At 65.4% G+C, this 56,055-nt stretch carries 52 protein-coding genes and 1 riboswitch (1 of these 53 cut by a window edge); of the genes, 27 read left to right on the top strand and 25 right to left on the bottom strand.

Annotated features, from left to right (window positions below; genetic code table 11):
• Nucleotides 1–23: 23 nt before the first annotated feature.
• The 3 genes from AC3WN8_RS07465 to AC3WN8_RS07475 form a co-directional block, all read right to left on the bottom strand.
• Complete coding sequence (locus tag AC3WN8_RS07465; RefSeq protein WP_492668767.1) at nucleotides 24–695, bottom strand: Fe2+-dependent dioxygenase; 672 nt, start codon at nucleotides 693–695, stop codon at nucleotides 24–26.
• 132 nt (nucleotides 696–827) lie between these two features.
• Complete coding sequence (locus AC3WN8_RS07470) at nucleotides 828–1,508, bottom strand: hypothetical protein (RefSeq protein ID WP_492668768.1); 681 nt, start codon at nucleotides 1,506–1,508, stop codon at nucleotides 828–830.
• Between the two features lie 44 nt (nucleotides 1,509–1,552).
• Nucleotides 1,553–2,740: an alpha/beta hydrolase gene (locus AC3WN8_RS07475; RefSeq protein ID WP_492668769.1), complete on the bottom strand. Its 1,188-nt coding sequence runs from the start codon at nucleotides 2,738–2,740 to the stop codon at nucleotides 1,553–1,555.
• Between the two features lie 311 nt (nucleotides 2,741–3,051).
• On the opposite strand from AC3WN8_RS07475, the gene AC3WN8_RS07480 reads away from it, so the two are divergent.
• Nucleotides 3,052–3,570 (top strand): RNA polymerase sigma factor, encoded by a 519-nt coding sequence (locus AC3WN8_RS07480; protein WP_492668770.1) that lies wholly within the window; start codon nucleotides 3,052–3,054, stop codon nucleotides 3,568–3,570.
• A gap of 45 nt (nucleotides 3,571–3,615) precedes the next feature.
• Here the strand turns inward: AC3WN8_RS07480 and AC3WN8_RS07485 are convergent, their stop codons facing one another.
• Nucleotides 3,616–4,440, bottom strand: coding sequence for an SDR family oxidoreductase (locus tag AC3WN8_RS07485; protein WP_492668771.1), 825 nt, complete (start codon nucleotides 4,438–4,440; stop codon nucleotides 3,616–3,618).
• 90 nt (nucleotides 4,441–4,530) lie between these two features.
• Here AC3WN8_RS07485 and AC3WN8_RS07490 point away from each other — a divergent pair, with 90 nt between their 5' ends.
• Nucleotides 4,531–5,430, top strand: coding sequence for an AraC family transcriptional regulator (locus tag AC3WN8_RS07490; protein ID WP_492668772.1), 900 nt, complete (start codon nucleotides 4,531–4,533; stop codon nucleotides 5,428–5,430).
• A gap of 15 nt (nucleotides 5,431–5,445) precedes the next feature.
• Here AC3WN8_RS07490 and AC3WN8_RS07495 read toward each other — a convergent pair whose 3' ends face one another.
• The 3 genes from AC3WN8_RS07495 to AC3WN8_RS07505 all read right to left on the bottom strand — a co-directional run bounded on the left by AC3WN8_RS07495 (nucleotide 5,446) and on the right by AC3WN8_RS07505 (nucleotide 7,789).
• Nucleotides 5,446–5,781, bottom strand: a complete 336-nt coding sequence (locus AC3WN8_RS07495) for a UrcA family protein (protein WP_492668773.1) — start codon at nucleotides 5,779–5,781, stop codon at nucleotides 5,446–5,448.
• Nucleotides 5,782–5,966: 185 nt separating this feature from the next.
• Nucleotides 5,967–7,403, bottom strand: a complete 1,437-nt coding sequence (locus AC3WN8_RS07500) for a M56 family metallopeptidase (protein ID WP_492668774.1) — start codon at nucleotides 7,401–7,403, stop codon at nucleotides 5,967–5,969.
• Complete coding sequence (locus tag AC3WN8_RS07505; protein WP_492668775.1) at nucleotides 7,400–7,789, bottom strand: BlaI/MecI/CopY family transcriptional regulator; 390 nt, start codon at nucleotides 7,787–7,789, stop codon at nucleotides 7,400–7,402. The genes AC3WN8_RS07500 and AC3WN8_RS07505 overlap by 4 nt, the downstream gene beginning before the upstream one ends.
• Nucleotides 7,790–7,928: 139 nt before the next feature.
• Here AC3WN8_RS07505 and AC3WN8_RS07510 point away from each other — a divergent pair, with 139 nt between their 5' ends.
• Nucleotides 7,929–9,338 (top strand): acyl-CoA thioesterase/bile acid-CoA:amino acid N-acyltransferase family protein, encoded by a 1,410-nt coding sequence (locus AC3WN8_RS07510; RefSeq protein ID WP_492668776.1) that lies wholly within the window; start codon nucleotides 7,929–7,931, stop codon nucleotides 9,336–9,338.
• Nucleotides 9,339–9,380: 42 nt separating this feature from the next.
• On the opposite strand, the gene AC3WN8_RS07515 is transcribed toward AC3WN8_RS07510, so the two are convergent.
• Nucleotides 9,381–9,770, bottom strand: a complete 390-nt coding sequence (locus AC3WN8_RS07515; RefSeq protein WP_492668777.1) for an acyl-CoA thioesterase — start codon at nucleotides 9,768–9,770, stop codon at nucleotides 9,381–9,383.
• Nucleotides 9,760–12,066, bottom strand: coding sequence for a 5-methyltetrahydropteroyltriglutamate--homocysteine S-methyltransferase (metE, locus tag AC3WN8_RS07520; RefSeq protein ID WP_492668778.1), 2,307 nt, complete (start codon nucleotides 12,064–12,066; stop codon nucleotides 9,760–9,762). The genes AC3WN8_RS07515 and metE overlap by 11 nt, the downstream gene beginning before the upstream one ends.
• A gap of 117 nt (nucleotides 12,067–12,183) precedes the next feature.
• Nucleotides 12,184–12,401, bottom strand: a riboswitch (cobalamin riboswitch).
• Between the two features lie 167 nt (nucleotides 12,402–12,568).
• Between metE and AC3WN8_RS07525 the strand changes: the two genes are divergently transcribed.
• Nucleotides 12,569–13,246: a hypothetical protein gene (locus AC3WN8_RS07525; protein WP_492668779.1), complete on the top strand. Its 678-nt coding sequence runs from the start codon at nucleotides 12,569–12,571 to the stop codon at nucleotides 13,244–13,246.
• 102 nt (nucleotides 13,247–13,348) lie between these two features.
• On the opposite strand, the gene AC3WN8_RS07530 is transcribed toward AC3WN8_RS07525, so the two are convergent.
• A complete protein-coding gene (locus AC3WN8_RS07530) occupies nucleotides 13,349–14,071 on the bottom strand; it encodes a TorF family putative porin (protein ID WP_492668780.1) in 723 nt (240 codons plus the stop codon).
• A gap of 1 nt (nucleotide 14,072) precedes the next feature.
• Nucleotides 14,073–14,471 carry a hypothetical protein gene (locus AC3WN8_RS07535; RefSeq protein ID WP_492668781.1) on the bottom strand — a complete coding sequence of 133 codons (399 nt, stop codon included), beginning with the start codon at nucleotides 14,469–14,471 and terminating at the stop codon, nucleotides 14,073–14,075.
• Nucleotides 14,472–14,798: 327 nt separating this feature from the next.
• Between AC3WN8_RS07535 and AC3WN8_RS07540 the strand changes: the two genes are divergently transcribed.
• From AC3WN8_RS07540 to AC3WN8_RS07550, 3 genes are all read left to right on the top strand, one after another.
• Nucleotides 14,799–15,278, top strand: a complete 480-nt coding sequence (locus tag AC3WN8_RS07540; RefSeq protein WP_492668782.1) for an RNA polymerase sigma factor — start codon at nucleotides 14,799–14,801, stop codon at nucleotides 15,276–15,278.
• Complete coding sequence (locus AC3WN8_RS07545) at nucleotides 15,275–16,249, top strand: FecR family protein (protein WP_492668783.1); 975 nt, start codon at nucleotides 15,275–15,277, stop codon at nucleotides 16,247–16,249. Before AC3WN8_RS07540 ends, AC3WN8_RS07545 begins: the two co-directional genes overlap by 4 nt.
• A 79-nt stretch (nucleotides 16,250–16,328) precedes the next feature.
• Nucleotides 16,329–18,656: a TonB-dependent receptor gene (locus AC3WN8_RS07550; RefSeq protein ID WP_492668784.1), complete on the top strand. Its 2,328-nt coding sequence runs from the start codon at nucleotides 16,329–16,331 to the stop codon at nucleotides 18,654–18,656.
• Between the two features lie 109 nt (nucleotides 18,657–18,765).
• On the opposite strand, the gene AC3WN8_RS07555 is transcribed toward AC3WN8_RS07550, so the two are convergent.
• Complete coding sequence (locus AC3WN8_RS07555) at nucleotides 18,766–19,410, bottom strand: hypothetical protein (protein WP_492668785.1); 645 nt, start codon at nucleotides 19,408–19,410, stop codon at nucleotides 18,766–18,768.
• 118 nt (nucleotides 19,411–19,528) lie between these two features.
• On the bottom strand, nucleotides 19,529–19,972 hold the full coding sequence (locus AC3WN8_RS07560; protein ID WP_492668786.1) for a MarR family winged helix-turn-helix transcriptional regulator: 444 nt from the start codon (nucleotides 19,970–19,972) through the stop codon (nucleotides 19,529–19,531).
• 141 nt (nucleotides 19,973–20,113) lie between these two features.
• Between AC3WN8_RS07560 and AC3WN8_RS07565 the strand changes: the two genes are divergently transcribed.
• Nucleotides 20,114–20,887, top strand: a complete 774-nt coding sequence (locus AC3WN8_RS07565; RefSeq protein WP_492668787.1) for an alpha/beta hydrolase — start codon at nucleotides 20,114–20,116, stop codon at nucleotides 20,885–20,887.
• A 158-nt stretch (nucleotides 20,888–21,045) separates the two neighbouring features.
• The gene (locus AC3WN8_RS07570; protein ID WP_492668788.1) at nucleotides 21,046–22,293 is read left to right on the top strand and encodes an SLC13 family permease; all 1,248 of its coding nucleotides are present in this window, start codon (nucleotides 21,046–21,048) and stop codon (nucleotides 22,291–22,293) included.
• 43 nt (nucleotides 22,294–22,336) lie between these two features.
• Here the strand turns inward: AC3WN8_RS07570 and AC3WN8_RS07575 are convergent, their stop codons facing one another.
• The gene (locus tag AC3WN8_RS07575) at nucleotides 22,337–23,200 is read right to left on the bottom strand and encodes an aldo/keto reductase family oxidoreductase (protein ID WP_492668789.1); all 864 of its coding nucleotides are present in this window, start codon (nucleotides 23,198–23,200) and stop codon (nucleotides 22,337–22,339) included.
• A gap of 95 nt (nucleotides 23,201–23,295) precedes the next feature.
• Here AC3WN8_RS07575 and AC3WN8_RS07580 point away from each other — a divergent pair, with 95 nt between their 5' ends.
• The 3 genes from AC3WN8_RS07580 to AC3WN8_RS07590 all read left to right on the top strand — a co-directional run bounded on the left by AC3WN8_RS07580 (nucleotide 23,296) and on the right by AC3WN8_RS07590 (nucleotide 25,162).
• Nucleotides 23,296–24,210 (top strand): LysR family transcriptional regulator, encoded by a 915-nt coding sequence (locus AC3WN8_RS07580; RefSeq protein WP_492668790.1) that lies wholly within the window; start codon nucleotides 23,296–23,298, stop codon nucleotides 24,208–24,210.
• Between the two features lie 101 nt (nucleotides 24,211–24,311).
• On the top strand, nucleotides 24,312–24,656 hold the full coding sequence (locus AC3WN8_RS07585) for an ArsR/SmtB family transcription factor (RefSeq protein ID WP_492668791.1): 345 nt from the start codon (nucleotides 24,312–24,314) through the stop codon (nucleotides 24,654–24,656).
• Nucleotides 24,653–25,162, top strand: coding sequence for an SRPBCC family protein (locus AC3WN8_RS07590; protein ID WP_492668792.1), 510 nt, complete (start codon nucleotides 24,653–24,655; stop codon nucleotides 25,160–25,162). Before AC3WN8_RS07585 ends, AC3WN8_RS07590 begins: the two co-directional genes overlap by 4 nt.
• Nucleotides 25,163–25,307: 145 nt before the next feature.
• On the opposite strand, the gene AC3WN8_RS07595 is transcribed toward AC3WN8_RS07590, so the two are convergent.
• Nucleotides 25,308–26,843, bottom strand: a complete 1,536-nt coding sequence (locus AC3WN8_RS07595; RefSeq protein ID WP_492668793.1) for a M20/M25/M40 family metallo-hydrolase — start codon at nucleotides 26,841–26,843, stop codon at nucleotides 25,308–25,310.
• 379 nt (nucleotides 26,844–27,222) lie between these two features.
• On the opposite strand from AC3WN8_RS07595, the gene AC3WN8_RS07600 reads away from it, so the two are divergent.
• The 3 genes from AC3WN8_RS07600 to AC3WN8_RS07610 all read left to right on the top strand — a co-directional run bounded on the left by AC3WN8_RS07600 (nucleotide 27,223) and on the right by AC3WN8_RS07610 (nucleotide 32,192).
• Nucleotides 27,223–29,736, top strand: a complete 2,514-nt coding sequence (locus AC3WN8_RS07600) for an esterase-like activity of phytase family protein (RefSeq protein ID WP_492668794.1) — start codon at nucleotides 27,223–27,225, stop codon at nucleotides 29,734–29,736.
• A gap of 207 nt (nucleotides 29,737–29,943) precedes the next feature.
• The gene (locus AC3WN8_RS07605; protein ID WP_492668795.1) at nucleotides 29,944–31,527 is read left to right on the top strand and encodes a Na+/H+ antiporter; all 1,584 of its coding nucleotides are present in this window, start codon (nucleotides 29,944–29,946) and stop codon (nucleotides 31,525–31,527) included.
• 146 nt (nucleotides 31,528–31,673) lie between these two features.
• Nucleotides 31,674–32,192 (top strand): septal ring lytic transglycosylase RlpA family protein, encoded by a 519-nt coding sequence (locus AC3WN8_RS07610; RefSeq protein WP_492668829.1) that lies wholly within the window; start codon nucleotides 31,674–31,676, stop codon nucleotides 32,190–32,192.
• Between the two features lie 64 nt (nucleotides 32,193–32,256).
• Here AC3WN8_RS07610 and AC3WN8_RS07615 read toward each other — a convergent pair whose 3' ends face one another.
• The 3 genes from AC3WN8_RS07615 to AC3WN8_RS07625 form a co-directional block, all read right to left on the bottom strand.
• Nucleotides 32,257–32,877, bottom strand: a complete 621-nt coding sequence (locus tag AC3WN8_RS07615; RefSeq protein ID WP_492668796.1) for a hypothetical protein — start codon at nucleotides 32,875–32,877, stop codon at nucleotides 32,257–32,259.
• A gap of 66 nt (nucleotides 32,878–32,943) precedes the next feature.
• On the bottom strand, nucleotides 32,944–34,101 hold the full coding sequence (locus AC3WN8_RS07620) for a hypothetical protein (protein ID WP_492668797.1): 1,158 nt from the start codon (nucleotides 34,099–34,101) through the stop codon (nucleotides 32,944–32,946).
• 19 nt (nucleotides 34,102–34,120) lie between these two features.
• Nucleotides 34,121–35,125, bottom strand: coding sequence for an aspartyl protease family protein (locus tag AC3WN8_RS07625; RefSeq protein WP_492668798.1), 1,005 nt, complete (start codon nucleotides 35,123–35,125; stop codon nucleotides 34,121–34,123).
• A 205-nt stretch (nucleotides 35,126–35,330) separates the two neighbouring features.
• Here AC3WN8_RS07625 and AC3WN8_RS07630 point away from each other — a divergent pair, with 205 nt between their 5' ends.
• From AC3WN8_RS07630 to AC3WN8_RS07640, 3 genes are all read left to right on the top strand, one after another.
• Nucleotides 35,331–36,428 carry a sensor histidine kinase gene (locus AC3WN8_RS07630; RefSeq protein ID WP_492668799.1) on the top strand — a complete coding sequence of 366 codons (1,098 nt, stop codon included), beginning with the start codon at nucleotides 35,331–35,333 and terminating at the stop codon, nucleotides 36,426–36,428.
• On the top strand, nucleotides 36,425–37,171 hold the full coding sequence (locus AC3WN8_RS07635; protein WP_492668800.1) for a LytR/AlgR family response regulator transcription factor: 747 nt from the start codon (nucleotides 36,425–36,427) through the stop codon (nucleotides 37,169–37,171). Before AC3WN8_RS07630 ends, AC3WN8_RS07635 begins: the two co-directional genes overlap by 4 nt.
• A gap of 220 nt (nucleotides 37,172–37,391) precedes the next feature.
• Complete coding sequence (locus AC3WN8_RS07640) at nucleotides 37,392–39,593, top strand: esterase/lipase family protein (protein WP_492668801.1); 2,202 nt, start codon at nucleotides 37,392–37,394, stop codon at nucleotides 39,591–39,593.
• Nucleotides 39,594–39,611: 18 nt separating this feature from the next.
• Here the strand turns inward: AC3WN8_RS07640 and AC3WN8_RS07645 are convergent, their stop codons facing one another.
• Nucleotides 39,612–39,884 carry a hypothetical protein gene (locus AC3WN8_RS07645; protein ID WP_492668802.1) on the bottom strand — a complete coding sequence of 91 codons (273 nt, stop codon included), beginning with the start codon at nucleotides 39,882–39,884 and terminating at the stop codon, nucleotides 39,612–39,614.
• Complete coding sequence (locus tag AC3WN8_RS07650) at nucleotides 39,881–41,323, bottom strand: amidohydrolase family protein (protein ID WP_492668803.1); 1,443 nt, start codon at nucleotides 41,321–41,323, stop codon at nucleotides 39,881–39,883. Before AC3WN8_RS07650 ends, AC3WN8_RS07645 begins: the two co-directional genes overlap by 4 nt.
• Nucleotides 41,324–41,441: 118 nt before the next feature.
• On the opposite strand from AC3WN8_RS07650, the gene AC3WN8_RS07655 reads away from it, so the two are divergent.
• The 4 genes from AC3WN8_RS07655 to AC3WN8_RS07670 all read left to right on the top strand — a co-directional run bounded on the left by AC3WN8_RS07655 (nucleotide 41,442) and on the right by AC3WN8_RS07670 (nucleotide 44,452).
• Entirely contained in the window at nucleotides 41,442–41,924 is a 483-nt protein-coding gene (locus AC3WN8_RS07655) for an RNA polymerase sigma factor (RefSeq protein ID WP_492668804.1), read from the top strand.
• Entirely contained in the window at nucleotides 41,917–42,504 is a 588-nt protein-coding gene (locus AC3WN8_RS07660) for a hypothetical protein (RefSeq protein WP_492668805.1), read from the top strand. Before AC3WN8_RS07655 ends, AC3WN8_RS07660 begins: the two co-directional genes overlap by 8 nt.
• Nucleotides 42,505–42,603: 99 nt before the next feature.
• Nucleotides 42,604–43,710 (top strand): sensor histidine kinase, encoded by a 1,107-nt coding sequence (locus tag AC3WN8_RS07665; RefSeq protein WP_492668806.1) that lies wholly within the window; start codon nucleotides 42,604–42,606, stop codon nucleotides 43,708–43,710.
• 7 nt (nucleotides 43,711–43,717) lie between these two features.
• Nucleotides 43,718–44,452, top strand: coding sequence for a LytR/AlgR family response regulator transcription factor (locus tag AC3WN8_RS07670; protein ID WP_492668807.1), 735 nt, complete (start codon nucleotides 43,718–43,720; stop codon nucleotides 44,450–44,452).
• Nucleotides 44,453–44,458: 6 nt separating this feature from the next.
• Here the strand turns inward: AC3WN8_RS07670 and AC3WN8_RS07675 are convergent, their stop codons facing one another.
• From AC3WN8_RS07675 to AC3WN8_RS07695, 5 genes are all read right to left on the bottom strand, one after another.
• A complete protein-coding gene (locus AC3WN8_RS07675) occupies nucleotides 44,459–45,010 on the bottom strand; it encodes a hypothetical protein (RefSeq protein ID WP_492668808.1) in 552 nt (183 codons plus the stop codon).
• 32 nt (nucleotides 45,011–45,042) lie between these two features.
• Nucleotides 45,043–45,819, bottom strand: coding sequence for a hypothetical protein (locus AC3WN8_RS07680; protein WP_492668809.1), 777 nt, complete (start codon nucleotides 45,817–45,819; stop codon nucleotides 45,043–45,045).
• Nucleotides 45,820–46,020: 201 nt separating this feature from the next.
• Entirely contained in the window at nucleotides 46,021–46,872 is an 852-nt protein-coding gene (gene asd / locus AC3WN8_RS07685; RefSeq protein ID WP_492668810.1) for an archaetidylserine decarboxylase, read from the bottom strand.
• Between the two features lie 116 nt (nucleotides 46,873–46,988).
• Entirely contained in the window at nucleotides 46,989–48,182 is a 1,194-nt protein-coding gene (locus tag AC3WN8_RS07690; RefSeq protein ID WP_492668811.1) for an alpha/beta hydrolase, read from the bottom strand.
• A gap of 81 nt (nucleotides 48,183–48,263) precedes the next feature.
• Nucleotides 48,264–50,480 (bottom strand): TonB-dependent receptor, encoded by a 2,217-nt coding sequence (locus AC3WN8_RS07695; RefSeq protein WP_492668812.1) that lies wholly within the window; start codon nucleotides 50,478–50,480, stop codon nucleotides 48,264–48,266.
• 221 nt (nucleotides 50,481–50,701) lie between these two features.
• Here AC3WN8_RS07695 and AC3WN8_RS07700 point away from each other — a divergent pair, with 221 nt between their 5' ends.
• The 5 genes from AC3WN8_RS07700 to AC3WN8_RS07720 form a co-directional block, all read left to right on the top strand.
• On the top strand, nucleotides 50,702–51,826 hold the full coding sequence (locus AC3WN8_RS07700) for a C45 family autoproteolytic acyltransferase/hydrolase (protein WP_492668813.1): 1,125 nt from the start codon (nucleotides 50,702–50,704) through the stop codon (nucleotides 51,824–51,826).
• A 59-nt stretch (nucleotides 51,827–51,885) separates the two neighbouring features.
• On the top strand, nucleotides 51,886–52,977 hold the full coding sequence (locus AC3WN8_RS07705) for a PepSY-associated TM helix domain-containing protein (RefSeq protein WP_492668814.1): 1,092 nt from the start codon (nucleotides 51,886–51,888) through the stop codon (nucleotides 52,975–52,977).
• Nucleotides 52,978–53,068: 91 nt separating this feature from the next.
• The gene (locus AC3WN8_RS07710; RefSeq protein ID WP_492668815.1) at nucleotides 53,069–53,698 is read left to right on the top strand and encodes a GntR family transcriptional regulator; all 630 of its coding nucleotides are present in this window, start codon (nucleotides 53,069–53,071) and stop codon (nucleotides 53,696–53,698) included.
• A 122-nt stretch (nucleotides 53,699–53,820) separates the two neighbouring features.
• Nucleotides 53,821–55,569 (top strand): dipeptide ABC transporter ATP-binding protein, encoded by a 1,749-nt coding sequence (locus tag AC3WN8_RS07715; RefSeq protein ID WP_492668816.1) that lies wholly within the window; start codon nucleotides 53,821–53,823, stop codon nucleotides 55,567–55,569.
• 13 nt (nucleotides 55,570–55,582) lie between these two features.
• Nucleotides 55,583–56,055 carry the 5' portion of an MOSC domain-containing protein gene (locus tag AC3WN8_RS07720; protein ID WP_492668817.1) on the top strand. Its footprint extends 310 nt past the window's final position, so the window shows 473 of its 783 coding nt (coding positions 1–473); it begins with the start codon at nucleotides 55,583–55,585; the stop codon falls past the right edge of the window.

A 56,055-nucleotide genomic window follows, 5' to 3' on the forward strand; every position in this document is an offset into this window, starting at 1 on the left:
ATCGCGCAGCGATCGCGCCATGGTCAGAGGTCGACCCATAGCCGCCACAGATTGGACACCGTCTTCGACAGCGTGTCGAACGATGCGGTCTTGCCCTCGCGCAGGAACATTTCGCGGCGCACCGTCTCGAGATCGAACAGCATCTGGCGATGCTCGGCGCTACGGATCAGCGATTGTACCCAGCCGACCGCGACCGATCGCACGCCCCGCGTGACGGTTTCCACGCGGTGCAGGCTGGTCGATGGATAAAGCAGCATCGCCCCCGCCGACAGTTTGAAACTCTGCGTGCCCTGCATGTCCTCGATCGACAATTCGCCGCCGTCATACTCTTCGGGATCGCCGAGGAAGATGGTGAAGGACAGGTCGGAGCGGATCGACGGCTTGCCCGACATCACCGCATTGTCGACATGATCGCCATATCCCATGCCGGTCTCGTAGCGGCTGAACAATATCGGGCTGATCGTCTTCGGCCCGGCAGCGAGCGTGAACAGTTCGCTGCGCGCCAGCGCATCGGCGATCACCGTCTGCAACCGGTCGCGAACCGGCTTGCTTGCCTCGAGCTGAAGATTGCGCTTCACCTCACGCGCGGCCCAGCCCGCGGTCTTTTCGCCGGGCGAAAAGGATTCGCGCGCCAGCATCTTGCGGATATCGGTGAGTTCGTCGGACGTCAGTGTGTCGGCAATGCAAAGGATCATGACGCGCTCATTTGGTGCCGCACCATGATCGTGAAGTCATTTCACGGTCACGACTGCGGTGTTCAAGGCGATGTCCGGTCGAATGCAGCCACCCGACCGAACATCGCGGAATTCAGCGCTCGGGCGCGCTGGTCACCCCACCTGCTTGCCGGCGAGCAGCTTGTAACCCTTGCCGCTCATCGTGCCCTTCTCGCCGTCGAACAGCGCGAAGCTGTCGAGCAGCAGCGCGACATAGCTGCATGTCTTGTCGGTCTTGCCGTTCGCGGTGATCGACCGGCAGATCTGGTCCCCCTGCATCGCCCAGCTTCCGCTGGCCGGATATTTGGTCAGCTTGTAGCACCCCTTGGAGCCATTGAAATGGTCTTCACCGAGCTTGACGCCCGAGGGACAGGCGCCGGGCGAGATCACTGCCCAGCTTCCCATCCAGCCGGACAGCGTGCCCGACTTGTCATAATGAAGCGCACTGCCGCCGCTGGCATAAAGCGTGTTGCCGGTCAGCGCCTTGCGCACCTGAAAGGCGTGAAGCGCGGGCGAGGTGACGCTGGGCAGCATCTTGGAGAAGCCGCGGCCACCCTCACCGCCTTCGCCGGCCAGCACCTTTTCGAGCGCGCGGTCGAAGCCGCCGGGGAAATCGTCGGTACCGGTCTCTGCGCCGGCCTCGTTACCTGTCTCCCCCGGTGCACCGCCCAAAGCCTGCATCGCGGTGGCGGCGATCGTCGCCGCGGCCGGCGGACCGGCAGTCTCGGCCGAAGCCGCCCCGCTCATCACCGCGCAAGCGCCGATACCATACCAGATCTTCGTCATCGTACGCATTCCAGCCTCCCTTATGTATCTCTCTGCGAGGATTGCGGCACGGTTCAGTACCAGACGCCGCGATAGTGGCCGCGCAGGCCGGTTCCGATGAGCTTCGCGGTTTCGACACAGGCGGTTTCCGCGTCGTCGATCGTGCCCGAATGCTGCATGAAGCCGTGGGTCAGCGATCCGTAATTCCTGTAGATCACCGGCACGCCTTCGGCTTTCAGCCGATCGGCCAGCGCCCGTCCCTGATCGCGCAATATGTCATAGCCGGCGGTGGCGATGATCGTCGGCGGCATGCCCGACAGATCCCTGGCGCGGATCGGCGACAGATGCGGATTGTTCAGGTCCGCGCCCTGCGCCAACGCGAGTTCGAGCATCTTGTCGGCGAAATGCTTGTCGAGGCCGTAGCCTTTGGAGAATTTGCCGAACGAGCTGTAGCTGTAGTTCAGGTCGGTCACCGGGTAATAGAGCAGCTGATAGGCAGGCACGATCTTGCCGTCCTCCCATTGCTTGAGCGATGTCACCATCGCCATCTGTCCGCCGGCACTGTCGCCACCGACACCGACGCGGCTCGGATCTCCGCCGAAGCTGCCGGCATTGGCCTGGGTCCATTGGAACACCGCCTGCGCATCTTTTTGCGGCTCGGGCAGCTTCACTTCGGGCGACATGCGGTAATCCGCCGAAACGACGATCACATCGCCTTCATTGGCGATCAGCCGCGTCGCGCGATCGGCGGCCTCCAGGCTGCCCATGATCCAGCCGCCGCCATGATAATAGACGAGCACCGGCAGTGGCCCGCGCCGATCGGTCTTGGGTGTGTAGATACGGATGTTGAGCTCGCCGGCGGGGCCGCGGATCTTGCGATCCTCCACTTTCGCCATCGGCTCGGTGATCTTGGTCCGATAGGTCCAGGTGCGGTCGACCGCGCGCCGGGCGTCATGGCGCTGCTGGGGAATTTGGAACTGATCCCACCACGCATTCATCGCCGAGATCGCCTCGTCCTTGCGGCCGCGCTGCTCCTGATAATATTGGATCTTGGGATGCAGCTTCTGGCCATCGATCATCTCGGGCGGATTCTGCAGCCGCTGCTCGAACCATTCATTCGGTTTCTTGTAGAGTTCCAGCCGTTCGGCCTCCGCCGGCGTGGGCGGCGGCGCCGGCTCCGCGAGCGCATATGTCGATAAAGTGAGCGACGCTCCGATAAACCCCAATGCGGCAATGCCACGCACGATCATCCGCTGAACCACTGTCTGTGCCTCTCTCGACGGAGTTAATGAACTGGCCGATCTGGAGGCTAGACGAAGCATATCCGGAAATACCGGACGGCCCATTTTCACCAGGCGAGACTCGCCCCGATTGGAGGCTCGGAGTCGCGGCCTCTCTCGTCGGAAATTTTGAACTCGTTTAATTAATTTGTTGATTTTCAGATAGTTAATCTTCAACAATTTGATTTGAAAAATTGGTGACTATATGTCAGACTTTTCTCGTTGGTCGCTGATACGCCTGTCGCGCAGCGATCCGCCGGTTGGAGAAAACTCTATCGGAAGGGGAGAAGACGATGTCCGCGCAGCATGGGTGGGTCGATACGGCATTCAGTGATCATTCGGCGCGGGTCAGGTCGTACATCCACGCCAGAACCGGCTGTCGCGAGACCGCCGAGGACATCACGCAGGAGGTCTTTCTCAGGCTCCACGGCGTCGACGACAGCGAGCAGATTTCGAATGTCGGCCATTATGTCGTCCGCATGGCGCGCAACCTGCTGATCGATCACAGCCGTTCGGCAAGCGGCAAGATCTCAAACCAGACCACGCGGAACATCGACGACGAGTTCGACCTGGCGGTCGATGCCCCTTCCCCCGAAGACCTGCTGATCATGCGCAACGAGATTTCGGGCATCTTCGCGGCATTGGGCGGCATGTCCGAACTCTGCTCGCGCATCTTCTGGCAAAGCCGTGCGGAAGGGTTTCTCAATCACGAGATCGCAAAGATGCAGGGGGTCTGCATCAGCACCGTCGAAAAGAATATCAGCCGGGCGAAAAAGCACTGCGCCTCTCGGATGCGCGAGCTGCAATCCTAGAGTCTGACCCATTTGAGTCGAAACACCACCCACCTGGATCAGACCCTAGGCAGACGGCTCGAACATTTCGCGCATTCGGGCCAGGTAGCGATCCTCCGACGTCGACCAGCGCAGTTCGGCAAGCATCCGGCTGTCGGGCCCCGCGGGGTAGCGGATCGCCCGCCCGTCGTCGGTCGCGGCGGTGAAGACCGCCTCCGCGACCTCGGCCTCGGTGCAATAGGGTGTCGGATAATCGGCCATCTTCTGGAAACACGCCTGTGCGAATTCATCATAGTCGGGCGGGATCAGCCCCTGCATGCGCGGACCGCCATTGGCGGTGAAGTTCGTCGTCGGCGCATAGCCGGGCTCGACCAGCCGCGCCCTGATGCCGAAGCGATGCAGTTCATAGGCCAGCGACTCGGTATAGCCTTCGACCGCGGACTTGCTCGCGGTGTAGACGGCGACGAGCGGCATCGGCCCGATGGCCGCGCTCGACGTCACATTGACGATCACGCCATGCCCCTGCCGCCGCATCTGCGGAATGATCGCACGGCAGGTGGCGAAGACGCCGAAGCTGTTGGTTTCAAAGATTTCGCGGATCACGGCATCGGGCGTCGCTTCGACCACCGACGCCAGGCCGATCCCCGCATTGTTCACCAGCACGTCGATCGCACCGAAATGCGCGACGCCCTCCGCAATCGCGTTGCCAATGCTGTCCGTATCGGTGACGTCCATCGGAACGACCTTCAGACGATCGGACGCGCCCGGAAAAACGCCCGGATCCGGCCGGCGCATCGTCGCAACGACATTCCAGCCGCGCTCCAGGAAGAACATGGCGATCGCCCTGCCATAGCCCGACGACGTACCGGTGATGAATATGGTCTTGTTCATGCCTGCCTCCAAATTGATGAGGCCGGGGATAGACGAAAGCGCCAGACGATCTATAATCTCTGATCCAGAATTCATTATGGATCGTCCAGAATGGACCCGCTCAGCGCCGTCATCGATATCCTGCGTCCGCACACCGCCTTGTCGAAGCCGATCAGCGGCCGCGGCGATTGGGGCGTTCGTTATGCCGCCTATGATCTGCCGGGCTTTGCGCTCGTTCTCGAAGGCGGCTGCTGGCTTGCGCTCGACGGCAAACCGCCGGCACAGCTCGACCGGGGCGATTTCGTGCTGCTACCCGCCACCCCGGCGTTCGAGATGACGAGCCGGCCGGGCATTGCCTGCATTCCCGGCACGCCATCGGCAAGCACGGTGCGCCATGGCGATCCGGACGGCGCCCCTGATTTCCGGATGCTCGGCGGCAGCTTTCAGATCGAGCGGGTCAATGCGCCCTTGCTGGCGGCGCTTCTGCCCGACATGATCCATGTCCGCTCGACCGAAAGCGATACGGCGCGCTTGCGCCGCATCATCGACCTCATCATCGACGAATGCGTCGAAGATCAGCCTGGCGGCGATACGATCCTGCAGCGCCTGCTCGAAGTGATGCTGATCGAAGCATTGCGGCACGAAACGATCGGCGCGGCGCCACATCAGACGGGGTTGCTCGCCGGCATGCGCGATCCCGCCGTGGCGAAGGCGATGCGTGCAATCCATGGCGATGTCCGCGCGCGCTGGACCGTCGCCGATCTCGCCCGGATTGCCTGCCTGTCGCGATCGGCGTTCGCGGTGCGATTCATGGAAACGGTGGGCTGCGCGCCGATCGAATATCTCGCCCGTTGGCGCATGGCGCTCGCGAAACACATGCTCAGCCGGGGCGGTACGTCACTCGATCGGCTGGCCGAGGATATCGGCTATGAATCCACCAGCGCCTTCAGCACGGCCTTCCGTCGCCGTATCGGCTGCGCGCCCGGCAGCTTCGCTCGCGCCTGCCGATGACGTTCCAATCACTCCTCAAAGCCCCTTCCCCCGCACATCGGCTTCGCGCAGGGCCCGCTTATACGCGCGATAGACGTCCTGCGGCATTTCGCGGACAACCGAATCGCGCAGCCGGTCGAGGCAGGAGAGAGAATCCCTCCGCAGCGCATAGGGCGTCACATCGTCGCCATGAATCCGGCAGAATGCGTGCGCGGCGTCCGCGACCCGTCGCCGCAGCTCGGCCCGGTCCGCCGCATTTTCAAGCGCCAGATCGACGAAGCGGACACGCGCGATCGGTTCGGACGGCGCACCGGACGCTTGCACCGCGCCAGTCGCGAGCAGGGCAACGAAACCATATTTGATCAGCCACATCGTCAGCCTCCTTGATCGCCGGACAAGCCGGCTCCGTGGCGCGGAATCGCGCTTCAATTTCCAAATGTGCTTGTCTGGCCGGCCAGGGCATTGAACGATCAGGTCGACGCGTTCAGCGCTCTGGGTTCTTCGTTGTGTTCCGCTGGAGGATGCTCGGGGTTCGTCCCGTCAGCAGGGACCGTTCGTCATCCTTCGGGTCCGAACACCAGCCGGCGGGCTTCCAGATCGAGCTGTTCCGCCTGCACGCGTAGCGATCGTGCCGACCTCAGCCGCTCTTCACGATCCGCCGGGGACAGCGCTTCCTTGCTGGCGCCACGCTCCAGCGCCCGCGCGTCGGCGCGCATGTCGTTCGCCGAATCGCTCAGCCCCCTGGCAAGCTCGCGCCGGCCCTGGGTAGCGATCGCCCGGCCCTTCCCCACGGCGATCTGCCGCTCGACAGTGGCGTCCGGAGTCTCGACCGCAGCCTGGCTCGCGACGGCCGCCGGCGGCGACGGCTCGCTCTCGGGCGCCGGCATCGGCGCATGTGCCGATGCCGGCACGGGAACGGGCACCACGGCGGAGAGCGGCTCGGCCCGCGGCTTCACCACCTCCCGCCGATCCACGATGCGCGTGGCGGAGATCGTCGGCAGCGGATCATGGCGCACGCCGATTGTCGGCGCCGTGGCGTCGGCGGACGGCGCACGCACCAGTTTCATCGCGGCGAGCGGCACGGCCATGCCGGGTCCGCAGATCAGCAGCGCGGAGCAGAGCAGCCGGCTGACGGGCGGTCGCGGCGCATCTTCCAGCACCCGGCCGATACGCCGTGCAAGCATGGATTTCGGCGCGGCCATGCCGCAGGCGGCGGGGTGCGCCGTCAAGGTCGCGACCGTCAGCAATGTCCGCGCATAATCCACCTGCGCCACATGCCTGACGGCATCCTCGTCGGCGGCCAGTTCGGCCTGGCGGGCGAGCGCGCGATCGACCAGCCAGACCAGCGGATTGAACCAGAAGATCGCGGTCGCGAGCCGCGACAGGATCAGCACCGGCCAATCGAGGCGGCGGATATGCGCCATTTCATGCGCGATCACGGCATCCGCCTGCTCGGCTCGATCCTGGGTCGCAGGTCCGATCAGGACCCAGGCGGGCGCGACGCCCCAGCTGAGCGGCGCCGCGACCTGCGGCGACACCAGCAGGTGAACGGGACGGCGCAGCGCCGCCGATGCGCGCGCGGCCGCCGCCAGCCAGCGCGGGTTCGATGCAGGCACCGCCCGTCGGGTCCAGTGCCGCAGCGTCGCCAACCCGGCGATCAGACGCAGCAGGAGAAGGACGACACCTGTGCCATAGAACGCGGTCACGATCATCGGCCAATGGACCGGCGCCTGTGCCTGCCCGGCCACGACATGAACGGCCGTGGGCGTTGTGAGCGCGGCTGCCGGCGCGGCCCCGGGTGCCGGCAGGATACCGACCTCAAGCGCGGGAAGCCCGAGCGCGAATATCGGCAGCATCAGCAATGCCGCCGCCGCCACGCGCAACAGCATCACCCGCTCGACCGCGGCGCGATTCCGCAACGCATGGCTTGCGAGCAATGCCAGGCCGGCGATCATCGCCGATTTCCAACCGAGATCGATCAGCAACGCGATCATTGCTCACCCTCCTCGCGTGCCCGATCGACCGCGCTATCGATCGCACGCTGAAGCATCTCGATTTCCGCCTGGTCGAGGCGCGGCTCCATACCCAGCAACGCGGTCGCAGCCCGCGCGGCCGAGCCCTGGAAGAATGTCTGCACCAGCCGTTCGAGCGCGGTTTCGGCGATGGCGACGGTCTGCCGCGCCGGGGCGTAGACATAGGCCTGGTTGACCGTGTGATGGCTGATCAGGCCCTTGGTTTCGAGGCGGCCGAGCAGCGTCCGCACCGCCGAGTCGCTCGGCGGATCGGCCAGCGCCGCACGGACCGCCGACGCGGTCGCCTCTCCCAATTTGCAAAGGACTTCGAATACTTCGCGCTCGCGACGCGGCAGAGACTCGATCATGGGGGCTTCCTGTTCAGCCTGCTACAGATGTAGCATGTTACAAACGTAGCAGGATGACAAGCCCCTATATGACCTGCAAATTGCCAGCCGGCAGCGGAGATCGATCGAATTGGCGACGCCAGCGGAAAGGACGGCAGACATGCGATATTTTCCGGCATTTGCATTGTTCCTCCTCCTCGCGGCGAACTCGGCAGCCATTGCCGAACCCGCGATCGAGGCGAGCCCGGCCGAAGTCCTGGAAGGAGAACCCGTCCGGATCACGGTCTCGGGCCTGGCGCCGTTCGAGCAAGTGACCCTGCACGCGTCGCGAAGCTGGTCGCTATATCCCAAGGGGCATGAACTTTACCGCGGCCAGGCGACCTTCACTGCCGATTCCCGGGGTCGAATCGATCTGCGTACGAGCCGGCCGATGGTCGGTTCATCCTATGACAGGCCGGACGCGGCAGGCCTGTTCTGGTCGATGGTTCCGGTGCGACGCGACGGAGCCTATCAAAAACGCGCCGCCGCCCTCGACCTGGCCGGCCTGGAAGATCTTCGCCTGGGGAGCGTCATGCTGGAAGCGGAGGTGAGTGGAAAAATCGTCGCGCGCGCGCCGGTCATGCTCCGGCTGGCCGCGCCGGACGTGACATTGCGTGAAATCCGCGACGCCGATGTCGTCGGCGTCTTTGCCAGGAACCCGAGCAAACTTCGCCAGCCGGCCGTGATCCTGCTCGGTGGATCCGAGGGTGGCCTCTTCACGGCCCGCGAACTCGCGCCGCTGATCGCATCGCATGGATATTCCGTCCTGGGTCTGGGCTATTTTCGCGGCGGCGAGGACGAGCTTCTGGCCCTCCGCGCCAATCTCGAATTGATACCGGTCGAGACCATCGAGGCTGCGCACCGATGGCTCGCCAAGCGTCCGGACGTCGATGCATCGCGCATTGCGATCGTCGGCGTGTCCAAGGGGGCCGAGTTCGCGCTGCTGGCCGGTGCGACCTTTGGCTGGATCAAGGCGATCGCCGCCTTCGCTCCCAGCCATGTCGCCTGGGAAGGCATTCCACCCGACGATCGTCCGGGACCGGCGGGATCGTCATGGACGCTCGAAGGCAACTCCGTGCCATTCGTGCGCTGGAGCCGTCCGGCTGAAAACCGGGGAAACCTTGCCCGTGCCGCGTCAGGCGTTTCCCGGCTGACCGAGGTTCATCTCGAGTCATTGGTCGAACATGCCGACGATATCGATGCGGCAAGGATTCCGATCGAGAAAAGCCAGGCGGCGATATTCATCGCTGCCGGACAGGACGACGGCATGTGGCCGTCCGCCTATTCCGCGGAACAAATCCAATCACGGCTGGCGCACTATCGCTACGCGCACCCTGTTCAAGTGGAGATGCTTTCCACCGGGCATCAGATACTCGGCACCGGCTGGGGCCCGACAACCGCATTTCACCGTCCCACTGGTCGATTGCAAGGCGGAAACCCCCGGCTGGATGCCGAAGCACAGGCAGTCGTCTGGCCGAAGCTGCTAAGCTTTCTCGCCCAACAGCTTCGGCCAGAGCAGCCGGTCAGATAAGAATGGCAGGCCGTTTCGCCGTCCAACCTTATTCGAACACAGCTATGCCATGGGTTTCACCGGTCGCGGTCGCCGGTCCTGGCCGACCGCGACAAAAGCGAAAACCGCCTGGGTCACCTTGTTGGCATCGTCCGAATGGCGATCGCGCGCCCAGGCTTCGACCTCGACATGCATCGAGGTGCGGCCGACCTTGACGAGCCGCGCGAACACCGAGACTTCGTCACCGACGAACACCGGCCGGTGAAAGGCCATGCCCTCCACCGCGATCGTCACCGCGCGGCCGCCGGCATGGCGCGAGGCGACCGAGGATGCGGCCAGATCCATCTGGCTCATCAGCCAGCCGCCGAATATGTCGCCATAGACATTGGTGTTGGCCGGCAGCGCGGTCACGCGGACCGCTGGCGCCTCCTGCGGCAATGCCTCACCCGGCATGGTAGGCCCCGCGCACGCGCATGCGCTGTGCCGCGCCGACCATCGCGATCAGCGCGGGCCGCACTTCCTCCCATTTGCGGGTCTTGAGCCCGCAATCGGGATTCACCCAGAGCTGCCCTGCCGGCAGTCGCTTGCCCGCCTGCGCCAGCAATGCCGTCATCTCGGCCTCGGCCGGGATGCGCGGCGCATGGATGTCGTAGACGCCCGGCCCGATATCGTTGGGATAGGCATAGTGGGCGAACGCATCGAGCAGCTCCATTTGCGAACGCGCCGTCTCGATCGAGATCACATCGGCATCCATCGCGCCGATCGCGGGCAGGATGTCGTTGAACTCCGAATAGCACATATGCGTGTGGATCTGGGTCTCGTCGCGCACGCCCGAGGCCGCCAGGCGGAAACATTCGACCGCCCAGTCGAGATAGGCCGGCCAGTCCGCCCGGCGGATCGGCAGCCCTTCGCGCAGCGCCGCCTCGTCGATCTGGATCACCTTCGCGCCGGCCGCTTCGAGATCGATCACCTCGTCGCGGATCGCCAGCGCGATCTGCCGGCAACTTTCGGCGCGCGGCTGGTCGTCGCGCACGAAGGACCAGTTGAGGATCGTGACGGGGCCGGTCAGCATGCCCTTCATCGGCCGGTCGGTCTGGCCCTGCGCATAGCGCCACCAGTCGACGGTCATCGCCCTGGGCCGCGACACGTCGCCATAAAGGATCGGCGGCCGCACGCAGCGCGAACCATAGCTTTGCACCCAGGCGCTGCGCGTGAAGGCGAAACCCGAAAGCTGCTCGCCGAAATATTGGACCATGTCGTTGCGTTCGAACTCGCCATGGACGAGCACGTCGAGGCCGATCTCCTCCTGCCACTTGATCGCGGCCCTGGTCTCGATCCGCAGGAAGCGGTCATAAGCGGCATCGTCGATCTCGCCGCGGATATGGGCCGCGCGCGCCTTGCGGACCTCGGCGGTCTGCGGGAAGGATCCGATCGTCGTCGTCGGAAAGGCGGGCAGCCCCAGTCGCGCCTGCTGCGTTTCCTTGCGCGCCGCAAAGGGCGAACCGCGCTGCGTCATCGCGATATCGACGGCGGCGACGCGGCGCGACACCGCCGGATCATGGATGAGCGGAGACGCCTTGCGCGATCGCACCGCATCGCGCGAGTCCGCGAGTTCGACGGCGACGCTGTCCCGCCCCTCGTTCAGCGCCTTCGCCAGCAGCGCGAGTTCGCGGATCTTCTGGACCGCAAAGGCCAGCCATTGCTTCACCTCGTCGTCGAGCGCGGTTTCGAGCGCAAGATCGACCGGGGTGTGCAGCAACGAGCAGGAGGGCGCGAGCACGACGTCGCGCACGGCGGCAACGGGCTCGATCCGGTCGAGCAGCGCTTCGAGATCGGCACGCCAGACATTGCGCCCGTCGACCAGCCCAAGCGACAGCAGCAAATTGGGCCGCACCGCCGCGAGCACGTCATCGAGCTGTTCGGGCGCACGCACCAGGTCGACATGCAGCCCGTGCACCGGCAACTCGGCGGCCAGCGGCAGATTGTCGCCGAGCGCGCCGAAATAGGTGGCGAGCATCAGCTTCGGTCCCTTGGTCGCGAGCCGTGCATAGGCCGCCCGCAATGCCGTGCGCTGTGCGTCATCGAGGTCGAGCACCAGGCAGGGCTCGTCGATCTGCACCCAGTCGGCGCCCATTTCGTGCAGCTTCCACAGCACATCCTCATAGACCGGCAGCACCGCATCGAGCAGCGACAAGGGTGCGACGTCGCGGCCTTTCGCCAATGTCAGGAAAGTGACGGGACCCAACAGCACCGGGCGGGTCCTGTAACCGAGCGCCCTGGCCTCGGCGAACGCATCGAGGATCCGGGTCGACGACAATGCGAAGCGCTGCCCCGCATGAAGTTCGGGCACCATATAATGATAGTTGGTGTCGAACCATTTGGTCATTTCCTGCGCGGTGCTATCGAGCGCGTGCACGCAGCCCGCATGCCCGGCAGTCTGCGCGCCGCGCGCCATCGCGAAATAGACGTCGAGGCCGACCGCCCCGCCCGTCCAGCCATAGCGCGCCGGCACCGCGCCCAGCATCGCACTGGTGTCGAGCACATGATCGTAAAGCGAGAAATCGCCCGACGGCAGGATATCGGCGCCGATCGCTTTCTGCCGCGCCCAGGCGGCGGCGCGCAGCCCCTGCGCCGCCGTCCCGAGCGCGGCAGCATCGCTCTTGCCCGCCCAATAGCTTTCGAGCGCGAATTTCAGCTCGCGCCGGGGGCCGATACGCGGGAAACCGAGAGTGGCAACGGTTGCGGTCATCGTCTTCAAACCTTGCTTGGGGCAAGGGCATGGCCGGACACGCGCGCATGGGGCTCCGCGCCCGATGGACAAGTCCGGGCGCAGCCATGCATGCGGCCTGACCGGGCACCCCGCCGGAGGACGTTATCTGACGAGGCAGGTCTCCTGGCTCGCGGGTCGACATGGCGGTCCGGCCTTCCCAATCCCTTGCCGGATCAGTGACACGAATTGGACCGCCACTCACCGCTCACAGTTGCGGGGGCAGCGCCGGACTGATCCCAAGGGACGTCACCGGCTTCCCGTCTTAGCTCCGCGACGCAAGCACGACGCGGAGAACCTCGACAGGCTCAGAATAGCGCCGCCCGAAACCGTGTCAATCAATATATAAAGAATTCTTTATATCAGTCATATTAACTGGCGAGAGCGCTTCACCTGCATCGGCGCCCCGATCCGGCGATATTGCGGAGTTCGCATTCGTACGACTCCGCTTGCCGATCTCCGCTTTCGCTGGCAGGTTCTGTGCATGCTCCTCCTTGTCGCCCTGCCCTTCATGATCGATGCGGGCGCCGCCATTTCGCGGAGCGATCGGCTTTCCGCTCCGCCCCCGGCCAGAACGGTCGGCGCGACACCGGCAATGTCCCGCTGCCTGATCTCCAAGGATCAAGCCGCGAGCGCACGTCTGGCGCAATCCATTCCGGGCAGCGACGATGAAAAGGCCGCGTTCGCGGATCTGGCGCGATCAAGCCCGCAATGCTTCGAACAATCCGGGGCTCAAATGGGATCGGATCAGCAATTGCGCCTGGGCGCGCATATCGCCGAAGCACTTTATGTGCGGCACATGGCACGACGGGCCCAGCCGGCACGGCCGCTCGCGCCCGAGGAACAAGCCTCTTTCGACCAGGCGATCGCACTGAAGACCGAAAATTGGTCCGCCGGCGCTGCGGCCGGAGAATGCCTCGTCGCACATGATCCGCAAGCTGGCGACCGATTGATCCGCGCGGACCAGGATTCGAGCAAAGAGGCGCAGATTCTGGACTCGTTCGTCGCGGCGCTTCCATCCTGCCTGTATCAGGGGCGGCGGTTGAGCCTGAACCGCAAGGATCTCCGCTTCCAGATCAGCAGGGCGGTCTATCGTCAGACCCTGGGGAGTCTGCCGGCCTATCTGTGGGAAAAGAGATCGCCTTATGTCGGGGTACGGTGAGTATCGCTCATCGAGCCCCCGATATCCGCATCTGACTCGGACTTTCCGTTATCGACCGTGATTTCCGAGCCGGCAGATGATGCCACCTGCCTCGAAATCACTCTAAAACGTCACACCGACGCTGCCGATCACCGTCGCTCCGCCCTGCCCGACACCATCGCGCAAGGAACTGTCGACATAGCGCAAGGCGGCCGACCACCGGCCCCGGCGATAATCGATCGCCACGCCATGATCCCAATATCGCCCGTCGGGGCGTAGCCGCGCGGCGCGAAGCCCGTCATCGACCTTGCCCGACGATCGCCCGACATGCCCCGACACCGTCAATGGCGTTCCCGGCACCGCCACCGCCACCGCCGTCCCGATATAGAGATTGTCTCCGCCGATAGCGGCCTGGCCGGGTGCATAGCGCGTGAAAACATCGATGCTCGCGGGGCCCAGCAGGAACCCGGCGGCAGCCCCCAGCTCGGCATAGCCCTGGTTCGCGGCACCGGGGAACAGATGCCAGGTCGCGTCCGCCGACAGCCGCCATCCGCCCAGCTGCCGCGTATAACGCGCCTGCACATCCACAACCGCGTCGGCCCCGCGATGACGATCGCTGCCCCAAAGCGTGACGGCCGTGGCGTCGAGGGAAACAGCGCCGGCCACCGGCACCGACAGCGTCGCCCGCACGACCGGTTCGCCGTCGCTCCAGCTCAATCCGCGCCGACGCTCGTCGCTTGCCGCCTCGAGCGACAATGACGGGCCATCCTCGGTCTGCGCAAAGGCCGGCGCGGCGACGCCCAGCCACGCGCTGCACGCCAGGATCGCCGCTGCACGCCACTTCATCCTAATTGTTGACCGCGTCCAGCTCGGCCAGCAGCGGTGCCCGGTCACGCTCCGCGACCGCAAGCAAATGCGCCCGGATCGCGTCGGCGCGGCCCGCCACCTGCCGCGCGGTCGCCTCCGACATCGGGGTGCAGGCGCCGGCTTCACTGCCCGAAATCCGCCGGTCGGTCGAAAGCGTACGCGCCGACGCCGGGGCCTGACCCAGGCGCCGTTCGACGATCACCGTTGCCATCCACTGGCACCGCCGGCCATCGACCCGATTGGGCGTATGCGTACCGATCGTCCGCGTCTCGATCTCGGTGCGCGCGCTGTAATGCGCCGCCATCGCCGCACCGGCATGGTCCAGTTGAACGCTGTGGGTCGCGGCGACCGCCGCCGCGATGATCAGGGCAATGCTCATGATATCATATCCTGCTGGATGCCCGGCTGTCGCACCGGGTCAGGCTGCGGCGGATAGAATTTCCACATTGCTGCTTCTTTGCTGGCCGATGACAAATGCTAAACCGGATGCACGGGACAGGCCCGCAGCGCCGGTCTCGAAAAAAATATGCGATCGGCGTTACAGTTCGGGATCGGTGGATTGTCTTGAACCCACGACATGGCTGCATATGCAGGGAGAGACCCGGCCGGACATATGGTCGACGATGAAGCCCTTGAGGATTGGTTCTGCCGAGAGGTGCTCCCTCTCGAACGGTCCTTGACGCACTTCATCCGGCGGAACTGGAGGGTGGCGGACGACGTGATCGACCTGAGGCATGACGTGTACGAACTGGCGATTTCCGGCGGTCGCGGCGGCTTGCCGTCGAACACGCGCCAATATCTTTTCACGATCGCGCGCAATCACCTGATCAACCGCGCCAAGCGTGCGCGCATCGTGTCGTTCGATCTTGTCGCCGACCTCGAGACGATCGACCGCGAGGCGGACCTGTTCGAGGCCGAGCGGCATCTGAGTGCCCGCGAAGCGCTGCGCCGGGTTCAGGAAGGGCTGGAGCGGCTCAGCCCGCGCGTTCGCGAGATCGTGCAGTTGCGGAAGATCGACGGGCTGAACGTGCAGGAGACCGCCGACCGGCTCGGCATCGGCAAGGATGCGGTCAATCATCAGGTGATGATGGGTATGAGGGCGCTGGCCGACTATATGCTCGGCGGCACCGGCAAGATCATCCGGCCGAAATTCGGCCGCCGCCAGGAAAAAGGCGGCAAGACATGAGCCGCGCGCAACAGGCCGAGGATCGTGCGGCGGCATTCATCATCGCGCGCGAAGACGGCCCCTGGTCGGACGCCGACCAGGCCGAACTCGACGCCTGGCTGGCCGAGGCCGACGGAAACCGCGCAGCCTATTGGCGGCTCAAACATGGCTGGCGCGAAGCCGACCGGATTGGCGCGCTCGGCCGCGGCACGGACGAGGCCAGTGAATTGCCGGACCATCCTCCCCGCCGCTGGTGGCTGCCCACCGCGATCGCGGCCTCGATCGCGGCAATGGTCGGCGCCGGTTACATGTTCACGCGCGACGGCGCCGAGAGCGCGCCCGAGATCGCGGCCATCGCCTATGACACGCCGGTCGGCGGACGAAAGCTGGTCGGCCTTGCCGATGGCAGCCGCGTCCAGCTCAACACGGCGTCGGTGGTCCGCACCGCAGTGACCGAGCGGACGCGCGAAGTGTGGCTCGACAAGGGCGAGGCCTATTTCGAAGTCGCGCATCTCGAAGGGCGCCCCTTCATCGTCCATGCCGGCGATCGCCAGATCACCGTGCTCGGCACCAAATTCTCGGTCCGCCGCGATGACGACAAGGTGACGGTGTCGGTGCTGGAGGGGCGCGTGCGTGTCGATGAAATCGACGCCGGTCGCGACATGCGGTCCGCGATCATCTCGCGCGGCGACATCGCCTTGGCGCAGGGCGATGCCACGCTCGTCACCGCGCGATCCGAAGCGCGCGTGGAAAGCGCACTCGCGTGGCGGACGGGCATGCTGAGCTTCGACCAGACCAGCCTTTCGGATGTCGCGGCCGAGTTCAACCGCTACAATCGCAAGCCGCTGGTCGTCACCGACGCCGAAGCCGGCAGCATCCGGATCGGCGGCGTGTTTCCGGCCTCCAAGCCCGATGTCTTCGCGCGGCTGTTGCGCGACGCCTATGGCGTGAAGGTCGTCGAAACGGCCGACGCGATAAAAATATCGGACTGATCATTACAGTTTTGCGACGCCATCTTGTCTCCCTTCCTGACGGACATGCACGGACGCGACCGCACACAGGGGGACAGATATGAGGATCAACGGCACGACCGCATTGCTGGCATCGGGCATCTGCATCGCGGCACTGGCGACACCGGCCCAGGCCCAGCAGCGCCAGTTCAACATTCCGGCGGGAAGCCTCAAGGCCGCGCTCGACGCCTATGGCCGCCAGGCCGGCCGGCCGATCATCTACAAGGCCGACGACGTCCGCAGCGCCCGCTCGCCCGGCTATCGCGGCGTCTCCACGCCCGATGCCGCGCTCGACGCCATTCTCGCCAGGAGCGGCTTCAGCGCGCGGACCGACAGTTCGGGCGCCATCGCCATCGTGCGGAGCCAGACCCGAATATCGGCAGTGACGGAAGCACCGTCGGCGAATGGCGACGATGCGGGGGATGAAGCCGTTCCCGGCGATATCGTCGTCACCGCAGCACGCCGCGAACAACGGCTCGTCGACGTACCGATGAGCATCACCGCCGTTTCGCAGACGGAGCTCGACCGGCGCGGCGCGGTGTCGCTGCTCGATCTTTCACGGAGCGTGCCGGGGCTGGTCGTCATCGAATCGGGGCCGGGCCAGAACCAGCTCTTCCTGCGCGGCGTTGCCAATCCCAACGGCATCGCGTCGCTGGTCGGTGTCTATCTCGACGAAATCCCGGTGACCGGCGCTTCGCTCGGCCAACCCGATCTCCAGCTCGTCGATCTGGAGCGGGTGGAGGTTCTGCGCGGGCCGCAGGGCACCTTGTACGGTCAGGGATCGGCCGGCGGCACCGTGCGCTTCATCACGCGCCGCCCCGATCTGAACACCGTCTCGGGTGAGGCAAGCCTGTCCGCCTATGCGACCGAGCATGGCGATTTCAGCGAACGGTTCAGCGGATTCGTGAACGTGCCGGTCATCGACGACGTTCTCGGTTTCCGCGTCTCGGGCAAGCTCGCCAATATCGGCGGCTGGGTCGATCAGCCGGCGGCCGGGCGCAAGGACATCAACGATCAGCTGATCCGCAACGTCCGGATCAAGGGTCTGTGGAAACCCGCCGACGGGCTCGACATCGTCGGCACCGTCGTTCTCCATCGCAACAAGGGCGACGGCCTGACGGTGGGTGCGGACAAGCATTATGACGTCGATTTCCCCAATGGCGATCCGCTGGCCAGGGAAGATTTCGTCGACAATTACGAGATCTACAATCTCACCGCGACCTATGATTTCGGCGGGGTGGAGCTGATGAGCTCGACCAGCCATGTCGACGCGCACAAATACAGCGCCGGCGTGGCGTTGAAGCTGCCCGGCCTCGAAACCTTCAATCGCGATACGCTCGACAGCAAGTCCTTCGCGCAGGAAGTGCGGCTCAGCTCGTCGGGCAAGCGCCGGTTGAACTGGGTTGTCGGCGCCTTCTACACCGACGAGACGATCGACCGGCTGCAAGTGCTCGATCTCTATTCCGAAGGCGAGTTTCTGGGCGTGGATTCGCTCGCGTCGAGCGACAAGTCCGAAACCGTCTCGGTGTTCGGCGACATATCCTTTTCGGTCACCGATCGTTTCCATCTCGGCACCGGGCTGCGCTATTTCCACGACAGCCGGAAGCGCTCCCGGACGGCGGCGCCCGATCAGGCCGGCACCTTCGAGTCGGTCAATCCGCGCTTCTACGCCTCCTACGATCTGGCCGACAACGTCACCCTCTATGCCAATGTCGCCAAGGGTTTCCGCAGCGGCGGCTTTCAGGGCAATGGTGCGAACCGGACCTTCGATCCCGAGAATGTCTGGTCGTACGAGGCCGGCACCAAGGGGGCGCTCGACGGCTTTCGTTGGGAAGTCACCGGCTTCTACAGCAAATATAAGGGCTATCAGGCGTTCGTGCTGGGCGATGGCGTGTTCGGCGGGCTGATGAATGCGGGCAACGCGGAGATCTACGGCGTCGACTGGCTGTTCTCGGTCGATCCGGTGAAGAATCTGACGCTGCAATTCAGCGGCAACGTCACCGACACCGAACTGGTCTCGGTGCTGCCCGCATCGACATCGAACATCACCGGCGACCGGCTCGACTATATCCCCGATTATTCGCTGTCCGCCTCGGCCGAATACCGATTCCACTGGGCCGCCGAAACACCGGGCTTCGCCAGGGTCGATTACAATCAGATCGGACCCGGCACCGTCACCGATCGCAGCCTCGACATCGTCGCCTTCCGCACCAACACGCTCAACATGCTGAACGCGCGGATCGGGCTGGAACATGGCCGCTGGGGCGTCGAGCTGTTCGGCGAGAACCTGCTGGGCGAAAATGGCCGACAGGATCCGCTGGAAGCGCTGGGTTTCGGAACCCGGCCCAGGCCGCGCGTGATCGGCGCCAAGGTCAAGGCCAGCTTCTGATCGTCGCTAGCGCAGGCTGCGCGAAACCTAAATCGCGCAGCCTGCGCTAGCTGTTTGTGCTCGCATCGTTTTACGCGGAAAACCGGTTCCCACTTTTCCGCACGATGCTCTATTTCTTCCGGATATCGACCATGACCATCTCGGGGTCGGGCGTGTCCTCCATATGGACCGGCTTGCTCGGCCGCTTGAAACGCTGCTCGAACAGCCGATCATAGCGCGGATCGCCTCCACCCGCGCTCAGCCGCAATTCGCGCGTGACGATATCGCCGGTGAGCAGGTTCCAGCTCATCTCGAACCCGTCATGCGCGAAGGTCCGGCTGTAGAGCGTCGCATCGAGCCCGATCAGCCGCATTTTCGCGCCGCCGGGTTCGGCGCGGAAACGATAGGTCGCAGCGATCGCAGTGGTGCCGCCCGACAGATCCTCCACCTTGAGCACGCCTTTCGCGATCGAGAGTTTCGCGGCCCCCAGCGCGGCGGTGTCGAGCCTGAGCACACCTGCTGGCCGATAGGGCGTCGGCCCGCCATGCGCGCTCAGCAGCACATGCACGGCGCGCGCATCGGTGCTACCCACGGCATAAGCGGTATCGATGCGACCATCACCATTCAGGTCGCCATCGCCCCGGCTTTCGATCTCCTCGCCCAGTTCGATCGTCTCGTTGAGGATCGTATCGCTGATCCGCGCGCCGCGCTCCGTCGGCGGTGCGGCGACGGCCGGCCCGGCTATTATCAACGCAATGATCATCGACAGCCGCATCCAGCGCTCTCCCTCCATGCCGGTCGTGATTAGCAGAAGGGCACGAGCCCCGACAGCATCTGTGCCCTACAGCCAGCGGCCCGTCGCCGACGCATATGCGCGATAGGCCGGCCCGCCCCTATCGATCGGTCAAGGCGTCGCGAAGTGCGCGGACCTGATCATTCAGTGCGATCATTTCAGGGACGCTGAGCTTCGAGCTTTCGAGCAATGTGCCGGTGAGGCACGACGTCTCCTGGCGCAGCGCCTTGCCCCTGGCGGTCAGGAACACCTGAACCTGGCGCTCGTCGTGCGGATTGCGCTGACGCGAAACGAAGCCGGCTGCCTCCAGCCGTTTCATCAACGGCGTGATCGTGCTCGGTTCGAGCGCGAGCCGGTCGGCAATGGCGGTGATCGTCTGGCCGTCCCCCTCCCACAAAGTGCTCAGCACCAGATATTGCGGATAGGTCACGCCCAGCGAATCGAGCATCGGCTTGTAGAGCCGGTTGATCGCGATCGTCGTCGAATAGAGCGAAAAGCAGAGCTGCGCGTCGAGCGGCAGAGGCTCGCTGGTGGGTCCGGACACAAAAAACCTCGCTTTCAAATCAATCCCTTATTGCGCCAATATATATCGCGATAATTTTCTTCTGGACAAGAGGGAATATGCGGATCTATCTAATACATATCGCGATAAGGATTATCGCAGTAAGCAAGAAGGGATATCACCATGACCAAGTCCAAACTGCTCCTCGCCGCCGCTGCCTCGCTCGCTCTGGGCACGGCTCCCGCCATCGCGTCCGCCAAGGCCGACGCCCCGGTCAAATCGATCGTGCTCGTGCATGGCGGCTTCGTCGACGGCTCGGGCTGGCAGGATGTCTACAAGATCCTCAAGACCGACGGCTATGACGTCACCATCGTCCAGAACCCGACCAACTCGCTTGCCGACGATGTCGCGGTGACGAAGCGCGCGATCGCCGCCGCCAAGGGCAAGGTGATCCTGGTCGGCCACAGCTATGGCGGCGTGGTCGTCTCCGAAGCAGGGACAGACGAGAAAGTCGCCGGCATCGTCTACATCGCGGCTTTCGCGCCCGACAAAGGCGAATCCGTCGCGTCGCTGATCGCCAATCCCGCGCCGGGCGCGCCAGTGCCGCCGATCCTGCCGCCCAAGGATGGCTATCTCTTCCTCGACAGCACCAAGTTCGCCGCTTCGTTCGCGGCCGATGTCCGCCCCGATGTCGCCCAGTTCATGGCGGACTCGCAGGTGCCATGGGGCGTCGAGGCATTGTCGGGCGCAGTGACCAGCCCGGCCTGGCGCGTGAAGCCGAGCTGGTATCTCGTCGCCGGCGAAGACCGGATGATCCCGCCCGCGGCGCAGCGCCAGATGGCGGCACGCGCCGGCGCGCATGTCACCGAAGTAGCGGGCAGCCATGCCATCTATGTCTCGAAGCCCGCGGCCGTCGCCGCGATCATCGAAGCTGCGGCGCGCAAGACCGGCGAATAACCCCTTCACTCCCGCCCGCAGGCGCCGGGCCTCTTCCGAGGCCCGGCGCTTCCGTTTCGACCGACGGCTGGGCCGCGTCATGGAATTGGACCGGAGCCGCGCGAACGGATACCTCTTAGCGACGTCGGCCGGGGATCATGAAGGGCGGAAAAATGGGGATGTCGGTTCACGTCATTTCGGTCGGCGTGCTGGCAATGGTTTTCACCATCGCCACGCTACGCCCGATCAATATGGGCCTGTTGGCGCTGGCGGCGGCCTTCGCCGTGGGAAGCGTCCTGGCCGATACGTCCGCCAAGGACGTCCTGGCCGGCTTTCCCGCGGACCTGTTCGTCACATTGGTCGGAATCACTTTCCTGTTCGCCATCGCCGAGCGCAACGGAGCAATCGACTGGATGGTGCGCGGCCTCGCCCGCCTCACCGGCGAACGCGCGGTGATGATGCCATGGGTGGTGTTTGCCGCGGCCGCCGCGCTCACTGCCTTCGGCGCACTCGGCCCCGCCGCCGTCGCCATCGTCGCGCCGATCGCGCTGCGGTTCGCCGCGCGCCACCGCATCAGCCCGCTGATGATGGGATTGATGGCGATCCACGGCGCCCAGGCGGGCGCCTTCTCCCCCACCTCCATCTATGGCGGCATCACCAATGGCGTGGTTGCGCAGGCGGGCATCGATCCCGCGCCCACTGCCCTGTTCTTCGCCAGCTTCGGATTCAACACCGTCATCGCGATCGCGGTCTTCCTCGTGCTCGGCGGATATCGCCTGCTGCGCGATCCGCCCGAACCGTTCGAGGATCAGGCGGATGCCGATCCGGCAGAGGGCATGCGGCGCGAACGGCTGCTTACCCTGCTCGTGCTGGCCGCGACCGCGGTCGTCGCGATCGGCTTCGACGTCAATATCGGCGTGCTGGCGATCGCCGCCGCCGCGCTGCTCGCCATCGCCGCCCCGCGCTCGCAAAAGGGGGCGGTCGACCGTGTCGCCTGGTCCACCGTCCTGCTGATCTGCGGCGTCGTCACCTATGTCGCGTTGCTGCAGAAGCTGGGCACGGTGACCGTTGCGGGCGACGCGATCGCGGGGATCGGCATGCCGCTGATCGGCGGTCTGCTGCTCTGCTATCTTGGCGGCGTCGTCTCGGCCTTCGCCTCGTCCACGGCGCTGCTCGGCATCGTCGTGCCGCTCGCCCTGCCCTTCCTGGCCGCCAGCGACATGAATCCCATCGGCACCGTCATCGCCATCGCGATATCGACGACGATCGTCGACACCTCGCCCTTCTCGACCAACGGCGCCCTCGTCGTCGCCAATGCGGATCCCGACCGGCGCGATGCCCTGTTCCGCCAGTTGCTGCTGTACAGCGTGGTGGTGACGCTCATCGGTCCATTGCTGGCCTGGGCGATCTTCATCCTGCCGTCCTGAACTTGTAGCAAAGTTTGATGGGGTGGGAGGTTCGCCCTCCAGCTCACCCACCGATCCCGTCGAGTTCGGCGAGCACATCGCCGGGCAGCACCAGCTCGGCCGCCGCCAGATTCTCGTGCAGATGCGCCACTGAAGACGTGCCCGGGATCAGCAATATATTGGGCGATCTTTGCAGCAGCCACGCCAGCGCCACTTTCATCGGTGTCGCATCGAGCCGGGCCGCCACATCCGATACCGTCGCCGACTGGATCGGAGAGAAGCCGCCGAGCGGAAAGAACGGAACATAGGCGATGCCCAGCGCGGCGAGTTCGTCGACCATCGGATCGTCGGCGCGATGGACGAGATTATAGTGATTCTGGATGCAGACCACCGGCGCGATCGCCCGCGCCTCCGCCAGTTGCGCCGAGGTGACGTTGCTCAGCCCGAGATGACGGATCAAGCCCTGACGCTGGAGGTCGGCGAGCACTTCGAACTGCCGGGCGATCGTCCCCTCTACCGGCCCTTCCAGGCCGCCGACCCGCAGATTGACGACGTCGAGCGCCTCGATGCCGAGATTGCGGAGATTGTCATGCACGCCGGCGATCAGGTCGGCGGGTTCGAGCGCGGGAATCCATGATGCGTCGGCACCGCGCACCGCGCCGACCTTGGTCACCAGCTGCAGCGCTTCGGGATAAGGGTGCAGCGCGTCGCGGATCAGCCGGTTGACGACATGCGGACCGTAATAATCGCTCGTGTCGATATGGTTCACGCCGCTCGCGACCGCTGCTCTCAGCACCGCGATCGCGGCATCGCGATCCCTGGGTGGCCCGAACACGCCGGGACCGGCGAGTTGCATCGCGCCATAGCCCAGGCGCTTCACCATGCGGTCGCCGAGAGCGAAGGCGCCGGCCGTGTCGAGATCGGTCATTGGAAATCTCCTTGATGGGATGACCGCAATATGGACCTCGCCCGTTTGCACGATAAGTCGTAACAATCGGCACGGGCTGTACGGAATAGCGAACAATGGCGACCGAACTTGATGACCTGTCGATGTTCGTGACGATCGTCCGCGCGGGCGGATTTCGCGAAGCCGCGCGCACGACCGGGGGCTCGGCATCGGGCCTGAGCGAAGGGGTACGGCGCCTCGAAGCCAGGCTGGGGATCCGCCTGCTCAACCGGACGACGCGCAGCGTCGCCCCCACCGAAGCCGGCGCACGCCTGTTCGAACGCCTCGCACCGGCGCTGAGCGAGATCCGGGCGGCGGTCGATGTGGTCAACAATTTCCGGGATCGCCCGGCGGGGACGCTCCGGCTCAACGTGCCCGCCAATGTCGCGCGGACCGTGCTGCCGTCGATCGTGATCCCGTTCCTGCGCGCCTATCCCGACATCCAGCTCGAAGTGACGGCGGAGGACGGCTTCGTCGATATCCTCGCCTCGGGCTGCGACGCCGGCATCCGCTACGAAGAGCGGCTGGAGCAGGACATGATCGCGGTGCCGATCGGCCCGCGCACGCAGCGCATCGTCACCGCCGCCGCACCATCCTATCTCGCCGCCCATGGCCGGCCCGAACATCCGCGCGACCTGCTCCGCCACGCCTGTATGCGCGGACGTTTTTCGGGCGGGGCGATGGCGACCTGGGAATTCGAACGCGATGGCGAGGTCATGCGCGTCGACCCGCCCGGCCCGCTGCTGATCCAGCCCGGCCTGGCCTGCGACCTGATCGTCGAGGCCGCGGTCGCGGGCCTGGGCATCATCCATCTTTTCGAGGACTGGCTGAAACCGCATCTCGACAGCGGCGCGCTGGAAACCATCCTCGAACCCTGGTGCCAGAGCTTTTCCGGGCCGATGCTCTATTATCCCGGCCGGCATTATCTGCCGGTGCCGCTGCGCGCCTTTATCGATTTCATCAAGGCGGGAAGACCGGTCAAGGCCGGGTGAACCCGGCGGCGACCAGCCGCATTGCCGCCTGATTCCGGTTGCGTGAAGCGCGACCGGCGCGGGGCTTGACATATGCCATATATACATGTATATGTATATACATGGAATCGCAAATTACTCTGTTTCACGCATTGGCCGATCCGGCCCGGCTTCGCATCGTCGAGATGATGAAATGCGGCGAATGCGCGGTCGGCGACATCGTCGCGCACATGGATATCAACCAGTCGGGCGTTTCGCGGCACCTGCGCATTCTGGCCGACGCCGGCATCGTGCAGATGCGCCCGGACGCGCAAAAGCGTCTCTATTCGCTGCGCAAGGAAGCGTTCGACCGGCTCGACGCCTGGGTTGCGGCGTATCGCAGCCATTGGGAAGCGCGGCTCGACCGGTTCGGCGCGGCGCTCGAGCGAAACCGCACGGCGGAAACCGATACCAAGGAGGACATATGACGACGACGGCAGCCGCGCGGGCCCGGTTCACGATGGAACGCAGCTACGCAGCGTCCGTCGAGGAGGCATGGGCGCTCTGGACGACCAAGGCCGGGATCGAATCCTGGTGGGGGCCGGAGGGGTTCGAGGTCATAGTCACCTCGCTCGATCTGCGGCCTGGCGGCGCACTGGTCTATCTGATGACCGCGACGGCGCCGCAACAGGTGGCGTTCATGGTACAGGCAGGCATGTCATTGTCCACCGAGGCCCGCGTCACCTACACCGAAGTCTCGCCGCCCACCCGGCTGGCATACACGACACTCGTCGATTTCGTGCCCGACGTGACGGCCTATGAGGTGGCGACCATCGTCGAGTTGCGGCCGACCGCGGACGGCGTGAAGCTCGTCATCACCTTCGATGCCATGCACGACGATATCTGGACCGAGCGGGCCCGTGCCGGTCATGAGAGCCAGCTTCGCAAACTCGACGGCCTGCTGGCCGCACAAGGCAAGACGGGCGGCGCGTAGCCGCCGGCTTCCTCGTCACGGCGGGATTGCATGAGCGCATTTTCCAGTCAGGCGGACTCACCTGACGCCTCGAAGATACCGGAAAACAGGCGAAATCCGGAGCGCTGTACGATTCGACCCGATCGTTCAGCGCTCCGGCCATTCGCTATTTGATCGCCGCCAGCGTGTAGAGGAATTCGGCATAACCCATCGTCGCGTCGACAAGGCCCGCGACCTTGGGGTTGGTCGAATCGATCAGGAAATATTCGTCGGGCGCATGGGCATTGCCCCCGGTGCCGAGCCCGAAACGGCCGACCGGCACCGAGACCGGCGGCTGGGTGAAAGTACCGCCCGGCCAGCTCCCGGCGAGGCGGACATTGAGGTTGGGCCTGACGCCCAGTTTCTTGTAGGTCGCCACTTCGGCGCGGATGAGGCTGCTATTCTCATCGGTCTCGGTGGGATCATAGCCGCCGCTGACGTTCATCTCGACATCGGTGAAGCCGTGCTTGTCCAGATGCGCGCGCAGCTTCTTCACCGCCTCGGCGCGCGTCTGGTTGGGGACGAGGCGCAGGTCGAGCTTGGCGACCGCGCGGCCGGGCAGCACGGTCTTGCCGCCCGGGCCGGTATAGCCCGCGACCAGCCCCTCGATATTGACCGTCGGTTCCTGCATCAGCCGGATCATCGCCTCGTCGAGCGGCAGGTCGTCGATCCAGTGGGTGATGCCGAGATCGGCCTTCATCTGCGCTTCGTTCGTCGTCTTCACCGCGTCGCGGATCAGCGCCTTCTCGCGCTCGGTCAGCTTGCGGACATTCTCGAACCAGCCCTCGATCGCGGGCGTGTTGCCGTCGGGCGTGACGAGGATCTGCAGCGCCTGGACCAGTCGCCAGGCGGGCGAATCGACCGCGGCCTTCATGCTCGAATGCACGTCCTTCCTGGGGCCGCGGCCCCATTTCTCGCCGCTCGCGACCAATTCCAGCTCGACAATGCCCTTCGCGCCCAGCTCGACCGCGGCATTGCCGTCGAGATCCTGGAGCGAGGTGGGCATGAACACGCCGTCGCATGTCTTGAGCGCGGCCAGCACATTGGGTTTGGTGACGAGCTGGCGGAAATGCGGCGAACCGACCTCCTCCTCTCCCTCGCAGACCAGGACGAGATTGACCGGCAGCTTGCGCCCGGCGGCGCGGATCGCGTGGAGCGCGGCGAGGAAAGTGCCCTCCGGTCCTTTATGGTTCGCGCTGCCGCGCCCCATCATCACCGTGCCCAGCCCCTTGCGTTCGGTCAGCCTGCCCTCGAGCGGCGGCGACGACCATTCGGCGGGGTCGTATTGCTTGACGTCGTACATGAAATAGAGGCCAAGCGTGCGCGGCGCACCGACATCGATCGTACCGAACACGCCCGGATGCCCGTCGGTCGGCACGATCTCGACATTGGTGAAACCCGCATCGCGGGCGAGCGCGGCCATATAGGCCGCCCCTTCGGGCATGTTGCGGTTCTCCGCCGCGATCGAGGGCAGTGCGATCCAGTCGCGGATCCGCTTGATCGACGCGTCCTTGCCGGCCTGCGCGGCCTTGCGGATATCGGCCATGGCCCCCGACTGCGCAAACAGCATCGACGGTTGCGCAAAGGCGGCCCCCGCGCCCAGCATGGTGGCGGCGCGGATCATGTCGCGGCGGTTCGGTCGGTCGATGGTGCGGAAGTCCATTTTGCGTTTCCCAATGCGTCGGTTTCACGCACGAGATTTTGATGGCTATGGCGCGGAACGCAACGCGCAAAAGCTGGGGCTCAGACTAAGCAATTCTACGCCTAACTCCTATCTCACACCCATAAAACAGTGGTTTTCACAAAGATAGGATGAGCAGGACAAGTGCTTGAAATCCGTCTTCCAAATCCAAATCCACCCTCGCCACCAAAACCATTGCCGCCGGAAAGCCCGCTTGAGCCGCAAGGTGGTGCGATACGCATCTGACGCCCGCCCTTCCGTCCCGCGTCACGCAAACATCATCCATCCGACCTGAAACCGTAACGCCCGTCCCCTAGCCGCGCACCGAACGGACATGGTTCGCAATATGGGGGAAATGATCATGAAACAGTCCACGCTTCGGCTGAACGCGTCGCTCGTCGCGATCGGGGTCGGGCTGCTCGCCGCCGCACCGGCGAGCGCGCAGTCGCGCCAGGTGACGACGCCCAACGTCACCACTGCCGAGGGCACGACGACGGTCGTGATGAACGGCACCAGCTTCGCCAACAAGGGACTGGTCGGTGCCGGCCGGCTCGATGCCAATCTCCGCGATTTCCGCAACGAGACGCTGGGTAGCTTTTCCGGCATGGCGATCAACCTGTCGACCTGGCGCCGCAACGCCGACGGCAGCTATGCCAGCAGCATCTACACCCTGCCCGATCGCGGCCCGTTCGACGGCGCGATCGACTATCGCAACCGGGTCCATACCGAAAACATCGTTTTCCGGCCGCTGACCGGCACAGGCAGCCTGCCGCAATCGGCGAGCTCGCAGAATCAGCTGATCATCACGCCCACCGGCGGTTTCACGCTGAAGGATGCGAACGGCGTCGAGATGACCGGCCGCGATCCGGGCGGCAACACCGTCACGCGCAACGGCATCGTCTATCCCGTCGCCACCGACGGCACCGCCGCCGGCCATGTCAGCCTGGATGCGGAGGCGATCGCCTTCCGCCCCGACGGCACGTTCTACATCTCCGACGAATATGCCGCCGGGCTTTATTATTTCGACGCGACCGGCAAGCAGATCGGCGCGATCCAGACGGTGCCGGCGCTGCTGCCGCGCACGGGCGGCGCGATCGACTTCAACAGCACCACGCCGGGCCAGAGCGGTCGTCGCAACAACCAGGGCCTGGAAGCCATGGCGATCACGCCGGACAACAGGAAGCTGGTCACGATCCTGCAATCGGCGACGGTGCAGGACACCAACGGCGCCAATCAGCAGACACGCAACAACACGCGCATCCTGGTCTACGACATCAGCACCAACGCCACGCCGACCAATCCGATCGGCCATTATGTGCTGCAGCTGCCGACCTTCAACAATAACGGCTCCGGCGGCGCGCCCGACCGCACCGCGGCGCAATCCGAAATGCTCGCGCTGAACGACACCCAGTTCCTCGTGCTTTCGCGCGACGGTCTGGGCCGCGGCGTCGCCGCCAATGCCAGCACCAGCACGACGCCGATGTTCAAGAGCATCCTGCTGGTCGACACGGCGAACGCCACCAATCTCGCCGGCACGCAATATGAGACGAGCAACACGCCGATTGCCAGCAACGGCACGCTCAACCCGAGCATCGTTCCGGTCCAGCAGGTCGAACTGGTCAACATGCTCAACCCCGTCCAGCTCGCCCGCGTCGGCATGAACATCACCCGGCTGCCGCTGACCAACCCGACCTCGATCGGCGAAAAATGGGAAGCGATGGCGCTGGCCCCGGTGCTGGAGGAAGGCGCGCCGCAGGATTTCTTCCTGTTCGTCGGCAACGACAATGATTTCCAGGGCACCAGCATCATCTTCAACGGCGTTCCCGGCACCTCCGGCGCGCTCGACGGCACGGGCAATAATGACAGCATCCTGCTGGTCTATCGCCTGACCCTGCCGACCTATGTCGACCCGATGGCGCTCCGGGCGATGAATGCGATGGCGCCCGACGTGCTTTACGGCACACGCATGGCGATGAACGGCCTGGGGATGAGCGCGACACAGCCGGCGATGCGTTTCCTGAATGCGCGGCGCGGCTGGGAAGCCCCCGAAAACGACGGTCACGTCCAGCTGTGGCTCGATACCGACTGGAGCAAGAACGGCGCCGGCGCGAGCCCGCTGACCGGGCTCGATGTCGACACCATCGCGACCACGGTCGGGCTCGACCTGCGGATCGGCGGCAATGCACGGATCGGCTTGATGGGCGGCTATCGCAAGATGGACGGGCGGCTCGCTTATGGTTCGCCGCTCGACGCGCGGGCATGGACGATCGGCGCCTATGCTGCGATCGAGACGCCGATGGGCCTTTACGCCCAGGCATCGGGCGCCTGGCTGGGCGACGCCAAATTCCGCGAGATCGGCCGCATCTCCGCCTATGGCCAGCAGGCGACCGGCAAGACCAAGGGCGACGGCTGGGCGGCGAGCGGCGAGATCGGCTGGACCATCCCCGTCGGCAAGGCCAGCCTGACGCCCTTCGCCGCGGTCGACTATGTCGATCTCTCGCTCGACGGCTATACCGAGACCGGCGCCTCGGTTTCGAACATCGTCTATGCCGCGCGCAGCTTCAGGAAACTGACGGCGAGCGTCGGCGGCGAATTGGGCGTGCAGCTCGGCGCGATCCGCCCGGCGATCCGCGGCGGCTACAGCGTCGAGAATGAAAGCGGCGACAAGAGCGCGGCGGTCCGCCTTGCCGGCGCGCAGCATGCTATGGGCTCGGCAGTGCTGCCGCTCGCCGATACCGAACGCGACAGCGCCTTTGGCGAGCTGCGCGTCGCCATGCGCGACGGCCCTCTCTCCGGCTATGTCTCGGGCCGTGGCCGCTGGGGCCGGGGCGAGGACGACGCGCGCGTCTCGATCGGCGTGGGCTATTCGTTCTGAGGTCGGCAACTGCCCCGGGCCGTCGTTCGCGGCGCCCGGGGCCGTTTTGACTTTCCCGTGAAAGGCCCCGGACATGCGTTGAAGGCCGGGGGTTCCGACGCGTTGATCGGCGGGACAAACGGCGGCAGATATGCGTACAGTCCGGTTTTCCTGAAGCGGGGGCTCATGCATGTCGTTCGGTGACGCCGAAAATTGGAGCCAGCGCTGATGCACGGCGTCGAAGCGTTCGAACTCGTGCTCGGGTTGCTCGCCCTTGTCGTCGCACTCCATTGGCTGGCGCTCAAGCTGCGGCTGCCGCCGGCCACCGCGCTTCTCGTCGGCGGCGGCGCGCTCGCCTTCGTGCCCGGCCTGCCCGCGATCTCGCTCGATCCGGAACTGGCGCTGGTCCTGTTCCTGCCGCCGCTGCTGATGGACGGCGCCTATTACACCGCGCTCGGGCGCTTCCGGCGCCATTTGCCGGGCATCCTCTCGCTTGCCGTGGGGGCGGTGGTCTTCACGACGCTCGCCGTCGGGCTGGTCGCCCATTGGCTCGTTCCCGAACTGCCATGGGCGGCCTGCTTCGCGCTGGGCGCGATCGTGTCACCGCCCGACGCGGTGTCGGCGCGCGCAGTGCTCAAGGACGTGCCCCTGCCGCGGCGGCTGTCCGCGCTGCTCGAGGGCGAAAGCCTGCTCAACGACGCGACCGGACTGATCCTGTTCCGCTTCGCCGTCGCCGCGACCCTGAGCGGGGTCTTCCATACCGGCGAGGCAGTGCAGAGTTTTGCCATGGTCGCGATCGGGGGCGTGATCGTCGGCCTGGGGGTCGGTGCGATCTGGGTCTTCGTCGTCCGCTACCTGCGCGATCGGATGCTAGTGGTCGTCGCGACGACCGCGCTCGGCTGGGCCGCCTATCTGGCAGGCGAGGCTGTCCATGTCTCGGGCGTGATCGCGACCGTCGCCGCCGGCCTGGTGCTCGGCTGGTATCAGCATGTGGTGCTCTCCGCCGATGTCCGGCTGCTCGGCAATTCGGTCTGGCGGATCCTGGTCTTCGTGCTCGAAGCGCTCGTCTTCATCCTGATCGGCTTTTCCCTGCGTGGCGCCGTGGAACGGATCGGCGGGATCGACGCGGTGCCCGCATCGATGATCCTCGCAGTGCTCGGGATCGTGCTGACCGTCACGCTCGTCCGCTTCCTCTGGATCTTCGGATCGGAGGCGATCCTCGAAATCGCGTACAAGGCGGGATTGAAACGGGCGCGTCCGCTCGGCTGGCGACAGGCCGTGATTCTCGGCTGGGCGGGCATGCGCGGCGTGGTGACGCTGGCGGTTCCGCTGACGTTGCCCATGAACATGCCCGGTCGCGACCTGATGCTGATCTGCGCCTTCGCGGTCATCTTCGCGACCGTCGTGGTGCAGGGCTCCAGCCTGGGCTGGCTCGTTCGCAAGGTCAGGCCGATCGACGCGGATCCGCCCGCGAAAATGGGCCTGCCGGCCGCCGAGGCGGCGATGGCGCGCGCCAGGATCGCAGTCGTGGAAGTGCTCGCATACGCACCGGACGGCACGCTGATCCACCCCCAGATGCTTGAGGAACATCGACGCCGGATGCGCTTCATGGAGCGCTATGAGGACAATGCCGCCACCGAGATGGAAAATCTGCGGCCGCATTTCGATGTGCTGCTCAAGGCGATCGCCGCGAGCCGGGAGGAACTGATCCGCATCCACCGCGCAGGGCTGATCGAGGACGAGGTGCTCCACGAGTTGGAGCGCGACCTCGACGTCGAGGAATTGGCGATGATCTTTCAACGGGGCGAGTAAAGCGGGCGGCCTGGATTGCCGTCATCGACCAATCGCGTCCACGGATCGGCGATGGGGTCTTTATCCCGACGCCGCGTATATCTACGGTCGGGCGAATGCAGGCATGTCCGACAATCCGATTGGTGAGCGCAGCGGCGGTGGCCCTGATGCTCTCGGCCTGTGCGGGGGGCAAGTTCCGGCCGGTGAGCGATACGCCGGTCAGGATCGGCCCACCCTATTCGATACGCGGCACCACCTATGTGCCGGCTGCCGCCCCGGCCTATGACGTGCTGGGATATGCCAGCTGGTATGGCAGCGAGTCCGGAAACCGGACCGCCAATGGCGAGCGCTTCCACCCGGCATGGATCACGGCCGCCCACACCACCCTGCCATTGCCGACCTATGTCGAGGTGACGGCGCTCGATACCGGGCGGCGCAGCATCGTGCGGATCAACGACCGCGGCCCCTTTGTGCAGGGCCGGCGCATTATCGACCTGTCGCGCGGCGCGGCCGAACAGCTCGGCATGAAGGCGCAGGGCCAGGCCCCGGTGCGGGTGCGCCGGGTCGAGCCTTCGGAAAAGGACCGCAAGCGCCTCCGCAAGGGCAAACCCGCCGCCGCGCTCGAACCCTTGTCGCAACGCGAATTGCAAAAGCTTCGCGCGCAACTTTCGGCGAAAGGCCAGTGAAGCCCGATTGAGGGCACTGGCGAGGTCGTTCGGCGATGGTCCCTCACCATTGTTTCTGCGGCAATCAGTATATTTCGTGCCATTTTTCGGTGTCCGAAGAGCTGTTGGCCAGACCGAAGCAGATCAGCCCAGGCCGGCTGGCGGAGGCTTCGCCTTTGACCAGGCGATATTCGAGCTGCCGGCAGCGAAAGCCGTCGACGCTCTCCTCCCGCGTCACGGTCAAGCTGCCCTTGGACGCTTTTCCCTTCCAGCTATGCACGTGCCCGACCGGCCAGCTGCCGGCCCGCGCGGCGCGCTCATTATATTTGCCGCTGAACTGGTCGTAGGAGAATTTCGGCCGCCCGTCGAAGTCGATCCCGCCTTCGCAGTCGTTGCAGCTGACTTCGCCGAATTTGTTATATTCGGCCTTCTTCGCTTCGACTTCGGGCGGCGTCCGCAGACTGTCGATATAGCGCGTGGCCTTGGCCGGGTTCGCCGCCGCGTCCGGCGCATCGGCCGCGACCGCCGCTTCGTCCGGTCCTGTGCGAGAACCCTTGGCAGGGGCCTTGCCGAGCTTCTCCGCGGCCCGCTCGATTCCCTCAACCGCGCGGCCGGCGAGACGGTTGAGAAGCCCCTGTGCGTGGGCGCCATGGGTGGCGGCCACAAGGGCGACGGCGGCAGCCGTCATACGAAGTGCATGGTGCATGATGGGTTCCCGGATTTACGTGGGTGCCGGATGCTGCCGACGGTCAGGCAAAGTGGAGCGACGCGTTCAGGGCAGTGGAACGCCGAGCGCCGAGCCGAGCCCGCGCAACAGGCCACGTTTCCTTTTGGTTTTGGCTTCGGCCGGAGACACGTCACGATCGGCGTCATCCTCGCCGCCGGACATCAGCCCTGCGAGATCCATGCCCAGCATGCTCATATGCCGCGCCCTGGTGAGGAGCTTGACTGCCCAGCCCGCGGGCACTTCGCGCGGCGAGCCGTAATTGGCCTCCGGACCATAGGCCGTCATCATCAGCATCGCCGATGACGCCGCCTTGGCGACCGCTGTGGGAACGACGCATTCGGTCGCTTCGGGGCCGAGCAGGATGCGCTGCTGGACAAGACGGGCAATGTCCCCCTGATCGAGATAGTCGGGCAAGGCCATGCCGGGCATGCGCACCGCGCTCGACGTCCACATGACGACCGTGCCGTCCTCACGCGCGCCGGTGACCGTCAGCATATAGCCGCGCGCATTGGCGAGCGCGGGCCAGCCGACCTTGATCGCACCCGATGCGAGCGGGGCATTGCGCGGCGCAAGCGGCGCGAGGAAATCGTTCGCGGGGGCAACGGTGAAGCGCATGTCGGGCGAATAATTGCCCTGCACCAGATGCTCGCCGGCGAGCGAGGCATCGCGCGGGACGCGCGTGCCCTTGCGTTCGTTCGGCCATTCGCCATAGGTCGCATGACGGCCGGCCGATGGCGGCGTCATCGCACGCACATTGGGAACAGCCCCGAAGGGCGAAGCCGCACCCGGCTTCATCGTCGCCAGATCGATGACCACCGGCTGCCCCGAAGCTGCGGTTTCGCCGCACCCCCAGTAAAGCTCGATCCGTCCCTTGGGCGGTTGCGCGGCATCGGGCCGAAAATCCGGCTGGCCATCATCCTTGGGTACCGCGCCCGCCGGCGTGACGAGCGGCAACCGGTCGCCGGCGCGCAGCGCCTTTGGCGGCAGATGATCGGCGCTCGGCGCCGGATTGCGGTGCGACGAGCCGAGCTGGAGGAGCAGGTTCTTCTCGACGCCGGCGGGCTGGCCCGTCGCCATCCCCGACACGGTTTCGGCGGAGAGCCAGTAAATGGCCTCGATCTTGGGTTTCGGCGCCTGCTGGGCAAGCGCGCCGGTGGCGGCGAGCGCGGACAGCGCTACGCCGGCGATCAGGATCGGTTTCATGATGGGGGTTCCTCGAAGATCAGGGTTGCGCGGGCGCGGAAGTGGGCGCGGACGCGAGCGCCGATGCAGATGCGGACGCCACGGGCGGCGAGATGTGCAGGCGCTTGCCCGGATAATCGATCACGAAGCGCCGATCGGCGAACATGTCAATACCGAGGATTACGGCGGGCTGGTCGAGCGTGTATCCCAGCACCTTGAACACCGACAGGTCGGCGATCCGCACATTGCGGCCATCGACCTTCGCGTCACCGATCGCCAGCGCGTCGATGCGCGCCTCGACGCTCGGCACGGCATGGCTGGTCGCGCCCCGGATGTCCGACGCCCTGACCAGGCCCGGACTGTCGGGAGAAAGCCCGATCGCCCTGGCCGCGGCCCAGTTGACGACGGTGCCGCGCGCGCCGGTGTCGAGGATCGCCGGCATCTCGACCCCGTTGATCCGGATCGTCAGCCGTGGCGCGCGTTGATCGTCGAGCGTGAAGGGAACCGACGCCGAAAGCCCGTCCAGCGTCGCCGCCTCCATTTTGGGCGTCATGCGCCAGCGTCGCCCGGGCATATCCATCTCCACCGCGAAATCGGCGATGATGTCGGCGCCCAAAATGCCGTCGGCACCCAGCCGGTCGCTCGGCCCCGGTGGCAGCAGCATCAGTTCGGGCGAGCGCAGCATATGCCCGCCGGTCTGCAACTGGCCGACGATCGTGGTTTCGACGTCGACCGACCCGGCCGCGCCGTCGAGCGGCTCCGCCGACGGCTTGGCGACAAGGCCGGGCATGTCCGCGCGCAGCCTGGGCAGGATCGTCGTGCTGCTCGCTGCCGTGTCGATCACGAAGCGCCGCGGCGCCGATCCGTCGATGCTCACCTGCACGACGGGATGGCCCGATCGCAGGATCTCGAGCGGCTGCGTCTCCGCCGCGGGGGCCGCAACGCTTGCCGGCTCGTCTGCGGCGCTGGTCCGCGCCTCTGCAGCGACGAGCGCACCGAGCAGGCCGAACATGATGAAATTCTGTCGATAACGGATATAGGGCATGGCCGATCTCCTGGCGGCGGGGCGCCGCGAACAGGGCTCGACTATGGCGGGCGGAGCATGCGCTCCACGCGTCTGCGACGAAGGCGGATATCGCTTCGCCGGAGCGGGAGTCCGCGCGACGAATCCGGACGCTGGCGCGACGAGGACTGGCGTCACCCGGTCGCATTTCCTTTATGCTTGCTCCAAACTAGACGCTGGAACCGGCATGAAGCTGAAGCCCGAACATCATCAGACGCTCTATCTGATCGCCGCGACCTGGATCCTGTCCGGGGTGCTCTACATCATCCCCTATCATGTCTTCAGCGGCGGCGCCGGCGCCTATGTCACGGTTTCGGTGATCAACATCTGCGTGATGGGCGCGCTGCTTTCAGGTGGCGTCTACTGGGCCGTCAGGGCGACGCGCCGCCGCAGCACGCTGGTTCGCCTGGCCGCGATGGGGGCTGCGGTGTGCCTTGCCTCGGGCACGCTCGCGCTGATCGACGCCGCGACGGGCGAGTGGATCGGACGGCTCGTCGTGTCGCCGCAAAAGCCCGCCCCCTTCGCACTGCGCGCGACCAACAATTTCATCGCGCTGGTCTGGCAGTTCGCGCTGCTCGGCGCGGCGTTCACCGTGATCGAGGCGAATATGCTGACGCGTGAGCGCGAGCTGGAACTCGCGGTCGCGCGCGAAGTGGCAAGCCGGGCCGAAGCCGCGGCGAGCGCCGCCAGCCTCGCGGCGCTGCGTTATCAGCTCAATCCGCATTTCCTGTTCAACACGCTCAACGCCATCTCGTCGCTGATCGTCATCAAGGATTATGGCGCGGCGGACGCGATGCTCACCAAGCTTTCGGAATTCCTGCGCGCCACCCTGTCGGCGGAGCCCGATGCGCTGCTGCTGCTGGAGGACGAGCTGGCGACGCTCCAGCATTATCTGGAGATCGAAAGCGTCCGGTTCGGCGAGCGGCTCGCGGTCGAGTTCGTCTGTCCTCCGGAACTGAACGGTGCGCTCGTCCCGAACTTCCTGCTCCAGCCGCTGGTCGAGAATGCGATCAAATATGCGCTCGCACCCTCGGCAACACCGGTGACCATCCGGGTGGAGGCATCGGCCGACGGCGATATGCTGGTCGTTTCGGTGGAAGATGACGGCACGGGGAACGAGAAGGACGTACGGCCGGGCACGGGGGTCGGGATCACCAATATCCGCCAGCGGCTGCAGACGCTTTATGGTGCCGCGGGCACTTTGGAGACGACGAAGCGCGAGCGCGGCTTCGTGGCGACCGCACGATTGCCGCTCCAGCGGCACATCGCCGGGATGGCATCATGAGCGCGCTCAAGGTCCTGCTTGTCGACGACGAGCCGCTGGCGCTCCGGCGTCTCGAGACGTTGTTCGGCGATATCGACGGCGTCGCAGTGGTGGGGACGGCGTCGACCGGCGAGGAGGCCGAGCGGCAGATCACGGCGCTTGGACCCGATCTCGTGATGCTCGATATCTCGATGCCGCAGAAAAGCGGCATCCGCGTCGCAGCCGATCTGGCTGCCGATCCGCGCCCGGAGATCATCTTCGTCACCGCCTTCGAACAATATGCGCCCGACGCCTTCGAGGTCGACGCCGCCGATTATCTGCTGAAACCCGTGCGCTTCGACAGGCTGCGCCAGGCGGTGGAACGCGCACGCCGCCGCCGGACGATGCGCGATGCGGAGAACCGGCTGGCGGGCATGGCCCCGGCGGAGGTTCGCGACGCGGCGATCTGGGTGCAGGTGCCCAGCGGCAATCTGCGCCTGCCGATCGCGCAGATCGAATGGGTGGAGGCCGCGCGGGACTATGTGCTGTTCCACACCAGCACACGCAGCTACATCCATCGCATCTCGATGACCGCGCTCGAAGACGTGCTCGATCCCGAGCAGCTGATGCGTGTCCACCGCTCCTCGTTCATCCGCCCCGCGCTGGTCAGGGCCGTGCAGCGGCTGGGCAAGGGGCTGATCGCGCTCGAAATGGAGGACGGCGCGGTGGTGCAGGTGGGGCCGAGCTATGTGCGGACGGTGCTCGATCGGCTGGGGCTGGCCTGACGGACCGCCTCAATGGCTTCGACAAGCCCGGCCCGAACGGCTTGATAGGCCTGAGCTCTCTGCCGACGGACCTGTTCTTCACCACTTCGTCGCGCCCAGGGCCGGTCTCGTCGCCGGGCGCGTGCCTCGGTCGCGCGACGATCCGGATTGACAGCATCGGGCAGGCGCCGCCGCGCGCCGAGACCTAACCGCTCATCCGACGAACAAAAGGATCTCGATGATGGTTTCGCGCAGCTTGCCCGCGCTTGCGGTGGTATTGATGCTGTCCGGCGCGGTGGTTCCGGCCGCGGCCAGGACGTCGGCCCCGAAATGCACGGGCGGCTGGGCCGGGTCGGTCACCTATTCGCGCAACCAGGCGAACAGCAATTCGAAGACCGAGACCCGCGTTTCGGGCAAGGGCACCGAGACCACCAACTGGTCGATGACGTCCGACTATGTCGCGCAGGTCGCGGTCCGCGCCACCGACGATCCGGATATCAGCGCCGCGCGGGCGAATATCAGCCTCAATTCGATCTCGACCGAGACCAAGTCCGCCGAGGACCGGCATATCTGCCCGCACGAGCGCACGCCGCGCAGCATGTCGGGCAGTTTCGCCTCGAAAAGCGAGACCCGCGCCAGCGGCGGCGGGCTGGAGGCGGAGGTCGATATCAGCTTGGATTCCGGTGGTGCCTATACGGTCGGCGTCCGGCTGCCCGAGGTGGCGGGCACGGTTTCGGGATCGACCTCCTCAAGCTTCAGCGGCCAGTGCACGCCCAAAAAGGGCGCCAACAACAGCATTGCCGACATGCCCACGACGATCGACGGCGTGCGCTTCTCCAGCAGCGGCGAAGACCGGGTTTTGCCGTCCGAGCCCAACCGGCTTTCGGGCCGCCATTCGGTCGCCGCCTTCGGCGTCACCGAGACGCTGGCGTGGAGCCTGCGCCGGTGCGGCGGCGCGCTGCGCATGGTGGACATGAAGTTCGAGGATATGCGTTTCCCGACCTGGGAAGCCTGGCAGGAGATCACCGAACAGACAGGCACGATCGACGGCAATATCGTGCGGATCACCGCCATCGTCGCCAATGACGGGCCGGAAGAGAAATCGGCGACGGTGAAGTTCCGCGATACCTATAAGGGCGACAAATGGGACGGCGCCCGCCCCGATGGGCTGCTCGGCGAAGTGACCGTCACCGTGCCGTCGGGCGAGCAGCGCGAAGCGTTCTTCGAATGGGACAGTTCGGGCTATTCCTGGTTCGACGACGGCCGTCCGCGGCTGGTGCAGCGCATCAAGGCCGAGATCGAGGATGCGGGCAAGAAGGCAGACGACATGACGCGCAACCTGAAAGTGGCGCCCAAGCCGCTCGTGCTCGTCCACGGGCTATGGTCGAACTGGCAGGCCTGGGAGGTCTGGCAGAATATCCTGACCACCAGCCACAGCTATGACTGGAAGGCGTTTCCGGTGGGCGAGAAGGCCGAACATGGCCGGATGCGCACCGGCGAGAAACCGCTCAATCTGGAGCCGACCAACACGATCGCCCAGAATGCCGAGGAACTGCGCCGCTACATCGATTATGCGCAGAAGGATCGCAATGCCTGGCATGTCGATATCGTCGCGCATTCGATGGGCGGGCTGATCAGCCGGCGCTATATCCATGCCGCCATGCCCAGCTATGCCGACGGCAAGCCGCAGGTGCAGCATCTGGTGATGCTCGGCACGCCCAATATGGGCAGCCGCTGCGCGGACCTGATCAGCGTGCCGCTGGAACTCGACGGGCGCTCGATGGAGGCGCTGCGCGAATTGCGGCCGAGCGTGGTGGAAAAGTTCAACGCGGTGCATACCGAACGCAAGGGCGTGGAATTCTCGGTTCTCGCCGGAAATACGCTGCCGGCCGTCTGCTATATGCTGAACGCCAATGACGGTGTGGTCACGGTGCCGTCCGCGACCTGGACCATCACCGACGTCGTGCAGCAGAGCGTGCTGCACACCGAGATGACCGGCACGGCGGAGTTCTCATCCTTCGTGAAACCGCGTGTAGCGATCGGGCCGGCGAAGCAGGCATCGGCCGGCAAGGCGTCGAGCGCGGCGGCGGCGCGCGGCCGATTGATGTTGATGGGCCTGGAGGGCGATCCCGCCGCCACGCCCGATTTCTCCAAGATCGTGAAGCTCGCGCCGGGCGAGACGATCGATGTGGCCGTGCCCGTCCGGGATGCGAGGAATTTCGGCCTGACCTTCGTCGCCGCGAACACGGTGTCCGCCACGCTGACCGACGACAAGGGCGCGGCGATGGGCGCCAACAAGACCGGCACGCCCGACGCCCATCAGATCTTCCGATCGATCTTCGTCGCCCACCCGATCACCAGGGGAGACTGGACGCTGACATTGCGCAACGAGGATCGGGCCGAACTGGAAGTCGTCCTCTCGACCTGGTCGAACGCCAATTGACGCAACGGAGAGGCTATTTCAGCGCTGGTCTTCGATGCCTTGCTCCGATCGGGAACGCGCCCTGTGTCGCCAGAATCTGAAACGGTTCACCACAGTGATGCCGCCGATCACGACGGCGACCCAGAACAGCGCCTCGGTCATCAGCACGGCGACGGTCCACATCACCACGAAGCGCGTCTTGTCGAAGGGCAGCAGGAAGATGACGGCGGCAACGGCCGCCCATGTGGCGATGACGACGCACACGGCACCGATACCCAGGGTGCGGCGGAGACGAGGGTTTCCGATCTTCATTTTACGATGCCTCCTTGCGTCGGCGTCTGGCGAAGAACGGCGGGGTCGAACAGCTTGCCGTCGGTCAGGACCGCGCGGACGTCCGCGACATGGTGCATGTCCAGGCGCGGGTCGCCATTCAGGAACAGGATATCGGCCTCCATGCCCGGAGCGATCCTGCCCGTCCGGCGATCGAGACCAAGGGCGCCGGCGGCGTTGCTCGTCGCCATGCGGAGCACTGCCCAGGCGGGAATTCCGGCCTCGCGGTGGAGCGCCATTTCCTGCGAGACGCTGAAACCCGGTACGAGGAAGGCCATGCCCCCCAGATCGGTGCCGATCGTCATCGGCGTGCCCGCCTCGTACATCCGTCGCGTCAGTTCCAGTACCTTGGGCCAAACCGCGCGTGCCCGCGCATAATCCACGGGTTTCCAGCCGGCGTCGTGGCGGAATATCTCGAAATTGGCGCGCATATCGGGATGCGCCTGATCCAGCCGCTGCGTGATCAGCGCGCGATCGTCCCCGTGGAACATCTGTCGGAAGCCGATCAATGTGGCGTCGAGATGCACGTTCCGACGCGCCATCGTCTTCATCATCAGCGTGACCTCGGCGGAATCGAGATCGGCGGCTTCATACCATTCGAAAAAGGCAAAAGCGCCGGGTCGGCGATGGGCGATATATTGGGCGCGGACCGATTGCGGCAGCAGATCCGGGCTGATCGGCATCATATGGACGATGCTGTCCACGCCCATCTCCGCGGCGCGCGTCCAGCCGACATCGCCGAGATGTGCGACGGCCCTGAGCTTGTGGGCGTGGGCCGCCTCTATGCCTTGCTTGAGCTCCGCTTCGCTCAATCCTTCATAGAGCTTGATATAATCGGCCCCGGCGGCCGCCTGGCGGGCGACGATCGTCGGCATGTCGCCATCCGGGCCGAGCTGTAGCGCGAGGCCCTTGAAAGCGGCCGGAGACCGTGTGATCACCTCCCCGGCGTGGATCGCCTCGGGGCCCGGATATTTGCCGCTGGTGACGTCCGCGTCGTAGCCGCGCGCGATCGCCGGATCGCTGCCGGGATCGCGCACGGTGGTGACGCCGTAGGACAGCAGCATCCCGGCATTATGCCGGATGATCGCCTGGCTGTATCCGATCGCCAGATGGGGCGGGGCCGGCGTCTTCTCGATGGTGATGGGCCCCAGCGTCAGATGCGCATGGGTATCGATGAGGCCGGGCATCGCGAATGCGCCGCGCATATCATGTGCCGTCGCGCCGCCGATCCTCGGCCGCCCCCGCCCCACCCGCGCGATACGCCCGCCTTCGACCAGGATATAGCTGTCCGGCGTCGCCCACTCGCGCACGGGATCGAGAATGGTCACGCCATAATAGACATGTCGCTCGGCAGGTTTCGCGAACGCGGGAGGAGCGACCATGGCGACGGCCAGGGCCGCGGCGATCTTGAGTCTTCGCAATGGATCATACTCCCATCAGGATTGTGCAAAGACAGTCCGTCCGGGCCGGCACCGAATTACAGATTCCCGGCAAAATATTCTTTGTAAGAAACGCTGCCCGCGGGAAGACTGAGCATCGATGGGCACGCTGGAGGAGATCATCGACGCCTATGGGGCGGGGATTGCCCGGCTCGCCGCGTCCTATGAGGCGGATCCGATGCTCCAGGAGGATCTGACGCAGGACATATTGCTGGCGATCCACCGGGCCCTGCCTTCGCTGCGCGAGATCGACCGGCTGGGCCCGTTCGTCTTTCGCATCGCGCACAATCGCGGCGTGGAACATGTGATGAGGGAAGTGCGGATCAAGCGGCAAAGGTCGGTCGAGATCGATCCGGAGCCTGGCATCGCCTGCCTGGAGCAGCACATCATGGCCGAGGATTCCTCCGAGAGAGTGCGGCGGGCGATCAGGCGGCTCGCGCTGCCCTATCGCCAGGTGATCACGCTCCTGCTCGAGGATCTGAGCTATGCCGAGATCGGCGAGACATTGGGAATCAGCGCCTCGAATGTCGGGGTTCGCGTGAATCGCGCCAAGGCGCAGTTGAAGGCGATACTCGATGGATGATGCGTTTCTCGATCGGTTGAAGAGCGACTGGCGGACGGGCGCGACCGATGTCGGGCATCTCCGGCAAAGGGTCGCTCGCCGCAAAGCCTGGCTTCGGGCGGCGCCATGGGGAAATCTGGCGAGCGCACTGCTCATGGGCGGCTTGTCGCTGGGCTTCGCCCTTGCCGCGTTCGACCAGCGCGACGCGGTGATGGCTTTGGGTGCGTTCGCCTATCTCGTCGCGCTGATCGCCATCTCGGTCGGATTCCTGAAATCGTTGAAGGATCGCCCGGCCGACAGTCAGGAAACGCCGCTCGACTTTCTGCGCCTCCACCGCGGATTGATCGAGACGATGCGGAGATCGTTATGGGGGGCGCGGTGCGCCGCGATCATCCTGGCCATGCTGTGCGTAGCGGCCTGGCTGATGGCTTCGGCCGGATATGCACGGCCGGGCGTGGCGGCAATCCAATCGGCGACATGGGGCGGAACGGCCATTCTGACCTGGATCTGGCAAATATGGCGCCGGCGCGGGCTCAACGACGAGGCGGAGGCCTGCGATCGGATGATCGCGGCATTCGAGGAGGCCGACCAGGCGAAGTAACCGCGCCCGTCCCGCCCGGCGACATCAGCGACGAAAACCGACCATGGCGCGATCGGCACTCTCGCACCGCGCCGTGCGGCCCGCTACGCTCGCGGCTCGATGCGTTCCGACCACCAGATTCTTACCCGCCAGGCGGCATTGCTGACGATCGGGCTGTGGCTTGCCACCGCCTGCCTCTTCCTCTTGCCGTCGGTGCTGCTCAGCATTCCGTTCTCCGCATCGATGCTTGCGGGCGTGGGCAGCACCGTGGCGCTCGGCATTCCGGTCTCCGCGCTCATCTATTGGAGTGCCCAGCGGTTTCGCGATGCCCCGCCCTGGCGGCGCTATGGGCTCACGGGTGCCGTCGCGATGATGGTCGCCGGTGCGGTGGCGATGATCGACGCCTATAAGAGCGCCTGGCTGATGCGCCTGCTCAATCCCGAAATGGGGCCCGAACGCGTGATGTTCCGCGCGCTCGGCAGCCTTGCCGCCTGGGTGCCGCTGTTCGCGCTGATCGCGGCGCTGTACCTGATCTTGATCCACAATGCGCAACTGGCGGCGCGCGCACGCGAGGTCGCCGAGGCGCGCGAGAGCGCGAACCGTGCGGCGCTCGCGGCCGCCGAGGCCGAACGCGCGGCGACGGCGGCCCGCCTGGAAACGCTGCGCTACCAGCTCAACCCGCATTTCCTGTTCAACACGCTCAACGCGATTTCCTCGGCGGTCGTCACCGGTCGCGCCGACGCGGCGGAGGCGATGCTGGGCAAGCTCTCCGATTTCCTGCGCACGACCCTGACCGCGCCCGCGAGCGGCATGGTCGCGATCGAGGACGAATTGCAGACCTTGGCCGACTATCTCGCGATCGAGGGCGCCCGGCTGGGCGAGAGGCTGAACGTCGAAATGAACTGTCCGCCCGAGCTGCGCGACGTGCCGGTGCCGGCGCTGCTGCTCCAGCCGCTGGTCGAAAATGCGATCAAACATGGGGTGGGATCGACCAGCCGGCTGGTCGCGGTGTCGGTCGACGTCGCCCGGATTGCCGACGACGTCCGGATTTGCGTGACCGACGATGCCGGGGGGCACGGAAAGATATCCGCCGTTCCCGGCACCGGGCTGGGCCACTCCAATGTCCGCGAGCGGCTGGCGGCGATCTATGGCGCGACGGCATCGCTGGACGCTGCGCCGACGGACACCGGCTATCGCGCCAGCGTCCGCTTGCCCGTGGCGGATTGAACGGACGATGCGCGTCCTCCTCGTCGACGACGAACCGCCCGCCATCGAGCGGCTCGCCGCCTTCTTCACCAATATTCCCGGGACAGAGATCGTCGGCGCCGCCGCCAACGGGATCGAAGCGCAGGCGGCGATCGAGCGGCTGCATCCCGATCTGGTGATGCTCGACATCCAGATGCCCGAAATGGGCGGGCTCGCGCTCGCGGGCACCCTGCCCCTCGACGAACGCCCCGAAATCGTCTTCGTCACTGCGTTCGAACAGTTCGCGCCCGACGCGTTCGAGGTCGAGGCGGCCGACTATCTGCTGAAGCCGGTGCGGCTCGATCGCCTGCGCCAGGCAGTGGAGCGCGCGAAGCGGCGTCAGGCCGGCCGGCGCGCGGCAGCGCAGGCCGTAGCGCCGGCAACGGCATCGGCGTTCGACGATGCGATCTGGGTGCAGGTGCGCGACGGACAGACACGCGTGCCGGTGGCGTCGATCGACTGGATCGAGGCCGCGGGCGATTATGCGATGCTGCACACACCGTTGCGCAGCCATTTGTTGCGCACCACCATGTCGGCGCTCGAAAGGCGGATCGATCCCGCCGAACTGATGCGCGTCCACCGTTCGGCCTTCGTCCGGCTCACGCGCGTCGTCGAGATCCGCCGGATCGACAAATGGTTGCTGACTTTGGTGCTGTCCGACGGCGCCGAAGTGGCGGTGGGCCCGAACTACGCCAAGGCCGTCACCGCCGCTCTCTCCGCCTGATCCACGCTATCCGCGCGTGAAGGTCCAGCGATTTGGCCCGCTGGTCAGGACGAACCGGCCGCCGGTAAATTGCATGTCGTAACGCTCGGTCGCTTTCGCGAGCGGAGAAGTACCGCGGCGGCCACAGCTCGTCGCGAAGCTTTCGGTGCCGCCCTCGACCATGAAGCTCGCCTTGCCGCCGTCCTGCGCGAAGCGTCCCTGCTTCACCTGCGTCGTCGTGATCATACAGTCCTGCTTCTCGGCATGGCGCCTGACGATCGTCCATTCGAAACGCCCATCGGCTTCGATCGCGAGCGTCATCGAGCGCGCGACGTCCATCATCACGGGTTCGGTGACGATCGTCGTACGCGTCATCGATCCATAGCCGACGGTGCCGCCCAGGCTGGTGCCACCGGACACGCCCACATTGGGCTGCAGCTTGATACGCGGGGCCAGCACCAGCTCCTTGCCGCTGCTCGTCTGGATCCAGCGGCCCGCCGCACCGGCCGGCGCGGACCGGGCCTGGATCGCAGGGAGCGCCAGTATGACCGCCGCCACGATCGGGAGAGTGAAATGCATCTTCATCGCCATGTCCCTTGCGCCCGTCCGGTTCAGAAAACGCCGACCCAGCTGTCGCTGCCGGCATATTCATTGGCCTTGCCCCAGCAGATCAGGCCGGGCCGCGCGGCGCTCTGGCCGCCCTTTTCGAGGCGATAGGTCATCTTGCGGCAGCGAAAGCCGTTCACCTGCTCCTCGCCGTCGACGGTCAGCGTTCCGGCAAAGCCGTTCGACGACCAACGATGGACATGGCCGATCGGCAGCCGCGACAGGCGGGTTTCGGCGCCATTATATTTGCCCGAATATTCGTCGCGCGGCCAATCGATCCAGCCGGCATAAGCATAGCCGCCTTCGCAGCCGGTGCATCTGACCTTGCCGAACGCGTCATAGGCCGTCTTGGCGGCCTTCCAGTCATCGGCGATCGTCATGCGGCTCGGATATTTGGCGTCGTTCGCGGCCATTTTCCGCTGCGCCCGCTGGGTTGCGGTCTCGGGCGCGGTGTCCCGCGTCGCGGGGGTTTCGGATGCGGTTCCGTCGGTCGGCACCTGGGCGCAATCGGCGCTCGCCAAGGCGCCGTCCGTGGCGTCCATCGCCGCCCGTTCGGCAGTGCCCGTCAGATCGGACGCGAGATTGCCGTCGCCGCGCAGCGCCCCGGCGATCGACCCTGTCAGCCCGCTCGACCGCGCGGCCGACAACAATCCCCCGAGCCCGCGTTTCTTCTGCGGCTTCTGCGCCTGTGCGCCGCAGCCTTCCCGCGCCTGCGCGGTGGCCGGACAGACGGCAAGCGCCGCTCCGGTCGCCAGCAGGACGAGAGTTATCGGATATTTCATCTGCTCCTCCTCGAATCGATCGATCCGGGAAATGCAGAAGGTCGCGGGGCGTATCGCCCTTGCTGCGACCGACCCCGCCACCGCGACGACGGGGACGATCATCGGCGACGAAGGCCTTGCGCCGTGCGACGAAAACCCCATGCTTGGCAGTCGGCTCGATGATCCGCCGCTTCTTTCCGAGCGACGGGAACATGCGCGCCCTCAGCCCGGACGCATGCCCATCATCTCGCCCAGGCGCACCGGGCGTTCCGGCGTCCATTCCGCGTTGAAGGCGATGGTGTCCCGCCGGAACAGCATCACGATCGTCGAACCGAGCAGGAAACGGCCCATTTCCTCGCCTTTCTTCAGCACGATGCTCTGATCGGCATAGCACCATTCGGACACCGTGTTCGTGCGCTTCGCATTGACCACGCCGTGCCACGCGGTGGCCATGCTTCCGACGACGGTGGCGCCAACCAGCACCATCACGAACGGGCCATGATCCGGCGATTCGAACACGCACACGACGCGCTCGTTGCGCGCGAACAGGTTCGGGACGCCGCGCGCCGTGACCGGATTCACCGAGAACAGCGCGCCCGGCACGTGGATCATGCGCATCAGCCTGCCGTCGCAGGGCATATGCAGGCGGTGATAGTCCTTGGGCGACAGATACAGGTTGGCGAAGCTGCCGTGACGAAATTGGGCCGCCAGGGCATCGTCGCCGCCGACCAGCTCGGTGGCGGTGAAATAATGGCCCTTGGCCTGCAGGATCCGATGGTCGTCGATGGCGCCGAACTGGCTGATCGCGCCGTCCACCGGGCAGAGGAAATCGGCGGCCGCCAACGGGCGCGCGCCGGCTTTCAGCGGACGGGTGAAGAAGTCGTTGAAACTCTCATAGCTGCCGATGTCCGGATTCTCGGCCTCACTCATGTCGACGCCATATCTGCCCACGAACCAGCGGATCAGCGCCGTCGTCCTCGCACCGCCGCGCGCGCCTGCGACGCGGCCGGCGAGAACGGTCAATAGCTGTTTGGGCAAAAGATACTGGAACAGGACTTTGAGGCGATCGGACATGCGAATCCTCGAAACAGGGGCGCTGCGGTCATAGCCTCATGCCCCGCCCGGTGGATCCTCTAAACTTGAGGAATTCCCTAAAAAGGTCGCGCCCTTTCTCCGTCCGATACCCGCGATCAATCCCCCGGCTTGTACCGCGACTGCCGGATCAGCGCACCGAACTGCCGCGCGGTCTCGACACAGGCGCGCTCGGCATCGTCGATCGTTCCCGAGAATTGCATGAAACCGTGAATGAGCGACGCATAGTTGGTGTATTGCACGGTCACGCCGTCCTTGATCAGCCGATCCGCATAGGACCGGCCATGGTCGCGGATCGGGTCGAAACCCGCCGTCGCGATGATCGCCGGCGGCATGTCCCTGAAATTGGCGGCATTGATCGGCGACGCATAGATATGGTTGCGTTGCTTGGGATCGTCGAACGCCAGGTCGACCATCATCTCCATGAACGGCAGGTCGAGGCCATAGCCGATGCGGAACAGATCATAGGACGGATATTGCCGCTCGCTCATGTCGATCGCGGGATAATAGAGCAGTTGCACGGCGGGGCCCGGACGCCCCTCGCGCAGATGCTTGAGCGAGATCGCGGCGGACATCATCGCGCCGATGCTGTCGCCGCCGATGCCCACGCGCGCGGGGTCGCCGCCCAATGACGCGGCATTGGCCACGACCCAGTCGAACGCGGCTTCCGAATCCTGGTTGGCGGCGGGAAATTTGTTGAGCGGCGCCATGCGATAATCGACCGAGACGACGATCACCGACGCTTCGTTGGCGATCAGGCGCACCGCGCGGTCGGCGGCGGCAGCGCTGCCGAACAGCCAGCCGCCGCCATGCAGATAGACCAGCACCGGCAGCGGGCCGCGCTGCCCCGCCAGTTTGGGCGTATAGATGCGCACGGGTACGGCGCCGTTCGGCCCCGCCACTTCGCGATCCTCGACCTTCGCCATCGGCGCGGTCACCTTGGTGCGGAAGGTCCAGCTGCGATCGGTCGAGTTGCGCGACTTGGCCGCAGCCACAGGATCGCGCAGCTTGGCCGCCTGTGCGACGCGTTTCTCTTCGGCGCTTTCGCGTCCGTCGCCGGCGCGCTGCTCCAGATAATATTGATATTTCGGATGCAGCTTCTGCCCGTCGACCACGATCTGCGGATGTTTGAGCAATTTCACGAAGACGTCGTTTGGCTGCTGTTCGAACGCGGCCGTCTTCTGCTCCTCGGCGGTCGGCTCGATATTGGGAATGGCCTGCGCCAGCAATGGCTGCGCGGCCGTGAAGGCAAGGCATGCGGCCGCGGCGCACGACATCAGGCGGAACGTCATCGCGTCATTCTCCCTAATTTGTTCAGTGTCGCGCGCCCGGCCTTGCTTGTCGACCGGGCGCGTCGGTGAGGGCGCTGGCCCTCAATATTTCAGGCGATATTTGATCAGGGCGGTCGCGCCCGGCGCAGTGGCGTAACCATAAGCGAGCGACGGGATCACCGTCTGGCTCAGCACCGGGAAATAATATTTGTTGAAGATGTTCTGGACGCCGACGCTCAGATTGCCCGGCCCCACCGGACCGCTGACCGAGACATCGGCGGTGAAATAGCTGTCGACGGCCGATTTGGCGGTGACGGTCCAGCGCGGGACGGTGGGGAAGCGGTTCTCCGATCCCGAATAGATGCCCTGCACGCGCAGCCGCCATTCCGGGCCGAATTCATATTCGGCATACCCCGTCACCTTCACCGGCGGAACACGCCAGAAATCGAGCTTGGTTTCGTAGACGCCGTCCGAATTGGCGTCCTGCTTGCTGTTCGACCAGCCGACCGTGCCGCCGAACTGCACCGGGTCGAAATCGAAATCGAGCGATCCTTCGACACCCCAGATCTTCTCCGGCGCACGCACCAGATCGAGCGTGATCGGGTTGAAGGTCGAGCCCAGCTTCGACTTGTTGTAGTAGAAGGTCAGCGCATAGCGGATATGATCGCCGCTGCCGCGGATGCCGCCCTCGAAATTGTCGATGACCTGCGCGTTGAGGTCCTTGACGATCTTGTCGATCGAGGGCTGCGTCGTCACGCGAAGGACGCGGCCGACATCGGCGACGCTGAATCCCTGGGAAAAGGCGAGGAACAGGGTCGCCATATCGTCGATCTTCGCCGACGCGCCGATGTTGAAGACCGTCGAATTATAGTCGCGCCGCCCACCGATCACCCGGTTGCCGCCGCGCAGCCGGGTATAGTCGCCGACCGCGCCCGCGAATTGCTGGACGATCGTGAAGTCGGGAACCTCCAGCGAGGCATCGTCATAGCGCATGCCGCCCTGCAGGCTCAGCCAGTCGGTCGGCTCCAGCAGCAGCTGCGCAAAGGCCGAATAGGTGTTGAGCGTGATGAAGGGCATGTTGCGACGGCTGGAATCCTCCATCAGCGGTTCGCCGGTCCTGTCGCGCACCCATTCGGCGCCCCACAATATCTTGCCTTCGAGCGACTCCGATATCGTCGACAGCGGCGTATTCACCTCGGCGCGGACGCCATATTTGCTCGCCTTGATCGAACTGGTGCCGCCCGAAGGGACATAAGCGGGGTTGAACGCGAACGATCCGCGATAGGATTGATACAGGCCCTGCACGGTCAGCTTGCTGCCCAGCACGTCGCCGTTGATATAGCTGAGCCCGGCGAACAGATTCCTCGTGAAGGGATCGATCGGACCGCGGCCGAACTGGGCGGCCTTGGGTGAAGTCTTCAGCGTGGCGATCGATTTCATGCCGCCAGGCACCGCGCAGGCGCAGCCGACATAATCGGTGGTCTGGTCGTTCTTGTAATAATTGACCAGCGCCTCGATCCGGCTGCTCGCGCCGAAATCGTAACCGAGCTTCAGGAACGCGGCATAGGTCTTGGACTCGGCCTGCCCGCCCTGGCCGAAGGGATCGGGCGCGATCGGATCGCCCGCCGCGTCATAATAGAGTCCGGTCGATTCATAGGATCCCGAAAAGACGATATCGACGCCCCCCAGCTTCCCGCTGCCCGATTGCCGCGCCTGATAGGAAAGCCCGTCGGAGGTCGGATTGCTCAGCGACGTGCCGAAGCCGAGTTCGGTCGCGAATTCCCAGTCATCCCCCTTGGGCCGCTTTGTGATGTAGTTGACATAGCCGCCAGCACCGCCCTGACCGTAGATCGCGGTCGCGCCGCGGATCACCTCGATCGTCGCCAGTGCGCCCGGATCGATCAGGCGCATGTCGCGCCCGCCGCCGCGCAGCGGCACCGTCTGGGGAAAACCGTCGATCAGATAGGCGATGCGGCGGCCGCGCATCGTCGCGGTGAAGTTCGATGCGTCGAATTGCGGCGGTGCCAGGCCGGGAACCGATTGCGCCAGGATCTGCGCGATATCGTTGGTGGTCTCCATCAGCTTGTCGATCTGCGCCTCGTCGATCAGGCTGACCGAGCCGGGATAGGCATCGACGCTGGAGATCAGGCGCGATCCGCTGACGATGATATCCTCGTTCGACTTGTCCTCCGTCGCGCTCTCCGCCGCCTGCCCATCATCGGCCGCAAAGGCTGCCGCCGGCATCCAGAGCATCGTCGCGGCCAGCAGTGCCGTGGTCGATACATGTTTACGAAGACAGCCATTGATCAGCTTTTTCATCGCGCTTTCCCCTTTGTGAGCATGGCCTTTCAGATCACGGCCAACCTGTTTCGCTGGGAAGGACGAGTGCCCGGCGCAAAAACCGGATTGCGCCGCATTATTGGTCCGCAATCGGTGCCGGATCAAAAAAATTCCCGGCGCTCGTCCGGAACCGGGGCCGCCTTTCCGTCTACCCCACCACGCGCGCAAGCGCTTGATTATCGGGAAAGAGCCCAGCACGCATGACCTACGCCGACCTCCAGACCCCATTTCCGCTGATCCATATCGAGGGGCCCGCCTATGAGCGTGGGATCAGCTACGGCCGCCAGGCGGGCGATCGCATCGATGTCGGCCTCGCCATCTATCGCGACGCGTTCGAGGTCGCCGGGATCGGATGGCAGGAAGCGATGGGCTATGCCGAACGCTTCCGCCAGCAGGTGGAGGGCTATGATGCCGAAATGTATCGCGAGATCGAGGGCATCGCCAAGGGCAGCGGCCAGCCGGTCGAAGCGATCGTCGCGCTCAATGCCCGCACCGAGATCATCTTCTGGCGCGACAATGAACTCGATGTGCCGCATGCGCCCACCGGGCTTCAGGAGGAATGCACTGCGGCCCTCGCCTTGCCCGGCGCCACCGCCGACGGCCATCTGCTCCACGGCCAGAATTGGGACTGGAATCCGCGCTGCGCAGGCTCCGCGATCGTCCTGCGCGTCGTCAACGACGACGGCCCCGACATTCTGAGCTTCGTCGAGGCAGGCCAGCTCGCGCGCCACGGCATGAACAGCGCGGGCATCGCGCTGACCGTGAACGGGCTGCAATGCGATCAGGATTGCGGCGTGATGGGCGTGCCCAATCCGTTGATCCGGCGCCGGCTGCTCCAGTCGCCGACACTGGCATCGGCGATCGACGCGGTGTTGAGCACGCGCATCTCCTTTTCGCACAGCCTGATGCTCAGCCATCGTGAAGGGTCGGCGGTCTGCCTGGAAGTCACCCCGTCGGATGCATTCTGGCTGCAGCCGGAGGACGGTCTGCTCGTCCATGCCAATCATTTCAAATGCCCGGTCGCGCGCAACAAGATCCGCGACACCGGCCTGCAACGCTGCCCGGAATCGCTCTATCGCGACCAGCGCCTGCTCGATCATCTGACCGCGCGGCGCGGCGGCATCGATCTCGCCGCGATGAAGCAGGGGTTCGCCGACGATTTCGGCGCCCCCGACGCGATCCTGCGCACGCCAAAGGCGCGGCCGGGCGGCAATCTGTCGGGAACCGTCGCGACGCTGATCATGGATTCGAGCGCGCAGAAGATGTGGATAGCGCCCAGCCCGTATCTCGGAATATCCTTCACCGAATACAGCATGGCCGCCTGATCCAGCCCCCACCCGGCCCGAGGCCAGCCTCTTTCCCACGCGATCGCATCGGACAGCATGTGAACAAGACTCTCTACAAGCTTCATCGCTGGACCGGTTTGACCGTCGGGGCATTGCTGTTGGTCCAGGCGTTCACCGGGCTGATGCTGACGCACAAGGAACCGCTGGCCCACTGGTTCGGGGACGCGGTGCGCGGCGGCGATGCGCCGCGCGCCGGGCTCGATCGCATCATCGCAAATGTCCGCGCGGTCCGGCCCGACGGCCGGATCGATCGCATCATCTATCCGCAGGAACATGATCTGCCGCTGATCGCGCGCATCGTACCGCCGGGCAGCAGCGATTTCGACATCGTCACCGTCGATCCGGTCGATGCGCGGGTCATCGACTCCGGCCCGCTCTGGCGGTTTCCGCTGCAGCTGTTCGAACGCATCCATGTCGCGCTGCTGATGGGCGACACGGGCAAGATCATCCTGTTCCTCGAAGCGGCCGGCCTGCTGTTCATGGCGATCACCGGTCTGATCCTCTGGTGGCCGCGCGCCGGGCGCTTCGTCGCGTCGCTCACCGTCCACTGGCGCGGTCCGTCGCTGCGCATCCTGCGCGACCTCCATGTCGTGCCCGGCGTGCTGACATTCCTCTTCATCATCGCCAGCGCCTTCACCGGTGCGTCGCTGGTCGCGCCCTATCTGCTCCGGCCCGTCGTCGCAGCGGTCGCGACGGTCGCACCGAAGGTCGAGGCCGAATGGTCCGAAATCGATCGGCCGGCGACGATCCTGTCATGGCAGGACGCGCTCGACCGGCTGAAAGCGCGCTTTCCCGACGGCAAGCTCCGCCAGATCCGTTTCGCGGGCAAGGACGACCGCATTCTCGGCGTCGTCATGATCGCCGAGGACGCGGTCAATCCGCGCGCGCACAATATCGGCTATGTCGATCGCTGGACGGGCACGCTGACGGTGATGTCCGACGGCAACCGGCTGGCATCGGGCGACGCGATCCTCGCCTGGCCGCTGCCGATCCATACCGGCGAGGCCTATGGCCCGTTGCGTGGCCTGGTGATGACCATCATGGGCGTCACCCTGTTTTCGATGGCGGTGACGGGCATCTGGTTGTGGCTGCGCAAGCGGCGCCCCAACAGAAAGCGCCGGCCAGGATGATGAGCAGTCGATGGCGTTGCGGAATTCCGCATGATCATGGATCGAATCGTCAACGCCCTGTAAGTGACGCGTGAACGAGTGAAGGACGACGATGTTGGACGTTCATACCCGCCCCAAATCGAAAGCTCTGTTCGACCGCCTGCGCGATCATATTCTCGAAGGCCGTTATTTCCCGGGGCAATGGCTCAAACAGGCGGAACTCGAGGCCGCTTATAACGCCACCCGTTCGGACGTGCGCGCCGCGCTGAGCAGCCTTTCGGAGCGCGGTGTCGTCGAATATGTCAAGAATCAGGGCTTCCGCGTCTTCAGTCGCAGCGATGAGGAGATTGGCGAGATCACCGAGATGATCGCCATCCTCGAGCGCGCCGCAGTGCCGAAGATCATCGAGAACATCACCGATGAGGGGATCGACGAGCTGGAGGAACTGGCGACGATCTTCCACGATCTGATCACATCGGGCAGCCATGCCGATCTGCGCCTTGCCAATTATCATATCCACAACCGGCTCAATTCCTTTTGCGGCAGCAAGCTGCTGATGCAGACGGTTCAGCATCTGCGCGAATGCTGCATCAGCGGCCCGTTCGAACGCTATTCGACCTTTGCGGGCCTGAGCGAGAGCAGCCGCGAGCATTTCGCGATCCTCAAGGCGCTGCGCGATCGCGACGCGGCGGAATTCGCGCGCCTGATCGGCGAGCATTCCACCCAGTCGCTGACGCGATAGAGCGCTTCCCGAAAAAGTGGGAACCGGTTTTTCGGTCAGGAAGCGCAAGATATCTAGATTCCGGCACACGATATCCGCGCCACCAGGTCGGGTTTTCGGGCGCCGCACTCGTCTTGGGGAATATGTCCATTCACGCAGCCGCCCTGCTCGAAATCCGGAATCTCTCGATCGCCTTTCGAACCGGCGGGCGCGACATGCCGGTGGTGCGGACCGTCGATCTGACGATCCGGCGCGGCGAAACCGCCGCGTTGGTCGGCGAATCCGGGTCGGGCAAGACATTGCTGGCGCGATCGATCGTCGATCTGATGCCGCCCGACGCGACGATCACCGGCGGATCGATCGCCTTTGACGGCGCGACCGTGCTGCCCGCCGATCCCGCGGTGCGCCACGGACTGCGCGGCCGGCAGGTCGGCTATATCTTCCAGGAACCGCTTTCCAGCCTCAACCCGGCGCTGCGCATCGGAATCCAGCTGACCGAAGGGCTGCGCCATCATCGCGGACTTTCCGCCGAAGCCGCGCATGCCGAAGCGCTCGACATGCTCGAACGGCTCAAGATCGCCGCGCCCGAACGGACGATGCAGCTTTATCCGCACGAATTGTCGGGGGGCATGCGCCAGCGGGTGATGATCGCCGCGGCACTGATCATGAAACCCGCGCTGCTGATCGCCGACGAGCCGACGACCGCGCTCGACAGCATCATCCAGGGCGAGGTGCTCGGCCTGCTCAAGGACACCGCACAGGCGCAAGGCACCGCCGTGCTGATGGTCACGCACGATCTGAGTGCGGTCGCCGGTTTCGCCGATACGGTGAGCGTCATGAGCCGCGGCGAGATCGTCGAGACGGGATCGGTCGAGTCCGTGCTCGCGGCACCGCGCCATCCCTATACCCGCGCGTTGCTGGCCGCGACGCTTCAGCCGATCACGGGCAGCGCTCCGCCCCAGGCCTCCGCCGCCGCTACGCCGTTGCTCGACATACGCAACCTTTCGGTTGCCTTTTCCGGGAAGCCCGCCGGACTGCGCCGTATCCGCGCACGGACAAAGGCGCTCGACACCGTATCCCTGTCGATCATGCCGGGTGAGGCGCTGGCGATCATCGGCCAGTCCGGATCGGGCAAGACCACGCTCGCCCGCGCCGTCGCCGGGCTCCAGCCGATCGAGGATGGCGATATCCTGTTCCGCGGCGAACCCATTGCCGGCGTCCGGCGGCGCGGCGAACAGCCGGTCCAGTTCATCTTCCAGGATCCGTTCGGATCGCTCGATCCGCGCATGAAGATCGGCGCGATCGTCGAAGAAGCGTTGAAATTCGATGCCCGCTATTCCGCCGCGACGCGGCGCGAGAAAGCCGCGCAGGCACTGACCGATGTGCGCCTCGACGGCAGCTTCCTCGATCGCTTTCCGCATCAATTGTCGGGCGGGCAGCGGCAACGCGTCAGCATCGCCAGGGCGATCGTCCGAGATCCCGATTTCATCATCGCCGACGAACCGGTCTCGGCGCTCGACCTCACCGTGCAGGCGCAGATCCTCGAACTGTTCCTCGACCTGAAGGCGAAGCTGGGTTTCGCCTGCCTGTTCGTATCGCACGATCTGGGCGTGGTGGAGCATTTCGCCGACCGTATCGGCGTGCTGTTCAAGGGACGGCTGGTCGAGATCGGCCCGCGCGCGGCGATGTTCGAGCGCCCGCACCATGCCTATACCCGCGCCCTGCTGTCCGCCCTCTCCCATCTCGAAGCGCGCGCCGACGGCAGCTTCGCGCTGAGCCGGCGCGATTTCGGCGCACCGGTCGAACTGGCCACGGACGCCGTCGGCGACACATCTCTCTCGCCACATTATGTCGAGGTCGCCCCCGGCCATCTCGTCGCGATGGCGGCATGACAGGACAATCATCATGGCGGTGATCGAGGGACTTTATCGCTACCCGGTCAAAGGGCTCGGCAGCGAACGGCTCGGCGAGGCGGTGATCGCCGCCGGGCACGGCATCGAGGGTGACCGGGCCTATGCGATCGCGCTGGGCCAGACGGAGTTCGACCCGTTGGCGCCCATACATCTGAGCAAGATGAAATTCGCCACGCTGATGACGCATCCGGTGCTGGCCGGGCTGACCGCGGATTTCGGCACGGCACCGGGACGGCTCAGGCTTTCCCGGAACGGGGCGCCGGCGCTCGACGTCTCGTTGCAGGATCCCGACGATATCGCGCGCTTCGACCGGTTCATCTCCGACTTCGTCGACGATCGCGCCAAGGGGCCGCTGCGGCTGGTCACCGCCGACAACCATATGTTTTCCGACGTCCGCGAGGATTGCCTGTCGATCATCAACCTGGCGAGCGTCGAGGCACTCGGCGCTGCGCTTGGCCGCCCGGT

It is taken from the genome of Sphingobium sp. FW305-3-2-15-F-TSA7, from assembly GCF_058787155.1.

Bases quoted from the DNA above. Each gene is read 5' to 3' on its own strand.
- AC3WN8_RS07465 (WP_492668767.1), bottom strand. From the start codon at position 695: ATGATCCTTTGCATTGCCGACACACTGACGTCCGACGAACTCACCGAT.
- AC3WN8_RS07470 (WP_492668768.1), bottom strand. From the start codon at position 1,508: ATGCGTACGATGACGAAGATCTGGTATGGTATCGGCGCTTGCGCGGTG.
- AC3WN8_RS07480 (WP_492668770.1), top strand. From the start codon at position 3,052: ATGTCCGCGCAGCATGGGTGGGTCGATACGGCATTCAGTGATCATTCG.
- AC3WN8_RS07485 (WP_492668771.1), bottom strand. From the start codon at position 4,440: ATGAACAAGACCATATTCATCACCGGTACGTCGTCGGGCTATGGCAGG.
- AC3WN8_RS07490 (WP_492668772.1), top strand. From the start codon at position 4,531: ATGGACCCGCTCAGCGCCGTCATCGATATCCTGCGTCCGCACACCGCC.
- AC3WN8_RS07495 (WP_492668773.1), bottom strand. From the start codon at position 5,781: ATGTGGCTGATCAAATATGGTTTCGTTGCCCTGCTCGCGACTGGCGCG.
- AC3WN8_RS07500 (WP_492668774.1), bottom strand. From the start codon at position 7,403: ATGATCGCGTTGCTGATCGATCTCGGTTGGAAATCGGCGATGATCGCC.
- AC3WN8_RS07505 (WP_492668775.1), bottom strand. From the start codon at position 7,789: ATGATCGAGTCTCTGCCGCGTCGCGAGCGCGAAGTATTCGAAGTCCTT.
- AC3WN8_RS07510 (WP_492668776.1), top strand. From the start codon at position 7,929: ATGCGATATTTTCCGGCATTTGCATTGTTCCTCCTCCTCGCGGCGAAC.
- AC3WN8_RS07515 (WP_492668777.1), bottom strand. From the start codon at position 9,770: ATGCCGGGTGAGGCATTGCCGCAGGAGGCGCCAGCGGTCCGCGTGACC.
- metE (WP_492668778.1), bottom strand. From the start codon at position 12,066: ATGACCGCAACCGTTGCCACTCTCGGTTTCCCGCGTATCGGCCCCCGG.
- AC3WN8_RS07525 (WP_492668779.1), top strand. From the start codon at position 12,569: ATGCTCCTCCTTGTCGCCCTGCCCTTCATGATCGATGCGGGCGCCGCC.
- AC3WN8_RS07530 (WP_492668780.1), bottom strand. From the start codon at position 14,071: ATGAAGTGGCGTGCAGCGGCGATCCTGGCGTGCAGCGCGTGGCTGGGC.
- AC3WN8_RS07535 (WP_492668781.1), bottom strand. From the start codon at position 14,471: ATGAGCATTGCCCTGATCATCGCGGCGGCGGTCGCCGCGACCCACAGC.
- AC3WN8_RS07545 (WP_492668783.1), top strand. From the start codon at position 15,275: ATGAGCCGCGCGCAACAGGCCGAGGATCGTGCGGCGGCATTCATCATC.
- AC3WN8_RS07550 (WP_492668784.1), top strand. From the start codon at position 16,329: ATGAGGATCAACGGCACGACCGCATTGCTGGCATCGGGCATCTGCATC.
- AC3WN8_RS07555 (WP_492668785.1), bottom strand. From the start codon at position 19,410: ATGCGGCTGTCGATGATCATTGCGTTGATAATAGCCGGGCCGGCCGTC.
- AC3WN8_RS07565 (WP_492668787.1), top strand. From the start codon at position 20,114: ATGACCAAGTCCAAACTGCTCCTCGCCGCCGCTGCCTCGCTCGCTCTG.
- AC3WN8_RS07570 (WP_492668788.1), top strand. From the start codon at position 21,046: ATGTCGGTTCACGTCATTTCGGTCGGCGTGCTGGCAATGGTTTTCACC.
- AC3WN8_RS07575 (WP_492668789.1), bottom strand. From the start codon at position 23,200: ATGACCGATCTCGACACGGCCGGCGCCTTCGCTCTCGGCGACCGCATG.
- AC3WN8_RS07580 (WP_492668790.1), top strand. From the start codon at position 23,296: ATGGCGACCGAACTTGATGACCTGTCGATGTTCGTGACGATCGTCCGC.
- AC3WN8_RS07585 (WP_492668791.1), top strand. From the start codon at position 24,312: ATGGAATCGCAAATTACTCTGTTTCACGCATTGGCCGATCCGGCCCGG.
- AC3WN8_RS07590 (WP_492668792.1), top strand. From the start codon at position 24,653: ATGACGACGACGGCAGCCGCGCGGGCCCGGTTCACGATGGAACGCAGC.
- AC3WN8_RS07595 (WP_492668793.1), bottom strand. From the start codon at position 26,843: ATGGACTTCCGCACCATCGACCGACCGAACCGCCGCGACATGATCCGC.
- AC3WN8_RS07600 (WP_492668794.1), top strand. From the start codon at position 27,223: ATGAAACAGTCCACGCTTCGGCTGAACGCGTCGCTCGTCGCGATCGGG.
- AC3WN8_RS07605 (WP_492668795.1), top strand. From the start codon at position 29,944: ATGCACGGCGTCGAAGCGTTCGAACTCGTGCTCGGGTTGCTCGCCCTT.
- AC3WN8_RS07610 (WP_492668829.1), top strand. From the start codon at position 31,674: ATGCTCTCGGCCTGTGCGGGGGGCAAGTTCCGGCCGGTGAGCGATACG.
- AC3WN8_RS07615 (WP_492668796.1), bottom strand. From the start codon at position 32,877: ATGCACCATGCACTTCGTATGACGGCTGCCGCCGTCGCCCTTGTGGCC.
- AC3WN8_RS07620 (WP_492668797.1), bottom strand. From the start codon at position 34,101: ATGAAACCGATCCTGATCGCCGGCGTAGCGCTGTCCGCGCTCGCCGCC.
- AC3WN8_RS07625 (WP_492668798.1), bottom strand. From the start codon at position 35,125: ATGCCCTATATCCGTTATCGACAGAATTTCATCATGTTCGGCCTGCTC.
- AC3WN8_RS07630 (WP_492668799.1), top strand. From the start codon at position 35,331: ATGAAGCTGAAGCCCGAACATCATCAGACGCTCTATCTGATCGCCGCG.
- AC3WN8_RS07635 (WP_492668800.1), top strand. From the start codon at position 36,425: ATGAGCGCGCTCAAGGTCCTGCTTGTCGACGACGAGCCGCTGGCGCTC.
- AC3WN8_RS07640 (WP_492668801.1), top strand. From the start codon at position 37,392: ATGGTTTCGCGCAGCTTGCCCGCGCTTGCGGTGGTATTGATGCTGTCC.
- AC3WN8_RS07645 (WP_492668802.1), bottom strand. From the start codon at position 39,884: ATGAAGATCGGAAACCCTCGTCTCCGCCGCACCCTGGGTATCGGTGCC.
- AC3WN8_RS07655 (WP_492668804.1), top strand. From the start codon at position 41,442: ATGGGCACGCTGGAGGAGATCATCGACGCCTATGGGGCGGGGATTGCC.
- AC3WN8_RS07660 (WP_492668805.1), top strand. From the start codon at position 41,917: ATGGATGATGCGTTTCTCGATCGGTTGAAGAGCGACTGGCGGACGGGC.
- AC3WN8_RS07665 (WP_492668806.1), top strand. From the start codon at position 42,604: ATGCGTTCCGACCACCAGATTCTTACCCGCCAGGCGGCATTGCTGACG.
- AC3WN8_RS07670 (WP_492668807.1), top strand. From the start codon at position 43,718: ATGCGCGTCCTCCTCGTCGACGACGAACCGCCCGCCATCGAGCGGCTC.
- AC3WN8_RS07675 (WP_492668808.1), bottom strand. From the start codon at position 45,010: ATGCATTTCACTCTCCCGATCGTGGCGGCGGTCATACTGGCGCTCCCT.
- AC3WN8_RS07680 (WP_492668809.1), bottom strand. From the start codon at position 45,819: ATGAAATATCCGATAACTCTCGTCCTGCTGGCGACCGGAGCGGCGCTT.
- asd (WP_492668810.1), bottom strand. From the start codon at position 46,872: ATGTCCGATCGCCTCAAAGTCCTGTTCCAGTATCTTTTGCCCAAACAG.
- AC3WN8_RS07690 (WP_492668811.1), bottom strand. From the start codon at position 48,182: ATGACGTTCCGCCTGATGTCGTGCGCCGCGGCCGCATGCCTTGCCTTC.
- AC3WN8_RS07695 (WP_492668812.1), bottom strand. From the start codon at position 50,480: ATGAAAAAGCTGATCAATGGCTGTCTTCGTAAACATGTATCGACCACG.
- AC3WN8_RS07700 (WP_492668813.1), top strand. From the start codon at position 50,702: ATGACCTACGCCGACCTCCAGACCCCATTTCCGCTGATCCATATCGAG.
- AC3WN8_RS07710 (WP_492668815.1), top strand. From the start codon at position 53,069: ATGTTGGACGTTCATACCCGCCCCAAATCGAAAGCTCTGTTCGACCGC.
- AC3WN8_RS07715 (WP_492668816.1), top strand. From the start codon at position 53,821: ATGTCCATTCACGCAGCCGCCCTGCTCGAAATCCGGAATCTCTCGATC.